At 74.4% G+C, this 57671-nt stretch carries 46 protein-coding genes (1 of these 46 only partly in view); 17 read left to right on the top strand and 29 right to left on the bottom strand.

Features of this window, described 5'->3' with window-relative positions; translation table 11 throughout:
- Both ACIQBJ_RS07015 and ACIQBJ_RS07010 read right to left on the bottom strand, forming a co-directional pair.
- Positions 1 to 1146, bottom strand: the 5' portion of a protein-coding gene (locus ACIQBJ_RS07015; RefSeq protein ID WP_400704827.1) for an MFS transporter. It extends 63 nt beyond the left edge of the window; 1146 of the gene's 1209 nt are visible here — the first part of the coding sequence; it begins with the start codon at positions 1144 to 1146; its stop codon lies beyond the left edge, outside the window.
- A 223-nt stretch (positions 1147 to 1369) separates the two neighbouring features.
- Positions 1370 to 1501, bottom strand: a complete 132-nt coding sequence (locus tag ACIQBJ_RS07010; RefSeq protein ID WP_400704824.1) for a hypothetical protein — start codon at positions 1499 to 1501, stop codon at positions 1370 to 1372.
- Between the two features lie 401 nt (positions 1502 to 1902).
- On the opposite strand from ACIQBJ_RS07010, the gene ACIQBJ_RS07005 reads away from it, so the two are divergent.
- The gene (locus tag ACIQBJ_RS07005) at positions 1903 to 4878 is read left to right on the top strand and encodes an NACHT domain-containing protein (RefSeq protein WP_400704821.1); all 2976 of its coding nucleotides are present in this window, start codon (positions 1903 to 1905) and stop codon (positions 4876 to 4878) included.
- Between the two features lie 7 nt (positions 4879 to 4885).
- On the opposite strand, the gene ACIQBJ_RS07000 is transcribed toward ACIQBJ_RS07005, so the two are convergent.
- From ACIQBJ_RS07000 to ACIQBJ_RS06980, 5 genes are all read right to left on the bottom strand, one after another.
- The gene (locus ACIQBJ_RS07000; RefSeq protein WP_400704818.1) at positions 4886 to 5479 is read right to left on the bottom strand and encodes a GTP-binding protein; all 594 of its coding nucleotides are present in this window, start codon (positions 5477 to 5479) and stop codon (positions 4886 to 4888) included.
- Positions 5460 to 5786, bottom strand: coding sequence for a DUF742 domain-containing protein (locus ACIQBJ_RS06995; protein ID WP_400705818.1), 327 nt, complete (start codon positions 5784 to 5786; stop codon positions 5460 to 5462). Before ACIQBJ_RS06995 ends, ACIQBJ_RS07000 begins: the two co-directional genes overlap by 20 nt.
- A 104-nt stretch (positions 5787 to 5890) precedes the next feature.
- Positions 5891 to 6301 (bottom strand): roadblock/LC7 domain-containing protein, encoded by a 411-nt coding sequence (locus tag ACIQBJ_RS06990; protein ID WP_400704815.1) that lies wholly within the window; start codon positions 6299 to 6301, stop codon positions 5891 to 5893.
- A complete protein-coding gene (locus ACIQBJ_RS06985) occupies positions 6298 to 8976 on the bottom strand; it encodes a nitrate- and nitrite sensing domain-containing protein (RefSeq protein WP_400704812.1) in 2679 nt (892 codons plus the stop codon). The genes ACIQBJ_RS06990 and ACIQBJ_RS06985 overlap by 4 nt, the downstream gene beginning before the upstream one ends.
- A gap of 117 nt (positions 8977 to 9093) precedes the next feature.
- Positions 9094 to 9876, bottom strand: a complete 783-nt coding sequence (locus tag ACIQBJ_RS06980; protein WP_400704809.1) for an MHYT domain-containing protein — start codon at positions 9874 to 9876, stop codon at positions 9094 to 9096.
- A gap of 301 nt (positions 9877 to 10177) precedes the next feature.
- Here ACIQBJ_RS06980 and ACIQBJ_RS06975 point away from each other — a divergent pair, with 301 nt between their 5' ends.
- Positions 10178 to 10936 (top strand): hypothetical protein, encoded by a 759-nt coding sequence (locus tag ACIQBJ_RS06975; RefSeq protein ID WP_400704806.1) that lies wholly within the window; start codon positions 10178 to 10180, stop codon positions 10934 to 10936.
- 50 nt (positions 10937 to 10986) lie between these two features.
- Here the strand turns inward: ACIQBJ_RS06975 and ACIQBJ_RS06970 are convergent, their stop codons facing one another.
- Positions 10987 to 12354, bottom strand: a complete 1368-nt coding sequence (locus tag ACIQBJ_RS06970; RefSeq protein ID WP_400704803.1) for a cytochrome P450 — start codon at positions 12352 to 12354, stop codon at positions 10987 to 10989.
- A gap of 297 nt (positions 12355 to 12651) precedes the next feature.
- Between ACIQBJ_RS06970 and modA the strand changes: the two genes are divergently transcribed.
- From modA to ACIQBJ_RS06950, 4 genes are all read left to right on the top strand, one after another.
- Positions 12652 to 13446 (top strand): molybdate ABC transporter substrate-binding protein, encoded by a 795-nt coding sequence (gene modA, locus ACIQBJ_RS06965; protein WP_400704800.1) that lies wholly within the window; start codon positions 12652 to 12654, stop codon positions 13444 to 13446.
- Positions 13443 to 14282, top strand: a complete 840-nt coding sequence (locus ACIQBJ_RS06960; RefSeq protein ID WP_400704797.1) for an ABC transporter permease — start codon at positions 13443 to 13445, stop codon at positions 14280 to 14282. The genes modA and ACIQBJ_RS06960 overlap by 4 nt, the downstream gene beginning before the upstream one ends.
- A complete protein-coding gene (locus ACIQBJ_RS06955; RefSeq protein WP_400704794.1) occupies positions 14279 to 15355 on the top strand; it encodes an ABC transporter ATP-binding protein in 1077 nt (358 codons plus the stop codon). The genes ACIQBJ_RS06960 and ACIQBJ_RS06955 overlap by 4 nt, the downstream gene beginning before the upstream one ends.
- A 263-nt stretch (positions 15356 to 15618) precedes the next feature.
- Positions 15619 to 16815, top strand: a complete 1197-nt coding sequence (locus ACIQBJ_RS06950) for a HEAT repeat domain-containing protein (protein ID WP_400704791.1) — start codon at positions 15619 to 15621, stop codon at positions 16813 to 16815.
- Between the two features lie 41 nt (positions 16816 to 16856).
- Here the strand turns inward: ACIQBJ_RS06950 and ACIQBJ_RS06945 are convergent, their stop codons facing one another.
- The gene (locus ACIQBJ_RS06945) at positions 16857 to 17330 is read right to left on the bottom strand and encodes a hypothetical protein (protein ID WP_400704788.1); all 474 of its coding nucleotides are present in this window, start codon (positions 17328 to 17330) and stop codon (positions 16857 to 16859) included.
- A gap of 291 nt (positions 17331 to 17621) precedes the next feature.
- On the opposite strand from ACIQBJ_RS06945, the gene ACIQBJ_RS06940 reads away from it, so the two are divergent.
- The gene (locus tag ACIQBJ_RS06940) at positions 17622 to 18602 is read left to right on the top strand and encodes a DMT family transporter (RefSeq protein WP_400704785.1); all 981 of its coding nucleotides are present in this window, start codon (positions 17622 to 17624) and stop codon (positions 18600 to 18602) included.
- Positions 18603 to 18608: 6 nt separating this feature from the next.
- On the opposite strand, the gene ACIQBJ_RS06935 is transcribed toward ACIQBJ_RS06940, so the two are convergent.
- The 5 genes from ACIQBJ_RS06935 to ACIQBJ_RS06915 form a co-directional block, all read right to left on the bottom strand.
- A complete protein-coding gene (locus ACIQBJ_RS06935) occupies positions 18609 to 21737 on the bottom strand; it encodes a CHAT domain-containing protein (RefSeq protein ID WP_400704782.1) in 3129 nt (1042 codons plus the stop codon).
- The gene (locus ACIQBJ_RS06930; protein WP_400704779.1) at positions 21722 to 22528 is read right to left on the bottom strand and encodes a hypothetical protein; all 807 of its coding nucleotides are present in this window, start codon (positions 22526 to 22528) and stop codon (positions 21722 to 21724) included. Before ACIQBJ_RS06930 ends, ACIQBJ_RS06935 begins: the two co-directional genes overlap by 16 nt.
- 68 nt (positions 22529 to 22596) lie before the next feature.
- Entirely contained in the window at positions 22597 to 23199 is a 603-nt protein-coding gene (locus ACIQBJ_RS06925) for a methylated-DNA--[protein]-cysteine S-methyltransferase (RefSeq protein ID WP_400704776.1), read from the bottom strand.
- Positions 23196 to 23684 (bottom strand): RNA polymerase sigma factor, encoded by a 489-nt coding sequence (locus tag ACIQBJ_RS06920; protein WP_400704773.1) that lies wholly within the window; start codon positions 23682 to 23684, stop codon positions 23196 to 23198. The genes ACIQBJ_RS06925 and ACIQBJ_RS06920 overlap by 4 nt, the downstream gene beginning before the upstream one ends.
- Positions 23685 to 23706: 22 nt before the next feature.
- Entirely contained in the window at positions 23707 to 24222 is a 516-nt protein-coding gene (locus ACIQBJ_RS06915; protein WP_400704770.1) for a methylated-DNA--[protein]-cysteine S-methyltransferase, read from the bottom strand.
- A gap of 243 nt (positions 24223 to 24465) precedes the next feature.
- Between ACIQBJ_RS06915 and ACIQBJ_RS06910 the strand changes: the two genes are divergently transcribed.
- The 7 genes from ACIQBJ_RS06910 to ACIQBJ_RS06880 all read left to right on the top strand — a co-directional run bounded on the left by ACIQBJ_RS06910 (position 24466) and on the right by ACIQBJ_RS06880 (position 34352).
- Positions 24466 to 24816, top strand: coding sequence for a hypothetical protein (locus ACIQBJ_RS06910; RefSeq protein ID WP_400704767.1), 351 nt, complete (start codon positions 24466 to 24468; stop codon positions 24814 to 24816).
- A 188-nt stretch (positions 24817 to 25004) separates the two neighbouring features.
- Positions 25005 to 27257: a catalase/peroxidase HPI gene (gene katG, locus ACIQBJ_RS06905; protein ID WP_400704764.1), complete on the top strand. Its 2253-nt coding sequence runs from the start codon at positions 25005 to 25007 to the stop codon at positions 27255 to 27257.
- A gap of 209 nt (positions 27258 to 27466) precedes the next feature.
- Positions 27467 to 28456, top strand: a complete 990-nt coding sequence (locus ACIQBJ_RS06900; RefSeq protein ID WP_400704761.1) for an alpha/beta hydrolase — start codon at positions 27467 to 27469, stop codon at positions 28454 to 28456.
- An 11-nt stretch (positions 28457 to 28467) separates the two neighbouring features.
- On the top strand, positions 28468 to 29973 hold the full coding sequence (locus ACIQBJ_RS06895; RefSeq protein WP_400704758.1) for a peptidoglycan DD-metalloendopeptidase family protein: 1506 nt from the start codon (positions 28468 to 28470) through the stop codon (positions 29971 to 29973).
- 30 nt (positions 29974 to 30003) lie between these two features.
- Complete coding sequence (locus ACIQBJ_RS06890) at positions 30004 to 32043, top strand: glycosyl hydrolase family 32 (protein WP_400704755.1); 2040 nt, start codon at positions 30004 to 30006, stop codon at positions 32041 to 32043.
- Positions 32044 to 32171: 128 nt separating this feature from the next.
- Complete coding sequence (locus ACIQBJ_RS06885; RefSeq protein WP_400704752.1) at positions 32172 to 32936, top strand: serine/threonine protein kinase; 765 nt, start codon at positions 32172 to 32174, stop codon at positions 32934 to 32936.
- 12 nt (positions 32937 to 32948) lie between these two features.
- Complete coding sequence (locus ACIQBJ_RS06880; protein ID WP_400704749.1) at positions 32949 to 34352, top strand: serine/threonine-protein kinase; 1404 nt, start codon at positions 32949 to 32951, stop codon at positions 34350 to 34352.
- Positions 34353 to 34470: 118 nt separating this feature from the next.
- On the opposite strand, the gene ACIQBJ_RS06875 is transcribed toward ACIQBJ_RS06880, so the two are convergent.
- From ACIQBJ_RS06875 to ACIQBJ_RS06835, 9 genes are all read right to left on the bottom strand, one after another.
- Complete coding sequence (locus ACIQBJ_RS06875; RefSeq protein ID WP_400704746.1) at positions 34471 to 34605, bottom strand: hypothetical protein; 135 nt, start codon at positions 34603 to 34605, stop codon at positions 34471 to 34473.
- A gap of 30 nt (positions 34606 to 34635) precedes the next feature.
- The gene (locus tag ACIQBJ_RS06870) at positions 34636 to 35643 is read right to left on the bottom strand and encodes a hypothetical protein (RefSeq protein ID WP_400704743.1); all 1008 of its coding nucleotides are present in this window, start codon (positions 35641 to 35643) and stop codon (positions 34636 to 34638) included.
- Positions 35640 to 38603, bottom strand: coding sequence for an NHLP bacteriocin export ABC transporter permease/ATPase subunit (locus ACIQBJ_RS06865; protein ID WP_400704740.1), 2964 nt, complete (start codon positions 38601 to 38603; stop codon positions 35640 to 35642). Before ACIQBJ_RS06865 ends, ACIQBJ_RS06870 begins: the two co-directional genes overlap by 4 nt.
- Positions 38604 to 38606: 3 nt before the next feature.
- The gene (locus tag ACIQBJ_RS06860) at positions 38607 to 40811 is read right to left on the bottom strand and encodes an NHLP family bacteriocin export ABC transporter peptidase/permease/ATPase subunit (protein ID WP_400704737.1); all 2205 of its coding nucleotides are present in this window, start codon (positions 40809 to 40811) and stop codon (positions 38607 to 38609) included.
- Complete coding sequence (locus ACIQBJ_RS06855; RefSeq protein WP_400704734.1) at positions 40812 to 41618, bottom strand: HlyD family efflux transporter periplasmic adaptor subunit; 807 nt, start codon at positions 41616 to 41618, stop codon at positions 40812 to 40814.
- A gap of 40 nt (positions 41619 to 41658) precedes the next feature.
- The gene (locus tag ACIQBJ_RS06850) at positions 41659 to 42207 is read right to left on the bottom strand and encodes a nucleoside 2-deoxyribosyltransferase domain-containing protein (RefSeq protein WP_400704731.1); all 549 of its coding nucleotides are present in this window, start codon (positions 42205 to 42207) and stop codon (positions 41659 to 41661) included.
- 13 nt (positions 42208 to 42220) lie between these two features.
- Positions 42221 to 43633 (bottom strand): hypothetical protein, encoded by a 1413-nt coding sequence (locus tag ACIQBJ_RS06845; RefSeq protein ID WP_400704728.1) that lies wholly within the window; start codon positions 43631 to 43633, stop codon positions 42221 to 42223.
- A gap of 497 nt (positions 43634 to 44130) precedes the next feature.
- Entirely contained in the window at positions 44131 to 45432 is a 1302-nt protein-coding gene (locus ACIQBJ_RS06840; protein ID WP_400704725.1) for an LLM class flavin-dependent oxidoreductase, read from the bottom strand.
- A gap of 44 nt (positions 45433 to 45476) precedes the next feature.
- On the bottom strand, positions 45477 to 46499 hold the full coding sequence (locus ACIQBJ_RS06835) for an LLM class flavin-dependent oxidoreductase (protein ID WP_400704722.1): 1023 nt from the start codon (positions 46497 to 46499) through the stop codon (positions 45477 to 45479).
- A gap of 486 nt (positions 46500 to 46985) precedes the next feature.
- Between ACIQBJ_RS06835 and ACIQBJ_RS06830 the strand changes: the two genes are divergently transcribed.
- Positions 46986 to 47879: a JmjC domain-containing protein gene (locus ACIQBJ_RS06830; RefSeq protein ID WP_400704719.1), complete on the top strand. Its 894-nt coding sequence runs from the start codon at positions 46986 to 46988 to the stop codon at positions 47877 to 47879.
- A 54-nt stretch (positions 47880 to 47933) separates the two neighbouring features.
- Here the strand turns inward: ACIQBJ_RS06830 and ACIQBJ_RS06825 are convergent, their stop codons facing one another.
- The 4 genes from ACIQBJ_RS06825 to ACIQBJ_RS06810 all read right to left on the bottom strand — a co-directional run bounded on the left by ACIQBJ_RS06825 (position 47934) and on the right by ACIQBJ_RS06810 (position 51513).
- Positions 47934 to 48287 (bottom strand): hypothetical protein, encoded by a 354-nt coding sequence (locus ACIQBJ_RS06825; RefSeq protein ID WP_400704716.1) that lies wholly within the window; start codon positions 48285 to 48287, stop codon positions 47934 to 47936.
- 68 nt (positions 48288 to 48355) lie between these two features.
- Positions 48356 to 49822 (bottom strand): SagB family peptide dehydrogenase, encoded by a 1467-nt coding sequence (locus ACIQBJ_RS06820; protein ID WP_400704713.1) that lies wholly within the window; start codon positions 49820 to 49822, stop codon positions 48356 to 48358.
- A 203-nt stretch (positions 49823 to 50025) separates the two neighbouring features.
- Complete coding sequence (locus tag ACIQBJ_RS06815; protein WP_400704710.1) at positions 50026 to 50811, bottom strand: MerR family transcriptional regulator; 786 nt, start codon at positions 50809 to 50811, stop codon at positions 50026 to 50028.
- A 270-nt stretch (positions 50812 to 51081) separates the two neighbouring features.
- Complete coding sequence (locus ACIQBJ_RS06810; RefSeq protein WP_400704707.1) at positions 51082 to 51513, bottom strand: hypothetical protein; 432 nt, start codon at positions 51511 to 51513, stop codon at positions 51082 to 51084.
- Positions 51514 to 52355: 842 nt separating this feature from the next.
- Here ACIQBJ_RS06810 and ACIQBJ_RS06805 point away from each other — a divergent pair.
- Both ACIQBJ_RS06805 and ACIQBJ_RS06800 read left to right on the top strand, forming a co-directional pair.
- A complete protein-coding gene (locus ACIQBJ_RS06805; RefSeq protein WP_400704704.1) occupies positions 52356 to 53699 on the top strand; it encodes a hypothetical protein in 1344 nt (447 codons plus the stop codon).
- Positions 53696 to 54271 (top strand): hypothetical protein, encoded by a 576-nt coding sequence (locus ACIQBJ_RS06800; RefSeq protein ID WP_400704701.1) that lies wholly within the window; start codon positions 53696 to 53698, stop codon positions 54269 to 54271. The genes ACIQBJ_RS06805 and ACIQBJ_RS06800 overlap by 4 nt, the downstream gene beginning before the upstream one ends.
- A 35-nt stretch (positions 54272 to 54306) precedes the next feature.
- On the opposite strand, the gene ACIQBJ_RS06795 is transcribed toward ACIQBJ_RS06800, so the two are convergent.
- Together ACIQBJ_RS06795 and ACIQBJ_RS06790 are read right to left on the bottom strand one after the other, a co-directional pair.
- Positions 54307 to 54927: a D-glycero-alpha-D-manno-heptose-1,7-bisphosphate 7-phosphatase gene (locus ACIQBJ_RS06795; protein WP_400704698.1), complete on the bottom strand. Its 621-nt coding sequence runs from the start codon at positions 54925 to 54927 to the stop codon at positions 54307 to 54309.
- Between the two features lie 128 nt (positions 54928 to 55055).
- Positions 55056 to 57047 (bottom strand): PfkB family carbohydrate kinase, encoded by a 1992-nt coding sequence (locus ACIQBJ_RS06790; RefSeq protein ID WP_400704695.1) that lies wholly within the window; start codon positions 57045 to 57047, stop codon positions 55056 to 55058.
- Positions 57048 to 57671: the final 624 nt, after the last annotated feature.

Raw genomic sequence — 57671 nt, 5'->3', positions numbered from 1 at the left:
GGCGGCGAGGACCGGCGCGGCCGCCAGGAGCAGGCAGACGGGGAGCGGGACGCGGGCGGTGAGCAGGCCCGCCAGGGCCGTCGCGCCGGAACCGCCCGCGTTGAAGGCCGCGTTGACCATCGCGCCGGCCCGGGTGCGCTGCTCGGGCGCGGCCAGTTCGTCGGTGAGCAGGTACGCCGTGGTGAGGGTGGGCGCCACCGCGAGGCCGGCCGGGACGGCGAGGAGCGCGAGGACGGCGACGTTCGGGGCGAGGGCGGTCAGCGCGAGCGCCGTGCCCAGCCCGAGGGTGAGGACGGTCAGCCGGGTCGCCGATCCGGCCCGCCAGGTGACGGCGCCGAAGGCCAGTCCGCCGACCGCGCTACCGGCCGCGAGCGCCGCCTCCACCCAGGCGACGTCGGCGGCTCCGCCGCACCGGTCCGCGAACACCACGGCGAGCAGGCCGAACGCGCCGAGGCCCGCCCCGGTGCCGGCCGCGGCCGCCAGCGGCTGGCGGGCCAGCCCGATCAGCGCCCAACTGCGCGGCGCCGCCTGCCCGGTGGCCTGCGCGGGGGCCGCCTCCGCCCGGTGGGCGGTGAGGGCGAGGGCGAGCGTCCCGGGCAGCACGAGCGCGGCGCTGAGCAGCAGGCCGACGGCGGGGCGGGCGACCGTGGCGAGCAGTCCGGCCAGCAACGGGCCGGTGACGTACAGCAGTTCCTCCGCGACGGTGTCCAGGCTGTAGGCGCGCCGGCGCAGTTCGGGATCGGTGATCAGGGCGCTCCACCGGGCCCGGGTCACCGGGCCGAGCGGCGGGGCGAAGACGCCCGCCGCGACGGCGAGCAGCAGCAGGACGGGGTAGGGGGTGCCGCCGGTCCAGGTGGCGGCGGCCAGCGCGACCAGCACGGCCGCGTAGCCGGCGGCCATCGGCGGCAGTGCCCGGCGCGGGCCGTACCGGTCGACCAGTCCGGCCCGGGTCGGGAAGAGCAGCACGCTGACGACGGAGAACACCGCCATCACCCAGCCGGCCCGGGCGTACGAGCCGGTGGCCCCGGCCGTGGCCAGCAGCAGGGACAGCGAGACGGTGCCGTAGGAGAGGCGGCCGATCAGGGCCGGGACGAACAGCCGGGCCGCGCCCGGGGTACGCAGAACCGTCGCGTAGGACGAAGACATGAGGGGTTCCTCAGGAAAAGGCGGCGCGCAGCGCGCCGGTGAACAGGGACGCCGAGGGACCGCTCCGCCGGTTCGGCGTGCGGTCGCTGCACGGGGTCCTAGTCACGCGTGAGGAACATGGGGGCGATGGTAGCGGCCTTTCCGTCCGTACGGAACCGAATTCCCCCGCCCCGGGCGGCCGGGGTCCGCCACCCCGGCCGTCCGCCGCGCCCCCGACGGCACGTCACCGCTGCTGCAGCCACCACACCACGCCGCCGACCGCCGCCGTCCCGCCCGCCGCCGCGGCCGCCCGCACCGCGCTGAACAGGGCCGCCCGCAGCAGCCGTTCCACCGTCCGCCGCCGTCCGTCCGCCATCTCTCCCGCACCTCCGTCTCCCCGCCCCGGCCCGTCGCCGGGGGCGGTGCGAGAACACTCCCGCGCACCCGCCCGCACCGTCCCGACCCCCGGGCACCGCGGGCGGGTTCGGCGCTACGCTGCAGGCAGCAGCACCGCCCCGGCCCGCCCGCAGCGGGCAGTGCGGGCACCCGACCGGACTGGGGGAACCACCCATCGCCGCACCCGACCCGCGCCGCCGCCTGCACGCCGAACTCTGGGCCCTGAAGCAGGACGCCGACACGGCCCGCCGCGCCCGGGGCGAACGCCCGCTCTCGCAGGCCGAGATCACCCGGACGCTGCGTCAGCCCCCGTACGGAGTGGCGGACTTCCGGGGCCAGCGGGTCAGCGACTGGGTTCCGGCCGACCACCGGAAGGCCCAAGTGCCGTCCGCGGACGGGACGGAGGCGCTGTGGGCCCTGGTCCGGCTCTGGTCGGAGACGGCGGGCCGCCCGCCGCGCACCCGCCGGTACTGGGCCGGGCTCGCCGAGCAGGCCCGCGAGACGCCGGTCGGCGACGGGCCGACGGCCGCCGGACCGGACACCCGGGACGTCCCGGACGCCCCGGTGCCGGAGTACGCCCTGGACCGGCTGCGCGACACGGACCTCGCCCGGATGACCCCGCAGTTCTTCGCCGAGATCCGCAACGCCCTGCGCCCGGACTCCACCCGCTTCCTGACCACGTCCGCCGAGCCCCGGCACTCCTCCGTGAGCTTCGTCCTCTGGCACGCCGGATCGGGAGATCCGGACGAACTCGCCATCGCCCGGGCCGTATCCCTGGCCGAGCCCCTCGTCGACGACTACGACGACGACGCGCCCCACTTCTCGGCCGTCGTGCTGACCGGTCTCCCGCCGCACCCGGCCCCCGACCTGGGCCGCCTGCTGGACCCGCGGGTGCAGACCGCCCCGCCCGACCGGGAGTTGGCCGCCGCACTCCGCCGGCTCCGGGCCTGCGGTGTCGTCGACTACACCGTTGTCTCCGGCGACGAGGTGCGGCGGCTGATCGCCGGAAACCCGGTGCACCGTCGGTTGTTCCTCGGACTGTTGGCCCCGGAGGATGCACTGTCGCTGCTCGGCGAACTCCTCGCCGATCCGGGCGCCCAGGAGCTGGGGCCGCTGATCCGCGCGAACCTGGCGTCCGAACTGCTGGCCGACCAGTGGGTGCGGCTGGGACAGGCCGGGGCCGACGGCGACCGGCAGAAGCTGTCGCTCGGTCCGATCGCCGTCGACCTGGAGGCCGGCACGGACCGGCCGGGTGCCCCGGAGACCGTGCGGTGCGCGCAGTACGTTCTGGAACGCGGTGACGAGGTCCTGCGGCCGTCCCGACCGCCGGTCCAACGGTCGCTGCGGCACCTCGCGCTGATCGGCGGCCCCGGCCAGGGCAAGAGCACCCTGGGCCAACTGGTCTGCCAGGCCTACCGGGTGGCGCTGCTCGGCACGGACCGGGAGCGCCTCCTGCCCGCCTCGACCCGCGCGCTGCTGACCAGCCTGCGCGGCGACCTGGCGGCGGCGGGCATCCCGGAGCCCCGGTCGCGCCGCTGGCCGGTCCGGATCGTGCTGCACGAGTTCGCCAACCACCTGGCCTCCGGGGGCGACGCCGACCTGCTGCGCTACCTGGCCGCCCGGATCGGGCGCCGGACGCCCGGCCCGCTGGACGGGGAGCGGCTGGCGAAGTGGCTGGCGGCCTGGCCGTGCTTCCTGGTGCTGGACGGCCTGGACGAGGTGTCCGCGCCGGAGACCCGGGAGGAGGTGATGGCCGCGATCGAGCGGTTCCTGCTGCACATGCGGGAGTTGGACGCCGACCTGCTGGTCCTGGCGACCACCCGGCCGCAGGGCTACCGCGACGAGTTCCACATCGGCGACTTCGAGCCGCTGGTGCTCTCGCCCCTGACGGCGGACGCCGCGACCCACTACGCGGAGCGGCTGGCCGACGCCCGGCACGCCGACGACCCGGAGATGCGGGAGGCCGTGGTCGAGCGCTTCGCGGAGGCCGCGCAACAGCCCGCCACCGCCCGCCTGATGAGCACTCCGCTGCAGGTCACCATCATGTCGCTGCTGGTCGAGCGCCGGACCAGGATGCCGCAGAACCGCTACGAGCTGTTCGAGTCCTACTACGCCACCATCTACGCCCGCGAGGTCGACAAGCCCGGCGAGACCGGCCGGCTGCTCGCCGAGCACCGGGGCCACATCGACTGGATGCACCAGTACGTCGGCCTGACCCTGCAGTCCCGGGCCACGCTGGACGGGGAGCTCGACTCCGTGATGCCGGAGGAGGAGCTGCACGAACGCGCCTTGGACCGCCTGGTCGGGGAGACCGAGGACCCCGCGCTGGCGCGGAAGTTGACGTCCACCCTGTTCGCCGCCGCGACCGAGCGGCTGGTGCTGCTGGTGGCCCCGGACGCCGGGCGGACCGGCTTCGAGGTGCGCAGCCTGCAGGAGTTCATGGCCGCGAAGGCGCTGATCTCGGGGCCGGAGGACGAGATCCTGCCCCGGCTCCAGCGACTCGCCGCCTCCCCGGCCTGGAACAACACCTGGCTGCTGGCCGCCGCCGGGCTCTTCTCGCACCGGCCGCACCTGCGGGACGGCGTGCTGGCCGTGCTCCGGGCCCTCGACACCGAGAGCCGGGCGGCGATGACGCTCCGCCCGGGGGCGTACCTGGCCGCCGACCTGCTGGGGGACGACTTCGCCACGGCGCACCCGAGGCACCACCGCCTGCTGGTCGGACACGCCGTGGAGGTGCTGGAGGGGCCGCCCGGTCCGCAGTGCGGCACCTGGGCGGCCGGGGTCGGCCGGGCCGCCCAGCAGTCCGCGGCCGGCCGGGAGATCGTCGAACGGGCCCTGAAGCGGGCGCTCCGGTCGCAGGACGCGCGGTGGATGACGGCGGGAATGCTCCCGGCCCTGCCGTCCGGCCTCGGCGCCGACGCCAGGGCGGCCACCACCTTCACACTCCTCGGCCCGGGCCTGCAGGAGGCCCGGCGGCAGGAGTACTACTTCCGTTCGGCCGATCCGACCCTGCTGGCCGACTTCTTCCGCCACAACTACCGGACCGTCCGGGCCGAGCCGCTCGCCGAGGCGCTGGCCCCGTTCCTGGCCCGGTGCCGCGAGTCCGTCCCCACCGGCGTCGACCTGTCCGGTCTCTTCGTGCAGCACTTCGAGACCAGCGGCGGGGTGCTCCGGGCGCTGTCCCGCCCGGGGCCGGAGCCGGACGGCGAGCCCTCCGGGGAGTTCCTCCGCGCGCTGGCCGAGGCCGTGGACGCGCAGGGGCCGGAGTCCTGGGTGCTGGCCGCCCAACTGCACGCCTGGCTGGTCCGGTTGACCGCGAGCCCGGTCGTCCTGCCGCGGGTCGAGGGAATCAACTGACGGGGCGTCAGCTCCTGGCCCGGGCGAGGACCCGGGCGGCGTGTTCGCGGCCCGCGTGTTCGACCAGGGTGATCAGGACGTCCTTGCCGGAGGAGCGGTGCCGGGCGTCGCAGAGCACCACGGGGGTGCGGTCGTCCAGGTCGAGGGCGCGGGAGACCTCGTCGGGACGGAAGGCGCGGCTGCCGTCGAAGCGGTTGACGGCGACGACGAAGGGGATGCCGCGGTGCTCGAAGAAGTCGACGGCGGGGAAGCAGTCGGTGAGGCGGCGGGTGTCGGCGAGGACGACCGCGCCGAGGGCCCCTTGGGCGAGTTCGTCCCAGAGGAACCAGAACCGGTCCTGGCCGGGGGTGCCGAACAGGTAGACGGACAGGCCGTCGCGGATGGTGATCCGGCCGAAGTCCATGGCGACGGTGGTGGTGGTCTTGCGCTCGACGCCGTCGAGGTCGTCGACGCCGGTCCCGGCGACGGTCAACCGCTCCTCGGTGCGCAGGGGTTTGATCTCGCTGACGGCGCCGACCAGGGTGGTCTTGCCGACGCCGAAGCCGCCGGCGACCAGGATCTTGAGGGCGAGGTCGGGGGTGTCAGAGGGCGCGGAGCCCATGGATGACCTCCTGGAGGATGTGCTCGTCGGGGAGCAGGGCCGGTGGGACGGGGCGGCTGACCCGGATGTGTTCGGCGTCGAGGAGGTCGCCGAGCAGCACCCGGACCACGCCGAGCGGCAGGTCGAGGTCGGCGGCGATCTCGGCGACGGACAGCGCGTTGCCCCGGCAGAGGGTGAGGATGGCGGCCTGCTCGGGCCCGACCGGCAGGGCGGCCGGGTCGGGGAGGTCGGTGACCACCAGGGCGATCAGGTCGAAGGGCTGGCCGGGGCGGGTGCGGCCCTTGGTGAGGGCGTAGGGGCGGACCATCGGGCCGGCGTCCTCGTCGTACCACTGGACGGGGCGTTCGGGCGGCGGCGGGTAGCCGAACGGGCTGCCGGGCAGGTAGTGGCGGGGCGGGTAGGCCAACGCGGTCACCCCTCGTGGAAGGCGCGCGGTGCGGCGTGCAGGTGCTCGCCGACCCGGCGGACCAGGCGGGCCGTCTCGTAGGCGATCAGGCCGAGGTCGGCGTCGGGTTCGGCCCAGACGGCCAGGCAGGAGCCCTGCCCGGCGGCCGCGACGAACAGGTAGCCGCGCTCCAACTCGACCATGGTCTGCCGGACTTCACCACCGTCGAAGTGGCGTCCGGCCCCCTTGGCGAGGCTGTGGAAGCCGGCCGCGACGGCGGCCAGGTGCTCGGTGTCCTCCCGGGACAGGTCGGCGGAGTTGCCCATCGACAGGCCGTCCGCGGAGAGCATCACGGCGAATCTGACCCGGGCCGTACGGGTGACCAACTCGTCGAGCAGCCAGTTGAGTTCGCCGCTCTGGTAGGTGCTGCCGATCATCGGGCGCGGTCTCCTCGGTCGAGGTCGTGGGGGTGGGTGCGGTCGGTTTCGGGAGCCGGGGCGTGCTCGCGCTCGGCGCCGCGGGCCCAGCCGCGCTGGAAGGCGGCCATCGCGCTGCGGGCCTGCTCGGGGTCGCGCTCCACCGGGCCGGCGGGGCGCAGTCCGGGCCGGGCGGGCCCGGGGCCCTCGCGCAGCTGCGGGGCGAGGCTGGCCTGCCGTACCCGGCGCGGGAGTTCGCCCTCCTCCGGGTTCGGCCCGATCGGCGGCACGGCGGGCAGCACGGCAGGCGGCGCGACCGACAGGACGGCGGGCGCAACAGCGGGCCGAACGGCGGACGGGACGGCGGGCGGCGCGGTCCGGGGCACGACCGGGGCGGCGGGCGCCGACGGGACCGGCGGCCGCACCGGCGGCACCGCACCGGCCGGCGGGGCGGCGATCGGCGCGCCTCCCGTGCCGGGGGGCGCAGTCGCCCCGGGCCCGACCGCGGGCCGCGGCACCCTCGCCGCCGCCGCGACCGCCGCCCGCGCCCCGCCCGCCGGGCCCGGCCGCTCCGGCTCCCGCCCCGCGCCGAGGGCGGTGGACTCCCCGGCGGATCGGGCCGGTTCGGCGGTCCCGGGGGCGCGCAGGTCGAGCATGGCGAGCGGCAGCAGCACGATCGCGGTGGTGCCGCCGTACGCGGAGGGCCGGAGCGCGACCTTGACGCCGTGCCGCTTGGCGAGGCGGCTGACCACGAACAGGCCGAGCCGGTCGCTGTCGAAGAGGTCGACCTGTTCGCTGGCCGCTATCCGCCGGTTGGCGTCGGCCAGCGCCTCGGGGCCCATGCCGAGGCCGCGGTCCTCGATCTCGACGGCGTAGCCGGTGCCGACCTGTTCGCCGCGGATCTGCACCTTGGTGTGCGGGGGCGAGAACCCGGTGGCGTTCTCGACGAGTTCGGCGAACAGGTGGGTGAGGTCGGCGACGGCGGGGCCGGTGACGGCGGCGTACGGGAGGCGGTGCACGTCGACCCGGGCGTACTCCTCGACCTCGGCGACGGCGGCCCGGACCACGTCGGTGAGCGGGACGGGCTTGCGCCAGGCCCGGCCGGGGGCGGCGCCGGAGAGGATGATCAGGCCCTCGGCGTGGCGGCGCATCCGGGTGGTGAGGTGGTCGAGCCGGAACAGGTCGTCGAGTTCGGCGGGGTCCTCGGTGCGGCGCTCCATGGCGTCCAGCAGGGTGAGTTGACGGTGCACCAGGACCTGGCTGCGGCGGGCCAGGTTGACGAAGACGCCGGAGACGCCGGAGAGCACCTCGGCGCGTTCGACGGCGGCGGTGACGGCGGCCCGCTGGACGGTGTCGAGCGCGCCGTGGACCTGGGCGATCTCGTCGCCGCCGTGCTCGCGCGGCGGCACCTCGGCGTCCACGTCGACCTCCTCGCCGGCCCGCAACCGCCGCATGGTGGCGGGGAGTTTGCGTCCGGCCAGCTCCAGCGCGGAGTTCCGCAGGCCCTGCAGTTCGGCGACCAGCGAGCGGCCGATCTGCACCGAGATCAGCAGCGAGGCGAGGACGGCGAGCAGGCCGAGCAGCACGGTGGCGCCGGAGGTGGTGAACAGGCCGAGGGCGTACGGGTCGGCGCGGTCGGCGGCGGCCGCGCCGGCCTGCTGCTCGACGGCGGCCAGCGCGCGGGCGGTGGCGTCGGCGGCGGCGGCCCAGCGGTCGGCGGGGAGCGCGGCGAGGGCGGCGGCCGGGTCGGCGGCGTCGCCCACGGTCTCCTCGTAGCGGCGCACCTCCTGGTACTCGGGTCCGCCGGTGACGGCGGCCAGCGCGGTCCGGTCGACGGGGCGCAGGTCGGCGGCCGAGGCCCGTTCGAACTCGGTCCGGGCGGAGGCGGCCCGGAGCACGGCCCGGTACTGGACGGGGCCGAGCTGGCCGGCGGTGGCGGCGGCCCGCAGCAGGGCGTCCTCGCGGGCGAGTTGTTCGCGGGAGCGGGCGAACTCCAGCAGCACCCGGGCGTCGGCGGCGACCCGGTGGTCCTGCAGGCCGGTGAGCGCGCCGGCCGCGGCGAGGGCGTCGTCGACGGCGGCGGTGTAGACGGTGTAGGCGTCGCCCCAGGGGACGCTGCGGTCGGCCAGGTGGCGGCGCAGGTCGGGGAGGGCGGTGACGGCCCGGTCGAGGGTGTCCAGGCGGTCGGCGGCCTCGGCGCCGAGGCCCTCGGCGTCGGCGAGGTTGTAGCCGGGGGCGAGGGTGAGCGGGGCGGCGGCCCGGTCGGTCTGCTCGGCGGCGGCCCGGGCCCGGGCCTCCCGGTCGGGGGTGGGGGCGGCCAGCAGCTGTCCGGCGGCGGTGCGTTCGGCCTGGAGGGCGGCGACGGTGCGGTCCAGCGGGGCGCGCAGGGTGGCGTCGACGTTCTTGATCCGCCGCAGTTCGGAGATGTCCTGGGCGGTGGTGACGGTGGCGAAGGCCCAGAGCGCCATCACGGAGACCACGGGGACCATCAGCAGGGCCACGATCCGGGCCCGGACGGTGCGCGGCCGCAGCCCGGTGGACGGGCGGGGGGCGGCCGGGTACGGCTCGGGGGTCTCGTCGGCGGGCGGCCCGGCGTGGGCCCCGCGCCGGGGTGCGCCGGGCCGGCTGCGGGCGGGACCGCGCGGGGTGCTGGGGGCCGCTGGTCCGCTGCGGGAGGTGCCTCGGCTTGCGCGCATGGGTCGGCGGGGCCTTTCGGGGTCCGGGGTCCGGGGATCGTCGGAACGGTGCTCGGAGCGGCGTTCGGGGCGGTGCTCGGGCGGTCTTCGGTGTCCTCCGCCGCTGCTGACGTCGGGTCAGGCGGCGCGGCCGAGGTCCTCGACGGCGAGTTCGCCGGCCTCGCGGTAGGCGGCGCGCTCCTGCGCGGTCGGGGAGAGCGCGACGAAGGCGGAGGTGAGGAACAGGAAGGAGCCGAGTCCGACCGCGAGCGGGAAGACGAACTGCATGGGGGTGGCGCCGCCGAGTCCGGTGCGGGCGGGTTCCATGTGGACGTGCACGGCGGCCATGCCGGTGTAGTGCATGCAGCTGACGGCGATGCCCATCACCAGGGCGGCGGCCGCGGCCGCGTACACGTTGCGGATGGTGACCGCGGCCCACAGCGCGGCGGTGGCGGCGCCCACCGCGATCAGCACGGAGAGCGCCACGGTGCCCGCCTGGTACCGGAGTTCGCCGTGGATGCGGACGGCGGCCATGCCCAGGTAGTGCATGGCGGCGACGCCGACGCCGGTGGCGAGGCCGCCGAGCAGCAGGCTGCGGCCGCGGTGCCGGCCGTAGCCGACCAGGAAGACGCCGAGGCCGACCACGGCGATCGCCACCAGCAGGCTGAGCACCGTCAGCGGCACGTCGTAGCGCAGGTCGGTGCCGCCCACCGTGAAGCCGAACATGGCGACGAAGTGCATGGTCCAGATGCCGGAGCCGATCGCGGCGGCGGCGGTGAGCAGCCAGTTGCGCCGGGAGGCGCCGGTCGCGGACAGGGCCCGCAGGGTGCAGCGCAGGCCCAGGGCGGCGCCGACGCAGGCCATCGCGTAGGAGAGCAGTGGCGTGAGCCAGCCGAAGCTGAAGTGGTCCGTCGATCCCATCCGTGCCTCCCCCGCGAGGGTCTGTGCCGCCCGCCCGAGCTGTGTGTGGTTCAGGGAGGCTGGACGCTACCCACGGCCGACGGATGGTCAACGGAAGATGTGAAAAGCACCACGCGTCATGCGAGTTGTGTGCTCCAATGGCCGTCCGCCCCGCGTACGCCCCCGGCTCCCGCGGCCGTGCCCTCCGCCGGCCCGACCCGCTGCGGCGCGGCCGGAAATTCGTTCGAGATCAGCTGGTGCGACCGGTACTCTCCGCATGCCATCCGTCCGGAACGGCGTCCCCAGCTCCCCGAGGAACCGCGTGTCCGTGCCCGCCCCGCAGCTCCCGTCCGACCCGACCTCCGCCCCGGCGGCCGACCCGATCCGCCCGCTCGCCGAACAGGCTTCCCAGGGGCGTCCCGGGGCGTACCCGCCGCCCGGGCAGGAGGGGCCGCAGTGCCGGGTCTGCGGGTCGGTGCCCGCTGTCGCGGCCACCGTCCGGGCGCACGTCGGCCTGGTCGTGGTGATGCGCTTCCGCAAGGTGCGCGGGCCGTTCTGCCGCAGCTGCGGCCTGGCCACGCTGCGGGAGTTGAGCGCCGACAGCCTCTGGCAGGGCTGGACGAGCATCGGCTCCGTCCTGTGGAACCCGATCACCCTGCTCGCCAACCTGCTGACCTGGTTCAAGCTGCGCCGCCTGGCCGACCCCGTCCCGGGCGCCCCCGGCGTCCCGGAGCACCCGGGCCGGCCGCTGTACCACCGCCCGGAGCTGGCCGGCCTGCTGATCCCGGTCGCCGCCGCCGGCCTGTTCTACCTCGCCCTCAAGGACGACCCCGACCTCGCCGACGTCGGCGACTGCGTGCACGCCACCGGCACCTTCATGCCGGACGTCAAGGTGGTCGACTGCGCCGACCGCACCGCGAACTACCGCATCATCGGCCGCTTCGAACGCGAGGACACCACCGCCTGCCACACCCTCCCCGGCTCCACCGCCTCCTACGTCGCCTCCGCCGGGCACTCCCGCTACACCCTCTGCCTGTCCGCGATCCCGAACCCGTACGGCGTCCCCGTCCGCGGCGTCTGAGCACGGCGCGGCCCGCCGGACGGGCCCGGCGGGTCGCAGGAGGTGCGGGGTCAGGCCGGGCGACGGGTGAGCTTCACCCGGACCGGACCGCGGACCTCCAGGGTGATGCCCTGGCCGAGCGGGACCTCGGTGTCGACGGCGGTGACCTGGTGGTCGCGGAGCAGGACGGCCAGGGACAGCACCGACTCCAGCATCGAGAAGTGCTGGCCGATGCAGGCCCGCGGGCCGCCGCCGAAGGGGTACCAGGCGTAGCGGTGCCGGGTGGCCTCGCGCTCGGGGGTGAACCGCTCCGGGTCGAAGCGCTCCGGGTCCTCCCAGTGCGCGGGGTGACGGTGCGTCACGTACGGGGCGATCAGCACGTCCGCGCCGGCCGGGATCTCCACCCCGCCGACCACGGTCGCCTTCACGGCCCGCCGGCCGACCGAGGGCGCGGCCGGGTAGAGCCGCATCGCCTCCTTCAACACCATGGTCAGGTAAGGGAGTTGCTGGTAGTCGGCGGCGGTCGGGCGGCGCCCGTCGGCCAGCAGGTCGGCGGCCTCCCGGTGGGCCCGCTCCTGCTCCGCGGGGTGCTTGCCGAGCAGGTGCAGGGCGAAGGTGAGCGAGGTGGCGGTGGTCTCGTGCCCGGCCAGCAGGAAGATCAGCACCTGCTCGCGCAGCTCGGTGGCGTCGAGCTGGTTGCCGTCCTCGTCGCGGGCCTTGGCGAGCAGGGTGAGCAGGTCCTCGCCGTCGGCGGCGTCCCCGTCGGTGGCCCGGCCCGCGATGATCGTGTCGCACACCTCGTAGAGCGCCCGTTCGGCGGCCAGCGCCTTGCGGTGGCCGGGCAGCGGCCACTCGCGGGGCAGCCGGAACGGGGAGAAGCCCCGGTCGCGGACGAAGGCGTTGAGGATCGGGAAGGCGTGGTGGACGGTCTCGACCGCCTCCTCGACGTCCTGGCCGAACAGGATGCGGGAGACGGTGCGCAGCGCGAAGCGGTTCATCTCCTCGGCGAGGTCGACCTGCCCGCCGGGGACGGTGGCCCAGCGGGCGGCCAGCGCCTCGGTCTCGATGCCGATCGCGTCGGCGTAGCCGTCGACCCGGCGGCGGGTGAACAGCGGCTGGACCAGGCGGCGCTGGCGCAGGTAGTCCTCGTCCTGGGAGGTGAGCAGGCCGTTGCCGAAGCTCTCCCGGATCTCGCCGTAGAAGACGTTGTCCTTGCGGAAGTTGGCCGCCTCGGTGGCGAGGACCTGTTGGGCGCCCTCGGGCGAGGTGACCATCCAGAGTTCGGCCCGCAGGCCGGGCGGGCCGGCCTGGATGCGGACCACGTCGCCGTGGTCGCGGCGGGCGGCGAGGTAGGTGGCGAGCGGGTCGCGCTTGAGGTCGAGCAGCGAGCCGATCAGCGGCAGTCCGGCCGGGCCGGGCGCCCGGGTGGTGGTGGCCATGGAGTCTCCCCCTCCGTCAGCGGGCGAACCGCCGTGCGCGGACGGTTCGCTGAAACCGCGTCAGTATCCCCCGGCGGGGCCGCGCGGGGCGAGGGCGCCCGGCCCGGGAACCCCCGGGGAGGGCTTGAGGCATTGCACATGCAACCCTTAAGTTCCCCTTAAGGTCGCTTGTGCAATGAGGCAGCAGCCCCGGGGCCAGCAGCTGCGGCACTATGATCGCCTCGTCATACCCCGAGCCTTCACCTACGCCGGCCACACCCGACCACGTCCGCCCACCACTACCAGGGGAACCCACCCATGCGCAGCGCCAGACGACTCCTCGCCGCCTCCGCCGTCCTCGTCCTCGCGGCCGGCCTGACGGCGTGCACCGGCTCCACCGGCTCCTCCACCACCGATGCCGCCGTGACGCCCCGGCCCGAGGTCAAGGGCACCGTCACGGTCTTCGCGGCGGCCTCCCTCAAGGAGTCCTTCACCGAGATCGGCAAGCGTTTCGAGACCGCCTACCCGGGCGTCAAGGTGACCTTCAACTTCGGCGGCTCCTCGGCGCTCGCCCAGAGCATCGTCTCCGGCGCGCCCGCCGACGTGTTCGCCGCGGCCAGCCCGGCCACCATGAAGACGGTCAGCGACGCCAAGCTGACCGGCGGCGACCCGAAGGTGTTCGTGAAGAACACGCTGGAGATCGCGGTCGCCAAGGGCAACCCGAAGCACGTGGCCGGCCTCAAGGACCTGACCGGCCTGAAGACGGCGCTGTGCGCCAAGGAGGTGCCGTGCGGCGCCGCCGCCGTCACCGCGCTGAAGGCCGCGGGCGTGAACCTCACCCCCGCGACCTACGAGCAGGACGTCAAGGGCGCGCTCACCAAGGTCGAACTCGGCGAGGTCGACGCCTCGCTCGTGTACAGGACCGACGTGCAGGCCGATGCTGCGAAGATCGACGGCGTGGACTTCCCCGAGGCCGCCCAGGCCGTCAACGACTACCCGATCGCCGCGCTCGCCAAGGCGCCGAACACCAACGGCGCGGCCGCCTTCCTCGGCTACGTCGGCTCCGCGGACGCCCGCCGGGTGCTCACCGAGGCCGGCTTCCAGGCGCCGTGACCTCCCCCCGTTCCACCACCGCACCACACCCCCGGGGCCGGCGGCGGCCCCGGGGGGCCGGCCGCGCCCCCGCCGCACTGCTGCTGCCCGCGCTGCTCGGCCTCGCCTTCCTGGTGCTGCCGCTGCTCGGCCTGCTGGTGCGCGCGCCGTGGAGCACGCTGCCGGAGCTGCTCACCGGCCCCGAGGTCTGGGAGGCGCTGAAGCTCTCGCTGATCTCCGCGACCCTGGCCACCGCCGTCGCGCTGCTGTTCGGCGTGCCGCTGGCCTGGCTGCTGGCCCGCACCGACTTCCCCGGCCGCCGGGTGGTGCGCGCCCTGGTCACCCTGCCGCTGGTGCTGCCGCCGGTGGTCGGCGGCGTGGCGCTGCTGCTGGTGCTCGGCCGCAACGGCATCCTCGGCCGCTGGCTGGACGCCTGGACCGGCGTCACCCTCCCCTTCACCACCTCGGGCGTGGTGCTCGCCGAGGCGTTCGTGGCGATGCCGTTCCTGGTGATCAGCGTGGAGGGCGCGCTGCGCGCCGCCGACCCGCGCTACGAGGAGGCCGCGGCGACCCTCGGCGCCTCCCGGCTGACCGCCTTCCGCCGGGTCACGCTGCCGCTGGTCGCCCCCGGGATCGGCGCGGGCGCCGTCCTGGCCTGGGCCCGGGCGCTCGGCGAGTTCGGCGCCACCATCACCTTCGCCGGCAACTTCCCCGGCCGGACCCAGACCATGCCGCTGGCCGTCTACCTCGCCATGGAGTCGGACCCGGAGGCGGCGATCGCCCTCAGCCTGGTCCTGCTCACCGTCTCGGTCGCCGTCCTGGCCGGCCTGCGCGACCGCTGGATGTCCACGCCGTGAAGCCCCCTCCCCCTTCCTCCCCCGCCCTGGACGCCGAACTGCGCGTCGAGCAGGGCGCGTTCACCCTCGACGTGGCGCTGAGCGCCGAGCCCGGCGAGGTGGTCGCGCTGCTCGGCCCGAACGGGGCCGGCAAGTCCACCGCGCTGCGTGCCCTGGCCGGGCTGCTGCCGCTGACCGGCGGCCACCTGCGGCTGGACGGCACCGTGCTGGACTCCCCCGCCGACGGGGTCTTCCGGCCCGCCGAGCAGCGCCCGATCGGCGTGGTCTTCCAGGACTACCTGCTGTTCCCGCACCTGTCCGCGCTCGACAACGTCGCGTTCGGGCTGCGCTGCCGGGGCCTGCGCCGGTCCGCCGCCCGGGCCGGGGCGCTGCCCTGGCTGGAGCGGATGGGACTGGCCGAGCACGCCGGGCGGCGCCCCGCACAGCTCTCCGGCGGCCAGGCGCAGCGGGTCGCGCTGGCCCGGGCGCTCGCCGTCCGGCCCCGACTGCTGCTGCTGGACGAGCCGCTGGCCGCGCTGGACGCCCGGACCCGGCTCGACGTGCGGGCCGAACTCCGGCACCGGCTGGCCGAGTTCGAGGCGGTCGCGGTGCTGGTCACGCACGATCCGCTGGACGCGATGGTGCTGGCCGACCGCCTGGTGGTGGTCGAGTCCGGCCGGGTCGTGCAGACCGGCCGCCCCGCCGAGGTGGCCCGGCGGCCCCGCACCGACTACATCGCCCGACTGGTCGGCCTCAACCTGTACCAGGGCACCGCCGACGGCCGCCGCGTCACCCTCCCCGAGGGCCAGGTCCTCGTCACCGACGGCGAGTTGACCGGCCCCGCGTTCGTCGCCTTCCCGCCCGACGCGGTCACCCTGCACCGCCACCGCCCCGAGACCAGCGCCCGCAACCTGTTCCCCTGCACCGTCGCCGGCCTCGACCTGCACGGCGACCGCTTCCGGGTCGACCTGACCGGCCCCCTCCCGCTCGCCGCCGACCTCACCCCGACCGCCGCCGCCGACCTCGACCTCACCCCGGGCACCCGGGTCTGGGCCGCCGTCAAGGCCACCCAGACCCACGCCTACCCGGCCTGACCCGGCCCCGCCCGGCCCGGGCCCGGCCCGCTACCATCCGGGTGCCATGACCGCCTTCGACCACCTGTTCGGCATCGGCGGCCCGCTCTCCCTGCTGGACACCCCCTCCCTGGTCCGGGAGTGGGGCCTCCCGTCCCCCGTCGTCCTGCTCTCCGGCGACGGCCACACCTGGATCGCCCTCGACCACCGCCACCGCCTTCGACCGGGACTGACCCCGCCCGGCGGTCGAAGCCGAGCCACCCGCCGTGCCAGGATCTGCGACTGTGACCAACGATCCCCTTGCCGGCCTGGACGACGTGCCCTGGGCCGAACTGCGGCACTCCTACGGCAGGGCCGACGACGTCCCCGGACTCCTCCGGGCGATGCGGGCCGGGGACTCGGAGGGCCCGTACCCGCCGAGTACGCGGTTGGCGAACCACGTCGTGCACCAGGGCACCCGCTCGCAGGCCGCGGCGCACACCGTTCCGTTCCTCGTGCGGATGGCGCTCGACCCGGAACAGGCCCACCGGCACCGGCTCGTCGCCCTGCTGACCGCCATCGCGATCGGGCTGGACAACAACCACCTGCCGAACGGCTACCACCCCCGGGAGGACCGCGACTGCCTGGACAGCCTGCGCGGCGAGGCAGACGAACAGGCCCGGTGGATCGCCGAAGCCGCGGACGACGAGGAGCGCGAGGAGCGCGCGGCGATGTGCGAGCAGGTGCTCGTCGACGCCGAGGCGGTCGTGCTCTCCTACGACACCGTACGGAAAGCGCTTCCCGCCCTCGCCGCCCTGCTGACCTCGGACAGTCCCGAACTGCGCGCCGGGACGGCGAACCTGTTCGCCTGGTTCCCCGAGTCCGCGGCGACCTCGGTCCCCCGGCTGAAGGCGTTCGTCACCGCCGAAGCCTCACCCGGCGCCGCGGCCACCGGCCTGGTCGCCCTCGGACTGCTCGGCGACCCGACGGCAGCCCCCTTCGTCGAGAGCCACCTGGACAGCCCGGCCGTCGAGTTGCGCTGGGCCTCCGCCTTCGCCCTGATCCGGCTCGGCATCACCGGCCCGCCCGTCGTCGACGCGCTGGTCGAGGTCGTCGCCCGGCCGCCGGAGAGCACCGGAACCATGACGTTCCTGAGCGGCTCCTACGGCGGCCTCGCGGCAATGGCCCTGGCCGAGACCCCCGAGGCCACCACGCCGCGGGCGGTGGAGGCCATGCTCGCCGGCCTGGCCGACTGCAAGGGCGCCGAGAGGTACCACGACAGGTACTACACGGCGTCCAGGCTCTTCACCCTGGTCTTCCCGGACACCCACGCCGCAGCCCCGCGGTCCTTCGCCGACCTGAACGACGCGCAACAACGCGTTCTCCGCTTCCTCGCCGCCCGGCACAGCGACGGCTGGCCCACCGACGGGATGGACGCCCTCCGCCATTGGAAGGTCCCGACCGACCACTCCGACCTGCGCGCGTACGTCGGGAGTGCCTAGCGCCGCATCGAGTGGCGTTCGCCCTCTCCGGGGCCTCCTGATCAGGTGAGACGGCTGCGGGCCCAGTGGGAGACTCCGCCGAGCCTGGCGGCCGCTACGCCGACGTCACCGGTCCGGACGGATTGGTCGGCCTCTGCGTCGTAACCCTCCAGGCCGCACTCCTCCTCGACCGTCCGAGCAATCCGATACGCCTCGACCATGATCGGTAGCGCCGCCTGTCCCGAGTACCGGTAGGGGATCCCGATGAACGCCGAGTCTCCGGCGTAGTCCAACTGGAGGTGACCGGCAGGCCCGTCACGCCACAGGGTCAGGCTGTAGAGGTACTCCTCGGACGTGATCGGCCCCACCTCTTGGGAGATCCGCCGCGTGAGCCTGTCCCAGACGGCACGCTGGGCGTCGGTCGGGTTCATCGGGTCGGGCTCGGCTTCCGGGTCGTAGGCGGAACCGACCTCCTGCATGGCCTCGTCGAAGGAGCGGCCCGGCTCGACCCGCAGGAAGTGGATGTCGTAGGTCACCGTCCGCAGCCTACGGCTGCGGTCCCACCGCCTTCATCGGCCCGGGGAAAGTCGCAGGTGCGCAGGAAGTCGTCCACGTGGACGTCGTCGCCCCGGGCGGGCGGGGCGGGCTCGCGTACAGTGGCGGGCATGCATCGCGGTGTTCTGCCCCCTCCCGCCGTCTGAGCGGGCGGCCGGCCACTTCCTGAGCCCGTCCGGGGCTCCGTCGCGCAGGGCGCGGCGGTTCCCGGGCCGGTCGGTGCTGCCCGCTTCCGTGGCCACTGACCATGACGGCTTTCCGGGAGTCCACCCGTGTTCTCGTTCCACTCCGCCCTGCCCGCGCGGCGGGGCCTGCTGTACGTCGCCCTCGCCGCCACCGCCTGGGGCACCGCCGGTGCGGCGGCCGCGCTGCTGTTCCGGCACAGCGGCCTGGGCCCGCTCGCCCTGACCTTCTGGCGTTCGCTGGGCGGCGCGGCCGTCCTGCTGGCGCTGCGCCCGTTCACCGGGCCCCGCCGGAGCGCCCGGCCGCGGACCGCCCCGCGCAGTGCCCCGGCGCTCGCCCGGGTCCTGCTGAACGGCCTCGGGCTGACGCTCTTCCAGGCCGCGTACTTCCTGGCCGTCCGGCACACCGGCCTGGCCGTGGCGACCGTGGTGACGCTCGGTTCGGCGCCCGTGCTGGTGGCGCTCGGCGGCCGCCTGCTGATGGACGAACGGCTGGGCCGGGCCGGGGTGTCGGCGGTGCTCGGCGCCGTCGCGGGCCTGGCCGTCCTGGTGCTGGGTGACGGTTCGTCGGGTGCCGGCGCCGATCCGGTCGGGCTGGCCTGGGCGCTGGTCTCGGCGGCGGGCTACGCGGCGATCACGCTGGCCACCCGCCACCGGGCGTCCCGTTCCGGCGCCGCGGACGACCCGGTGGCCACCACCCTGTGGTCGTTCGTGATCTGCGCGACCTGCCTGTTCCCGTTCGCGCTCGCCGAGGGCCTGCTCCCGAGCGGCGGCGCCCTGCCCTCGACGCTCGCCCTGCTCGGCTACCTGGCGACCGTCCCGACCGCGCTCGCGTACGCCCTGTACTTCGCGGGCGCGGCGGTGATCCGGGCCGCCACCGCCTCGGTGATCGCCCTGATCGAACCGCTGAGCGCCACCGTGATCGCCGCCACCCTGCTCGGCGAACCCCTCACCCCGGCGGCCCTGCTGGGCACCGCCGTCCTGCTGCTCTCGGTCACCGCCCTGGCCCGCGCGGAACTCCGCACCGGGGCCCGTGCCGAGGCCCGTACGGAGGTCCGCACCGCGCCGTAGCCGGGGTCACGGGCCGATGTGCACGGGGGAGGCCCAGCGGGAGGGACGGTCGGGGTCGGCCGCCCGGAGCCGGGACACCGCGTGGTGGAGCGCTCGGGCGACCCCGGCGTCCTGACGGGTGGTCAGGTGCCGGTAGAAGGACTCCGCCAGCTGGACGCCGGTGTCGTCGGCCACCGGCCACAGGCTTCCCACCAGGTGCCGGTAGCCCGCGAGTCGGAAGGCGGAGAGCAGGTTCAGCGACTCGTCCGGGAGGTCGGTGCGGCCGCGGGCGGTCCCGCAGGCCGACAGGAACGCCAGCGTTCCCCGGCCGGCCCGGGCGGCCGCGATGTCCGCGAAGTGCAGCCTGCCGTCGTGCAGGACGAGGTGGCCCTCGTAGTGCCGGTCGGCGTCGAACCCGGCGTGGCAGGCGATGTGGACCAGGTCGTGCCGCGGCAGTTCCGCGAGCAGGCGCTCGCGGGTGGCGGCCGCCCCGTGCAGGAGCCGGGCCCCCGGCAGCAGGCCGACGAGGACGGCGGCCTCCTCGTCGGCGCCCGGCAGTTCGGGGACGCCGGGGGCCCGGGGCACGGCGACGACCAGCGGCCGCCCCCACTCCCCCGCCTCCTCCGGCCCGTTCCGGTCCCCCGCCTCCTCCGCCCGCCGGGGCCGGGGCCGGCCGAGCGCGGAGACCGTGCCGGTGTACGAGGAGGTCACCAGGTCGAAGGCGGAGCCCTCCGCCGGGCGCTCCGCCATGTGCAGGGGGAAGTAGGAGAGGAAGCCGGTGGGGCACCACCACAGCCGGGGGCGCCCGTCGGGGTCGGCCGCACCGGCCGCGCCGTCGCGGGGCAGGTCCCGCACCGCGTCCAGGACGGGGCCCGCGACGGTGTCCCAGAGCAGGGCCAGGCCGGACCGCACGCCGTCCTCGGCGCGCAGCCGCTCGCGCACGGGCCGACCGGCGTCCAGCGCGTCCTCGGTCCCGACGACGATGCCGGTGGCGAGCGCCCTGAGGGTGTCCCGGTCGAGCCGGGGCAGCGGGAGCGCGCGGACGCCTTCCGCCGTCACGATCAGCGCGTGGGAGCCCGCGCCGTCCCGGCCGGCCAGGGTCACCACCACCGGGCCCGCCGTGCAGGCGCCGAGGATCTGTTCCAGCCGCGGCGGCCGGAGGAACTCCTCGAACCCCGGCAGGTGCCGGATCTCGGAGGTCAACTGCTGCCGCCGCTCGGCCAGTTGCTGTCGGCGGTCGGCGTCCGGCGCGGCCCGCCACTCGTCCGGGAGGGCCCGCAGCCCGGCCGCCAGGGCGGGGGACCCGGCCTCCAGCCGGTCCAGGTCCGCCGAGACGGCGGCCGACTCGCGGTGGATCAGGCCGCGTCCCTGCTCCAGGAGTTCCAGGGCCCGTTCCGGGCGGCCGAGCGAGAGCAGGCAGGAGGCGGCCACCGCCGGCAGCGGCGCGAAGGGCGCGAGGACCCGGGCCCGGTCCTGGTCGTGCCACAGCTGTCCGACCAGTTCCGGGAGGAGACGGCTCGCCAGCTCCAGGTCCTCGGCGGCCGCCCCGGGGTCGTCCAGGGCCAGCGCGAGCTTGCCCGCCGCCCAGGCGCCCTCCAGCCGTCGGCGCACCGGGGCGGCGGGCGAGCCGGCCACCTCGCGCAGCAGCCGGGCCGCCTCGTCCGCGTCCGCGCGGTCGCCGAGGTCCAGGTACCGGTTGGAGAGCGTCGCCCCGAGCGCGAAGCCCCGCACCGCCCGGCCGTGCGGGGTGTCCGCCGCGTCGAGGGCCTCGCGCAGGACGGCCACAGCCTCGTCCAGGTCCGCGCGGTCCCCGGAGCGGGCGTACGCCTCGGACAGCGCGGTGGCCAGCGCCTCCAGGACGACGCCGGTCGGGTGGCCGGCGGCGGCGCGGTGGGCCTGCCGGGCGAGTGCCAGCGCCTCCTCGGCGTCGCGGACCGCCGCCGCCCCGGACGCCCCGTTCTGCCCGGCCGGGACGAGCCGGGCCCGCCGCCCGAGCCAGCGGCTGAGGTTGGCCGTCAGCGCGACCCGGAGCGCCGGACCCGCCGACCCCGCACCCACCGACCCCGCACCCACCGGCCCCGGACCCGCCGGCCCCCCACCCGTCGGCCCGGCGAGCGCGGTGCGGGCGAGGCCGATCATCTCGTCCAGCGTCGTGGCGTCGATCTGCCCGTCCTCGTCCTCGGCCAGGTTCTCGAGGAGGAAGGCGAGGTTGTTGAGTTCCCGGGGCAGGGTCGGGTGCCCGGGCGGCAGGGCCGCGACCTGCGACCGGCCCAGGGCCACCGCTTCGCGCAGGGAGGCGGCGTCGCCGGTCTCCCGGTACCTGCGCTGCAGCAGGCCGGCGAGGTTGGTCGTGTGGTCCGACCGGTTCGGGTGGCCGGGCGGCAGCAGTTCCAGGGCCCGGCGGTTCAGCGCGACGAGTTCGGCGAGCGCGTCGGGGGCGTGCCGGGACTCGTAGGCCACCAGCAGCGTCTCGCACAGGCGCGCCAGGTGCTGCGCCTGCTCGGGCGTCCCGGCGGGGGACTCCTCGAACTGCCGCCGGGCGAGGCGGAGCGCGCCCGCCATGGCGTCCGGGACGGCGTGGTGCTCGTGCAGCAGGGTCAGGACGTGCACCAGGTTGCCGGTGGCCCGGCCGCGGTCCGCCGCGGTCCCGGCCGTCACCGTGCCCAGTTGCAGCACCGCGGCCGCGGCGAGCAGGGCCGTCCGGTCGTGCGGCCCGGTCTGCTCCAGCAGGTGGCCCGCGAGGTTGCCCCAGCTGCCGACCTGGGGCGTCCCCGGCCGGGCGGGCCCCGGGAGGACCTCGCGGACGGCCTCCGGCACGGACTCCGGCTCGGCGTCCCGCAGCGGGGCGAGCAGCGTGAGCGCGACCCACAGGTCCCGCTCGCCCCGGGGGTCGGGCCGCCGGTCCGCCCCGCCGCGCAGCCAGCACACCCATCCGGCCGCTTCGAGCAGGCGCAGGTGCGGCTGCACGTCGAGCCGCATGTCCCGGAGGACGGCCCGCACGGCGGCCTCCAGGGCCTCGGCCGTCTCCCGCTCCGCCCCGGGCCCGGCCAGGACGGCGGGGTCCTGGCGGTCGGCGTACGCCGCGAGCCGTCGCCGCAGCGCCCGCGCCGCCGACTCCTCCGGGCCCGGACCGTCCGGGTTCAGACCCTCCGGCACGGGAGCCACTCCTCCCGGCTCGCGTCCCAGACCAGGGTCCGGCCCCGGAGTTCGCTGCGGTCCATCACGGCCAGCCGGCGCAGGGCGTTCGCGGGGACGGGGTCCGGCACCAGCAGGTGCAGGTCGGTCTCGGGGTCGAGGACGCTGAGGTAGTCGGCGGGAGCGGCGGCCAGGGCGGCGGGCTGCTCTCCCCCGGGGCCCAGCGAGCCCCCGGCACCCCCGACACCCCCGGCACCCCCGACACCCCCGGCGTCCCCGACACCCCCGGCCCGCCGCGAGCCGCGCAGCAGGCCCCGGAGCGCGGTGTAGGCGTCCTCGGCGGTCTTCCCCACGAACGCCTGGACGAAGGGCAGCACCACCGAGGTGGTGGCCCCGCCGAGGATCAGCGCCACCCATGCGGGCACGTCCCGCACCGCCGGGGCGGCGACGGGCCCGCCGTCCGCCCCGGTCTCCGGGGGCCGGGAGAGTTCGCCGGCGATCAGCGCGGCGACGGCGGCGGTGCCGTCGCTCCCGGGCACGGTGCGGGTCCGCCGCCCCGGGGAGGTGAGCTGCCAACTGTCGTCGGCGGCGCGGTAGCGGACCACGCAGTCGTGCGGCTCCCGCGGGTGCAGCGGCGGGTCGGCGCGCAGCCAGAGCCAGCCCATGTCGCCCGTGCCGTCGGCGCTCTCGTCCCGGTAGACGCTGCTGCGCACCGGGCCGAGGCCCCGCGCGGACAGGGCGTCCGTCATCGCCGCGAGCCGTTCGTCCGTGCCCCGGGGTTCGGTCCTTGCGTCGTCCTCGGTATCCGTCACACCGCATTGTCTCCTCAACGTCCTTGGTTTGTCGGTGACTTCGACCAAGCGGCGGACCGGGGGGACGGTCAGTCGGCTTCGAGGGCGAGCAGGGCGGCCTTGGCGTCGGGGCCGCCGATGTAGCCGCCGAGGGTGCCGTCGGCGCGCAGCACGCGGTGGCAGGGGACGACGACGGGCAGCGGGTTGGTGGCGCAGGCGGTGCCGACGGCCCGGACGGCCCCGGGGTTGCCGACGAGTTCGGCGACCTGCCGGTAGCTGCGGGTCTCGCCGTAGCCGATCTCCGGCAGGTGCTGCTGGACGAGTTGCCGGAAGCCCTTGGACAGGGAGAGGTCGAGCGGCAGGTCGAAGGTCCGGCGGCGGCGGGCGAAGTACTCGTCGAGTTCGCGGGCGGCGTCGTCCAGGCGCCGGGGGGCGCGCAGGACGCGGGGGCCGAGCCGGTGGCCGAGGGTGTCGAGGACGCGGTCGTGGTCCTCGGCGGCGTAGGCGACCCGGGCCAGCCCGCGGGGGGTGGCGGCGAGCAGCAGGGGGCCGAGCGGCGAGTCGACGGTGGTGTAGGCGACGTCGACCAGGCCCTCCCGGTCGGCGTCGGCCTCCAGCCGGCGGTGCAGCCGGGCCAGGACGGCGGCGTCCTCGGGGGTCGAGAACAGGGCGGTGAGCCGGTCGCCGGTCATGGTGCTTCTCCTTCGTCCCCGTACGGGGGGTAGTGCTTCCGGAGGGTCCTGATCCCGTCGGCGGCGGCTCTGCGGGCCGCTTCGACGGTGCCGCCGAGGATCTGCGCGACTTCCGCGTAGGGCAGGCCGACGAGGTAGTGGTAGGCGACGACCTGGCGCTGTTTGGGCGGCAGCAGCCGGACCGCGGCCCACAGGCCGCTGTCCTCGGCGGGGTGGTCGGGGGCGGCGGGGGTCTCGGGCAGGTCGCCGACGGGCAGCGGGCGGCGTTTCGCGGCGCGGTGGACGTCGACGGCCTTGCGGTGGGCGATGGTCACCAGCCAGGCTTCGACGTCGGCGTCGTCCGGCAGGTCGGGCCAGGCCCGCATCGCGGACAGGAAGGTCTCCGACCAGGCGTCCTCGGCGTCCTGCGGGCCGAGCACGGCCCGGCAGACCCGGAGCACGGTGGGGCCGTGCTCCGCGACGATCTTCTCGAAGGGCTGTTTCACGGGGCTCTCTCGTGACGGCGGGTCAGAACAGGCGGGCGGCGGCGACCTCGGCCGGCTCCTCCAGTTCGAGGAGTTCCTGCTTGCGCCGCAGCCCGCCGGCGTAGCCGGTCAGCGAGCCGTCGGCGCCGACCACCCGGTGGCAGGGCACCAGGACGCACAGCGGGTTCGCGCCGACGGCCTGGCCGACCCGCTGCGCGAGGCGGCGGTCGCCGAGCTGCTCGGCCAGGCGCCCGTACGTGGTGGTGCTGCCGTACGGGATCGCCCTCAGGGCGGCCCAGACCTTCTCCTGGAACGCGTCGCCGGCGGTGCGCAGCGGCAGGTCGAAGCTGTCGCGGCGGCGGTCGAGGTAGTCGTGGAGCTGTTCGGCGGCCGCGGCGAGCAGCGGGTCCGCGGCCGGTTCGACGGCGGGTCCGAAGGTCCGCGGGTCCGGGCGGCGGACGTGGTGGTGGAAGTACAGGCCGGTGACGGCGTCGCCGTCGGCGACCAGGGTGATCGCGCCGAGCCGGGTGTCGGCGACGGTGTGCCGGGTGGTGTCCATGTCGTCTCTCCTGTCGTCCCTGCTCCCTCACCCCGTAGACGGTGCGCGGCGGCGGAACGTGAGGTCCCGTCCGGAAGATTCTCCCGGCGACGGCATCGCGGCGGGGCGGTGGACGACCCGCCAGATATGTAAAGTTGAACCTATTTACCTAATATCGGACTTCATTCGATCGCCCTGGCCGCCCCGCCGCGGCCCGTCGAGCCTGCGTGCAAACCGCCGGACTGTTCACCTACGCTCCGGGCCATGAGCGCCGAGCACCCGTCACTGAACATCTGCGACCGGGGACACCGCGTCCACCGGCCCGCCGGCCTGGAGGAGGTCGCCGACGAAACGGGCCAGGTCCTGGGCTTCTGCGCGACCTGCCCGTGCGGCGGGGAGGCGCTCGTCGTCGTCTGGCCCGGCGACGGGGCGCAAGTCTGGGAGAGCGACGGCACCGGCCTGGCCGCGGACTTCGAGGCCACCCGGTGGCCGGAGCTGGCGCCGCCGGGCCCGTTCCCCGTCCGGGTGCTCCCGGCCCTGGGGCCGGCGATGTTCTCGAAACGCGACGAGGACCGCGCCCTGTTCGAAGAGCTGTGCCGTACCGGCTGGGAGTGACCGCGGGCCGCGGGCCGGTGCCGCGCGGGAACGGACACGGAGGGTAGCCGCCACCGGGTGGAGCGGTTGCCGGTGCGCGGGGCGGATCGCACGATCGGGCTGTGCCGCCGGAGCCACCGGCTCCTGCGGCGTGCGGTGGACCGGTCCGCCGCCCCGTCCCGTTCCCCGTCCCGTCGAGAGGCGAGCCCGTGCCCGAGAACCGCGAACCGGCCGAGACCGACGCACTGCCCGACAACACCGGCTCGGCGGCCGGCGGCTGCCCGTTCACCGGCGGGCAGCCCGGCCCGCTCAGGGGCGACGGCATCCAGCAGTGGTGGCCCGAGCGCCTCGACCTCGGCGTGCTGCGCCGCTACAGCGGGGGCACCGACCCGAACGGGGACGGCTTCGACTACGCCGCCGCGTTCGACGCGCTCGACCTGCCCGCGGTCAAGCGCGACATCGAACGGGTGCTGACCACCTCGCAGGACTGGTGGCCGGCCGACTTCGGGCACTACGGGCCGTTCGTCGTCCGGATGGCCTGGCACCTGTCGGGAACGTACCGGGTCACCGACGGCCGGGGCGGCAACGGCGCCGGCCTGCAGCGCTTCGCCCCCGTCAACTCCTGGCCCGACAACGTCAACCTCGACAAGGCCCGGCGGCTGCTGTGGCCGGTGAAGCAGACCTACGGGCGGGCCCTGTCGTGGGCCGACCTGATGGTCCTGGCCGGCAACGTGGCGCTGGAGTCGATGGGCTTCGCCACCTTCGGCTTCGGCGGCGGCCGCGAGGAGGTCTGGGGCCCGGACGAGGCCGTGTACTGGGGCCCCGAGGCCGTGTGGCTCACCAACGAGCGGCACCAGGAGGACGGCGAGCTCCGGGCGCCCCTGGCCGCCTCCATGATGGGCCTGATCTACGTCAACCCCGAGGGCCCCGACGGCCGTCCGGACCCGATGGCCGCGGCCGTCGACATCCGCGAGACCTTCGCCCGGATGGCGATGAACGACGAGGAGACCGTCGCCCTGTGCGCGGGCGGCCACACCTTCGGCAAGACCCACGGCGCCGCGGGCTCCGACACCCTGGGCCCCGAACCGGAGGCCGCCCCGATCGAGGAGCAGGGCCTCGGCTGGAAGGGCGCCCACGGCTCCGGCACGGGCAACGACACCGTCACCAGCGGCCTGGAGGTGATCTGGACCGACACCCCCACCACCTGGGACAACCGCTACTTCGAGATCCTGCTCGGCTACGAATGGGAGCTGACGGAGAGCCCCGGCGGCGCGCACCAGTGGCGGCCCAAGGACGGCGCGGGCCGCGACACCGTCCCCGACCCGCACGACCCGGCCGCCCGGCGCACGCCCGCGATGCTGACCACCGACATCGCGATGCGGGTCGACCCGGACTACGCGCGGATCTGCCGCCGCTTCCTCGACCACCCCGAGGAGTTCGCCGACGCCTTCGCCCGGGCCTGGTACAAGCTCACCCATCGCGACATGGGGCCGATCACCCGCTACCTGGGGCCCGAGGTCGCCGCGGAGCAGCTGGTCTGGCAGGACCCGCTGCCCGCCCCCGCCGAAGCACCGCTCGACCGCGACGCCGTCGAGCAGCTCAAGTCCCGGGTGCTGGCGACCGGCCTCCCGACCGCCGACCTGGTGTGGCTCGCCTGGTCCTCCGCGTCCACGTTCCGCCGCAGCGACAAGCGGGGCGGCGCCAACGGCGCCCGCATCCGGCTGGAGCCGCAGAACGGCTGGGCCGTCAACGAGCCGCACCGCCTGTCCGCGCTGCTGCGCCGGCTGGAGGACGTCCGCGCGGACTTCGCCTCCGCCCGCCCCGAGGGCCACGGCGTCTCGATGGCCGACCTGATCGTGCTCGCCGGCACCGCCGCCGTCGAGAAGGCCGCCGCCGACGCCGGGCACGCCGTCCCGGTCGCCTTCACCCCCGGCCGGGTCGACGCCGACCAGGAGCACACCGACATCGACGGCTTCTCCTACCTGGAGCCCGCCTCCGACGGGTTCCGCAACTACCCGGGCAAGGACGCGCTGCCCGCCGAGTACCGCCTCGTCGACCACGCCGACCTGCTCGCCCTGAGCGCCCAGCACCTCACCGCCCTGGTCGGCGGCCTGCGCACGCTCGGCGCGACCTACCAGGGCACCGCGACGGGCGTGCTGACCGCCACCCCCGGCGTGCTGACCAACGACTGGTTCGTCAACCTCCTCGACCAGGGCACGGCGTGGGCCCCCGCCGCGCACGACCCCTCGCTCTACGAAGGCCGCGACCGCGCCACCGGCACCGCCCGCTGGACCGCGAGCCGCGCCGACCTGGTGTTCGGCTCCAACGCCGAACTGCGCGCCCTCGCCGAGGTCTACGCCTCCGCCGACGGCGCGGCGAAGTTCGTCGAGGACTTCACCGCCGCATGGACCCGGGTGATGGACCTCGACCGCTTCGACCTGCGGGAGCGCGCCCGCCCCTGACCCGCCGCCGCCCCCTCGTGGCGGACGAGGCCCCGTCACCGCCGACGGCGCGACACCGACCCCCGGTGTCGCGCCGTTAGCGGTGACGGGGCCTCCTGTCAGTCCGGATGGTTCCGGGTTCCCGGTCGCGCGGCGCGTGGCTAGCGTCCCAAGCGCTCGATTCCCGGCGGTCCGAACGGGCCGCCGTCACGCGCTTCCAGGAGGCCGCCTTGACTGCGAACCACCCCACCCGCAGGAGCCTGCTCAAGTCCGCCGGCGGGCTCGGCGCCGCACTGGCGCTGGGCACCGCGGGCTCGTTGGCGGCGGCCGGGCCCGCGGCGGCGGCCGACGACGGCTTCGGTCTGAGCATCGTGGAGCGCAACGAGGGCGATCCGCGGATGTGGTACTACCGCTTCCGGACCTCGGCGATCGGCTGGAACCCCGCCGTGAACGTGCTGCTGCCGGACGACTACCACTGGAGCGGCCGCACCTACCCGGTGCTGTACCTGTTCCACGGCGGCGGCACCGACCAGGACTTCATCACCTTCGACCGGATGGGCATCCGGGACTGGACCGTCGGCAAGCCGATCATCGTGGTGATGCCGGACGGCGGCCACGCCGGCTGGTACTCCAACCCGGTCAGTTCCAACGTGGGCCCGCGGAACTGGGAGCAGTTCCACATCAACCAGCTGCTGCCGTGGGTCGAGGCCAACTTCCGCACCTTCGCCGAGTACGACGGCCGCGCGGTGGCCGGGTTCTCGATGGGCGGCTTCGGCGCGCTCAAGTACGCCGCGAAGTACTACGGGCACTTCGCCTCGGTCAGCGCCCACTCGGGCCCGGCCAGCCTGCGCCGCGACGGCGGCCTGGTCGCGCACTGGGCGAACGCCTCGTCCGCGGCCCTCGACCTGAACGGCGGCACGATCTACGGCGCGCCGCTCTGGGACGAGGCGCGGGTGAGCGCCGACAACCCGGTGCAGCGGATCGAGAGCTACCGCAACAAGCGGGTCTTCCTGGTGGCGGGCACCAGCCCCGACCCGGTGGACTGGTTCAGCAGCGTCAACGAGCCGCAGGTGCTGGCCGGACAGCGCGAGTTCCGCTCGCTGCTCGACCAGGCCGGCATCCCGCACGACTCGCACGAGGTGCCCGGCGGCCACTGGGTCCGGCCCGACCTGATGCAGCTCGACCTCGACGGCATCGTCGACCGCCTGCGCAAGGCGTGAGGGCGGCCGCGGTGTTCTCCTCCCTCACCCGCCGCGCCCCCTACCTGGCGCTGGCCGCGGCCGCCGTGCTGCTGCCGCTCTCCGGGCCGGCCGCCCCCGCCGCCGCGGCCGGGTTCGCGGCGTCCTGCCCCGCCGCCGGGTTCATCTCGCAGGGCTACACCGACGAGCACAACGGCATCGACATCGCCAACGACTACGGGACGCCGATCCACGCGGTCGGCGACGGCGAGGTGGTGGCCTCCGGCCCGGCCCAGGGCTACGGCCAGTGGATCCGCGTCCTGCACCCGGACGGGACCATCACCGAGTACGGGCACATGTACGAACGGGACGTGGCCGTCGGCGACCACGTGACGGCCGGTCAGCGGATCGCGCTGATGGGCAGCGAGGGCACCTCCAGCGGCCCGCACCTGCACCTGCGGGTCTGGGCGGATTCGAACGCGACCGTGCGCACCGACCCGGTGCCGTACCTCGCGGAGCGCGGCGTCCCGGTGCCCTGCACGCCGGGGTCCGGTCCCCGCCCGGCGCCGCTGGTGTATCCGGCGCAGTCCGGTCGGGTGGTGTCGGCGCGGTCGGCGGACGGGCGGTTGGAGGTGTTCGCGGCCGGGGCGAACGGCGTCTCGCACGCCTGGCAGACCACGGCCAGCGGCGCCTGGTCGGACTGGGAGACGCTCGGCGGCCCCGGCGGGGCGGAACTCGCCATCGCACCCAACGCGGACGGCCGGTTGGAGATGTTCGCGCTCAACGGCAGCACCTTCCAACACCGTTACCAGCTCCAGCCCTCCGGCGGCTGGTCCGACTGGGAGACCTTCGGCGGCGGCGGCCACGACCTCGCGGTCGGCTCCAACCAGGACGGCCGCATCGAGGTCTTCGCCTCCGGACCCGTCGGCGTCTTCCACAAGTACCAGAGCGCGCCGAACGGCGGCTGGTCGGACTGGGAGTCCGCGGGCGGCGGTCCCGCCGACAGCGAGATCGCGCTCGGCAAGGCCCCGGACGGACGCCTGGAGGTGTTCGCCCTCAACGGCAGCACCTTCCAGCACCAGTGGCAGACCGGCGTGAACGGCGGCTGGTCCGCCTGGGAGACCTTCGGCGGCGGCGGCCACGACCTCACCGTCGACCACAACCAGGACGGCCGCCTCGAAGTCTTCGCCTCCGGACCGGTCGGCGTCTTCCACAAGTACCAGACCAATCCGACGAGTTGGTCCGACTGGGAACCCACCGGCGGCCCCGCCGACTCCCGGCTGACCAGCCAGCCGACCGCGGACGGCCGGGTCGAGGTGTTCGCCATCAACGGCAGCACCGCGCAGCACATCTGGCAGACCGGCCTGAACGCCCCCTACAACCAGTGGGAGACCTTCGGCGGCGGCGGCACCGAGGTCGTCGCCACCGCCAACGCGGACGGCCGGATCGAAGTCTTCGGGACCAGCAGTGCCGGTGTCTTCCACCGGTGGCAGACCGGATTCTCCACCTGGTCCGACTGGGCCTGGCTCAACACCACGGCCGGACCCGCGGTCGGCTGACCGTACCGGCGACCCTCCTGGAGCGCAGCCATGTCCCCGATCAGCAGGCGCGGACTGCTGCGGGCGGCCGGAGCGGGAGCACTCGTGCTCCCGCTCGCGGGCCGTCCCGCCACCGCAGCCCCGCCCGGCGCCGCCGAGCCCCACCTGTGGGTCGGCGCCGGACCGTTCGACCGGGTCTACGACCCGTCCACCGAGCGCCGCCGCTACCTCAACGACCACACGCTGGTCCGGGCCGGCGGGCGCTGGCACCTGTTCGGCATCGTCGGCGACAGCGCGCCGCCCGGGCAGGCCCCCGACAGTTCCGCCGAGGTCTCGTTCGCGCACGCCTCGGCGCCCGACCCGTCCGGCCCGTGGACCGGGCACCCGGACGCGTTGACGGTCGATCCCGCGTACTTCGGGGAGGAGCACCTGTGGGCCCCGCACGTCGTCGAGTCGGACGGCGTCCACTGGATGTTCTACGCGGCGGGCGGGCGCGCCGGGGCGGCGATCAACGCCGCCACCTCCACCGACCTGTTCACCTGGACCCGGCTGCCGTCCGGGCCGCTGTTCCGCGGCAACGCCGCCCGCGACCCGATGGTGCTGCGGATCGGCGCCGAGTGGGTGATGTACTACACCGAACTGTCCGCCGCCGACGGCCGGCACCAGGTCTGCTGCCGGCGCTCCACCGACCTGCTGGACTGGGGCGCCCCCGGCGTGGCCTTCGCCGACGCGGCCACCGCCGCGGACGGCGTGTCGGTCACCGAGTCGCCGTTCGTGGTGGCCCGGGACGGCTGGTACTACCTGTTCCTCGGGCCGCGGAACGGCTACGAGGGCACCGACGTCCTCGCCTCCCGCGACCCGTTCCGCTTCACCGTCGACGGCTGGGCCGGCCACGTGCCGGGCCACGCGGTGGAGGCGGTCACCGACGGGCAGCGGTGGTGGGCGAGCGCCGCCGGGTGGTTCCGGCACGGCCTGTACCTGGCCCCGCTGAGCTGGCAGCCCGCCCCGCCGCCCTGGCAGAGCCCGGACAACCCGGTCGCCGCCCCGGACGCGCGGGGCCTGCTGAACGTCTTCGCGCTGGACGCGGCCGACCGGTCGGTGCTGCGCCGGGTGCAGCTCGACCCGGCCGCCGACGCCTGGTCCGACTGGGAGGTGTTCGGCGGCCCGGCCGGCGCGCTGCCCGTGCTGGGCCGTGACACCGACGGCCGGCTGGAGGTGTTCTCGCTCGCCCCCGGCGGCGCCGGGCTGGACCACCGCGTGCAGCGGGCGGACGGCTCCTGGTCGGACTGGGAGGTGTTCGGCGGCCCGGCCGGCGCCGCCCCCGCCGTCGCCCGGAACGCGGACGGGCGGCTGGAGGTCTTCGCGCCCGCGCCGGGCGGCGCGCTGGTCGCCCGCCGCCGGCAGCGCTCGCCCGGCTCGGCCGACTGGGAGGACTGGGACGCGGGGTTCGGCGGACCGGTGGGCGCGCCGCCGGTGGTCGCCGCCAACGCCGACGGCCGGTTGGAGGTGTTCGTGCTCGCGCCCGGCGGCGCGGCGCTGCTGCACCGCTGGCAGACCTCGCCGGGCGGCGCCTGGTCCGGCTGGGAGCGCTTCGGCACGCCCGCGGGCGGCGCGCCCCGGGTGGCCCGGGACGGCACCGGCCGGCTGAACGTCACCGCGGTCGCCCCGTCCGGCACGGCGGCCTTCCAGCGCCGCCAGTCGGTGCCGAGCGGGGGCTGGGACGACTGGCAGCCGCTGCTCGGCTGGTCCACCGCCGCCCCGCTGACGGTCGCCGGGGCGGACGGCCGGCTGGAGGCGTTCACCCTCGCCCCCGGCGGCGCACGGCTGTCCCACCGCTGGCAGTCGACGCTCGCGGGGGCCTGGGCGCCGGACGGTGTGCTCGGCGAGGACTTCGGCGAACCCGGCCCGGCCGCGGCCGCCCCGCCCACGGCCGTCGCCGACCCGACCGGGCGGCTGCACGTCTTCGCGGTGACCGAGGACGGCCGGCTGCGCACCCGGGTCCAGGACCGGCCCGGCGGCGGCTGGCGGCCGTGGGCCGCCTTCGGCGACCGCCGGGTGGCGCCGCTGCCCGCGGGGACGCCGGTGCCCTGACCACCGCCCGTCCGACGCCTCGTCACGTGACCTACACCACACGGTAATTGTCATGCTCAAAGAGGTAACGTTCGTCCGTCGGGCAACGGTCGGGACGGGGGAACGGTGCGGCGCGGGACGGGGGAACGGTGAGCGGGATCGTCGTCCACCTGCCGGCGGGGAACGGCGACGACGCCGTGACCCTGCGGCTCGGCCCGGGGGAACGGGCGCGGTTCGGCCGCGGCTCGGCCGGCACGCCGGTGGAGCTGCGGCTCGGCGACGAGACGGTCTCCCGGCTGGCCGGCGAGATCCACGCGGTCGACGACCACTGGCAGTTGAGCAACCTCAGCAACACCCACGCCTACCTGGTGGAGAACCCGGAGGGCGCCGGCGAGTACCTGCGGGTGCCACCGCGGCGGGTCGGCGCGCCGATCCCGTTCGAGTTCTCCCGGGTGGTGCTGCCCTCGCGGCGGGAGACCCCGCTGTCCTTCCAGGTGTTCGCGCCCGACCACGTCTACCTGGACCCGCACACCCGCGGCGGCTCCGGGACGAGCCGCACCATGACGGCGTACTCGATGGACGAGACCGCCACCTACTTCCTGGTCCTGGTCGCGCTCTGCGAACCCTGGCTGCGCGACCACTCCCCCGCCGCCGTGCCCACCACCCCCCAGGTGGTCGCGCGGCTGCACGGCCACCCCGCCTGCGCCCGGCTCACCGCCCGCGCGGTCAGCTCGCACCTCGACTACCTCGCCGACGAGAAGCTCCGCATCGAGCTGCCCGACGGCGCGGGCCGGGCGGACCGCCGCCACGGCAAGCGGGAGGCCGTCGTCGGACTCGCCCTGAAGTTCGGCATCGTCCGCGAGGAGCACCTCGCGCTCCTGCCGCACCCCGAACCCACCGGGCCCGGACGGTAGGGAGGTGTGCCGATGGTGCCCGACCCGGTCTTCGGCGAGGACCGCGAGGACCTGCTGCCGCCCGGCCACCGGGTCGGCGAATGGATCGTCACCGAGCGCATCGGCGAAGGAGGTTGGGCGACCGTCTACGCCGCCCGCCGGGCTGGTCCGGCCCCCGGCCCGGACGACGCGGACGGCGCGGACGGCGCGGACGGCGCAGGCGGCACGGGCGGCACGGCGGCCGCGGACGACACGGTCGCCCTCAAGGTGCTGCCCACCGCCGGACTCTCCCCGCTCCAAGCCCGCCGGGTCGCCGGAACCGCCCGGCGGGAAGCCGAGTTGGCCCGCGCCGCGCCGCACCCCCGGCTGATCCGCCTGCTCGACACCCTCGTCCTGGCCGCCCCCGACCTCCCGCTGCTCGACGGGGCGATCGTCCTGGTCATGGAACGCGCCCGGTGCACCCTGCGCGACCTGCTCGGCACCGGCCTGGACGAGGACCGGGGCGCCCGGATCGTGGCCGGCGTCTGCGAGGGCCTGGCCCACCTGCACCGCTCCGGCTGGGCCCACGGCGACCTCAAACCCGAGAACGTCCTCATCGGCCAGGACGGCGAGGTCCGCCTCTCCGACTTCGGCCTCGCCATCGAACTCACCGGCACCCACGGCCACTCCGCCCCGCTGGGCACCCCCGACTACCTCCCCCCGGAGCGGTGGAAGGAGCCGCTGGGCCAACGCGGCGTCAAAGTCCGCACGACCGCCGACATCTGGGCGCTCGGCATCGTGGTCCACGAGGTGTTCGCCGCCGGCGTCCCGCCCTTCCCCGGCGCCACCCCCGCCGCCCGCAGCGCCGCCGCCCAGCAGTACGCCGAAGGGCGCGCCGCCCTTCGGTTGGACCCCGGCGTCCCGCCGTTCTGGCGCGCCCTGGCCGCCGACTGCCTCGCCGCCACCCATGCCGCCCGCGCCCCGCACAGCGCCGAGAGCCTGCTCGCCCGCATCCGCGCCCACCGCTCCGGCCGCCGCCGCCCACGGCTCCGGCCCGTCCTGCTCGTCCTCGTGGCCTGCACCGCCGCCGCCGTCGCGGTCGCCGCCACCGCGACCGCCGTCCGCCCGCCCCCGGGCCCCTCCGCGCGGCCCGGCCGCCTGCGCGTCTTCAATGCCGAACGCGGCTGCCAGGACCGCACGGACCGGGACCCCCGGTGCAGCCTCGGCCTCGCCGTCGACCCGATGCGCCCCTACACCGCCGAGAACGTCATCGCCACCCGCGTCTGGCACGGCGACGTCCTCGACGCCGACTGCCTGCTCCGCGCCGGTCTCCCCGTCATCAACGAGGAGGACGTCGCCTCCACCCTCTGGTACCGCGTCCGCCTGCCGGGCCCCACCACCGGCTGGCTCCCCGCCGTCCGCACCAAGGACCACCCGGCCCTCCCCGACTGCCCCTGACCGGGGAGGGCCGGGTGGGAACCCCGGCTCCGGCCGGGACGGTGGGCGGGCCGGGCACAGCGGAAGGCCGCTGCCCGGGGAGGTCGGGCAACGGCCTTCGGCGCGGGGTGCCGGGGGGTCAGACGTAGGGCGGGTAGGTGGGCTGGCCGCCGTCACCGCCGCCGATGGCGTCGAGGTCGCCGTCGCTGATCTCCTCGTTGATTTCGGGAGCGGTGGCGTCGGCGGGCTCGGGGGTGGGGGTGGTGTCGATCATGACAGGGGTCTCCTTCGTGGACGGGAACGGTCAGTTGACGGTGGTAGGGACTTCGCTGTAGCCGAGGACCTGGGCCTTGGTTCCTGCGGAGCCGGTCGGGATGTGGGTCAGGAAGGTTTCGAGCCGGCTGATGGTGAAGCGGTTCGCCGTGGCGCCGTCGGGCTTGCCCAGTTGGGCCGCCTCGCGGCCCTTCGCGGAGAGGGAGACCGTGCCGTCGGCCTTGATCGGGGTCAGGGTGTCGGTGAGGACGTCGGAAGTGAACGCGAGGACGCCCCCGCCCTCGGTGCGGACGGCGAAGGTGTGCGGCAGGGCGTGGTCGAGCGTGCGGGTGAGGGTCGTACCGCGGCCGTTCAGGGCCTTCGTGCCGAGGGCGTAGCCGTTCGAAAGGTTCTCGTCGAGCGGGCCGCTGTGGGCGAAGGCGTCCTTGTCGACGAGGTTCTGCTGGTAGTGGGCGAGGATCCCGGTGGCCAGCGAGTCGGGGGACAGCAGGAGGCCGTCGGAGCCGGGGACAGCGGTGGCGGTGCCCCGGGCGTCCACGGCGATCTTGGGCACCGGGCCGGTGACGGTGAGGGAGTACGCGGCCAGGTACGGTGCCCCGGCCGCCTGCTGGACGAAAACCCGATAGGTCGGGCCGGGGAAGGGCACGCCGCCCTGGGAGCGGCTGGAGACCGCCAGGAACCAGTGGGGGAAGGCGGTGCCCGTGGTCGGGTAGACGGTGATGCCCTGGTCGTTGATCGGGGCGACCGGCTGGTTCAACTGCTTGCTGATCCGCATCCAGGCGATGTCCGCCGTGAGGAGCGGCTCGGCCTCGATACCGCTCAGCCCGGCACTGTCCTGGGCATCGTTGACCTGGTTGTTCGTCGAGTCGTACCGGTTGACCACGGCGAGCGCGTCCGCCCGGGAGATGGCTGCCTCGGCCGTGGGCGCGCTCGCCGCGCCGTCGCTGCCCCGGGTGCCGCAGCCGGCTGTGCCGACCGCGCCCAGCAGGAGGGCGGCCGCGGCGGCGGACAGCCGGAGCGTTCTCTTCGGGCGGTTCATGTCAGTGCCCCTTCTGATTCGTGGATCTGCCTGCGCACCAGCTGGTGGAAGAGGCTCCCGGGGTCGCGCAGCAGTTCGGACGGCGGACCGCACTCGGCGATCCGGCCCTCCGCGAGGACGACGACCTTGTCGGCGTCCAGGACGGTGGAGAGCCGGTGGGCGATGACGACCCGGGTCGCGTTCAGTTGCCGGGTGCTCTCCGTGACGATGCGCTGGGTCTCGTTGTCGAGGGCGCTGGTGGCCTCGTCGAAGAACAGGATCCGAGGGCGGCGGATCAGGGCGTGCGCGATGGCCAGGCGCTGCCGTTGGCCGCCGGAGAAGGTCCCGCTGTCGCTCACCAGGGTGTGCATCCCCATCGGCATGGCGCGGATGTCCGCGGCAATGCCGGCCAGTTCGGCGGCGGCCCAGGCGTCGTCGTGGCTGTAGTTGAGGGCACCGGTGATCGCCTGGAAGACGGTGCCGGCGAAGGGCTTGGTCTGCTGCAGGACGACCCCGCACTGCCGCCGCACCGCGACGCTGTCCAGAGTGGCGAGGTCCTGGCCGTCGTACAGGACGTTGCCGCTGGTCGGGCGTTCGAAGCCGAGCAGCAGTCGCAGCAGGGTGGACTTGCCGCACCCGCTGGGGCCGACGATCGCGACGAACTCCCCGGGCCGCATGCTCAGGGACACGCCGTCGAGTACCGGCGGGCTGCTCTCGTCGTAGCGGAACGTCACCCGGTTCACCTCGATGTTCCCGGTGAGCTCCCCCGGGACGGTGTGCGCTTCCGAGGCTTCCGGCAGTTCGGTGAGCAGCGGCTTCATCCGGTTGAACATGGGGATCACGGAGAAGGCCGAGGCGAGGGAGTTGGTCACCTGGACGAGGGCCGCGAGGACGATGCCCAGGGCCGCGTGGAAGGACAGGAACCTGGTCATCGTCAGGATGCCGCGGGCCGGGCCGCTGACGACGGCGAAGGTGACCAGGACGCACAGGAGCGGGTAGACGGCGTTGAAGACCGCTGCCGCGTTCTGGTACCTGCCGATCCGCTTCTGGAGCTCCTTCTGCTGGGCGAACTCGTTCGCCCAGGCCGCGTACGCGCGGTTCTCGGCTGCGGCCACCCGCAGTTTGGGGAGGCCCCGCAACCGCTGGTAGACGCGGTTCGCGAGCTTGTGCTCCAGGTCCAGCGACTGGGTCTGCCACTTCATCTGCCGGGCTCCCAGCACGACGAAGAACCCCGTGCCGACCAGCACGTACAGGCCGGTCAGCAGGGCCAGCGGCACGCTGAACCAGAACATCACCGCGAAGTTCACCAGCGCGACCACGCCGGAGTAGAGCACCACGTAGCCGACGTTCATCAGCACGGTCCGGATGTTCTTCACCCCCAGCGCGGCACTGGCCAGTTCACCGGTGGAGTACCGGCGGAAGAACGGGGCCGGCAGGCGCAGCAGGCGGTCCCAGATCGCGGCCTGCAGGGTGGCCTCGAAGCGGCCCCCGATGCGCAGCAGTGCGAGGTTCTCCATCACCGCGAAGACGGCGGAGGCGAGGGCGGCCACCAGCGTCAGGACGCAGACCTGCACGATGAGGTCGGTCTGGGCCTTGGGGACGAAGGTGCCCAGGACCAGGCCGGTGCTGATCGGCACCGTGGTGCCGACGGCGACCGCGACCAGGGTGAAGAGGATCAGGTTGCGCAGGTCCTGTCCGCTGCCCCGCAGGCCGAACAGGACCAGTCGGCCCGTGCTGATCGGCTTCTCGGGCAGCGGGGGGTAGAACAGCACTCCCGTGTCGTCGTACTCGTCCGCGTTCTGCTCGCGCACCGGGGTGCGGTCGCCGGTGACGGGGTCCCAGGCCAGGTAGCGGCCGCGCCGCCGGACGAAAGCCACCGGTTCGCCGGAGCCGGTACGGCGCCCGACGAACGGCCCGATGTTGGTGCGCCACCATCGGTTCTCCAGGTCGACCGCGCGGATGCGGAAGCGGGAGCGCACCGCAACCGCCTCGATCGGGCCCATCCGGCCGGCGCCTGCGGCTCCGTGGGCGGGCAGGACGGGGACGCCGAGTTCGTCGGCGACGATCCGGCAGGCCGCCTCGGTGGCGTCCTCGGTGTGGACGGGGCCGCTGCGCGACACGTGGTCCGTGGGCTGCAGCACCGCCCGCAGGACCCGGTCGGCCCGGTCGGCGAGCGCGTCCTCCATCTCGCGCACGGCCCGGATCCGGTCCTCGGCCTGGGCGCTGTCCGCGGCGACGACCCGGTCCACCATCCGCAGCAGGCGGGCGTGCACGGCGGCCAGGCACTCCCACAGCCGGCCGTCGGCGAGCAGTTCGGCGGTCGACCGGGTGGCGAGCGAAGCCACCGGCCCGCCGTGGACCGAACTGTCCTTGCTGACCACGAAGGTGTCGCCGCGGGAGAGCCACTCACCGCTGTCGGGCGTCCCGACCCGCAGTCGGCCGGCGCGGACCTCGGCCCAGACCGGACCGGCGGCCGCCCGCCCGGACTCGCCGTCCGCGAGGGCGCGGGGCTCCCCGGCGGCCAGCAGCACCTGTTCCCGGGCGGTCGGCCTCTCGGTGACGAAGGCCAGCAGGCCTTCGAGACCGCTGTCGATGCCCCGGCACAGCGCCGCCTGCCAGTCGGACAGTCCGGCGCGGTCCCCGGGGTCCGCACGCCGCAGTTCCGCCAGGTCGGCACCGTCCAGGCGCCGGACGCGAGCGCCGCGGACGGGGCGCAGGACCGGCACGGCGGCCCGGTCGGCCGGGGCCCCGGGCAGAACGGCGCCCTGGGAGAAACGGCCGACGAAGTGCCACGGGCCGCCTTCGCCCCCTTCCACGGCGAACAGGTCGACGGCACCGTCGGTCACCATCCACAGCGCGTCCCGGTCCGCCAGCGGGACGTGCCCCGGGCCGAAGTCGGCTTCGGTGCCGATCCCGACGGGCGGCCGCCACGGCGCCGCGGCAGCCGACGGCTGCCTGGGGCCGATGGATGTCGTGCTCATGCGTCAGTGCTCCCTGATCAGCTGGGCGTAGGCTCCGCCGGCTGCGGCAAGGTCGTCGTGGGTGCCCCGTTCGACCACAGCGCCCCGATTCAGTACGACGATCTCGTCACTGTCGCGGATGGTGCTCAGGCGGTGCGCGACGACGACCGTGGCGCAGCCGCGGCGGCGGACGTTGTTCATGATCAGAAGTTCCGTCCCGGCGTCCAGGGCACTGGTCGCCTCGTCCAGGACGAGCAGACGCGGATTCCGGACCAGCGCCCTGGCGATCTCCAGGCGCTGGCGCTGGCCGCCCGAGAAGTTGCGGCCGTCCTCCTCCACCCGGGCGTAGATGCCGCCCGGACGCGAGGAGACCACGTCGTACACCGCGGCGTCCCGGAGCGCGGTGATGACGCGCTCGTCGGAGACGGAGCTGTCCCACAGCGTGACGTTGTCCCGTACCGTTCCCTCGAACAGGAAGACGTCCTGGTCGACGAAGCCCACCGAAGCGCTGAGCACCTCCGGGGCGATGCCTTCGCGCGGCAGGCCGTCGATGTCCACCGAGCCCTCCCAGGGGCGGTAGAGGCCCGAGATCAGCCGCACCGCGGTGGACTTCCCGCTGCCCGAGCCACCGACCAGTGCGATCTGCCGCCCCGGGCCCACCGTGAAGGAGAAGTCGCTGACCAGCGGGGTGTCCAGCTGGTTGTAGCCGAAGGTGACCCGGTCGAAGGTCAGGTTCCCGGCCAACCGCCCGGCCGGCACCGCGGACGCCTCGGGGCGCGGTTCCGGCCGGTAGTTCTCCACGTCGCGCAGCCGGGTCACCTGGACGCCGAAATCCTGGACCCGCTGCCCCACCGCGATCAGCTGGGCGATCGGATTGGCGAAGGCCGACACCAGCGCCTGGAAGGCGACCAGCAGACCCACCGTCAGATTTCCCTGGACCGCCTGGAGGCCGCCGATCAGCAGCAGCATCGCCGTGGTGACGGAGGCCAGGGCCGGGGCGACCACCGCCATCACGGCGCTCGGCACACCGATCCGCTGCTGCCCGGTGACCACGGCGGACTGCTCCTTGGCCCAGCGGCGGAAGAAGGCGTTCTCACCGCCGGTGGCCTTCATCGTCTCGATCAGTTGCAGGCCGCTGAACGAGGTGATCAGCAACTGGGCCTCGTCGCTGGCCAGTCGGCTGACCCCGCCGGCCCGGAGCCGGGCGACGATCCGCAGGGCCACGATGTTGAGCAGTGACAGCGAGACGCTCAGGACCGTCAGCCAGGGGTCGTAGGACCACAGCAGGGCCGCGTACACCACGACGACGAGAGCGTTGACCAGGGTGCTCGACAGGTCGTTGGAGAGGGTGACGGCGACCTGGTCGTTGGACTGCACCCGGCTGCTGATGTCCGCCGGACTGCGCTGCACGAAGAAGTTGATCGGCAGTCGGAGGACGTGTCGCAGGAAGCGGCTGCTGTTGACCGTCGCGTTGGTGATGCGCAGGCGCAGGAGGAAGGACTGGCGCAGGAACGCGAGGGACCCGGTGACCAGCGCGGTGGCCGCCATCAGACCGAAGAACGGCGTCAGGAAGGAGTGGTCGCCGCCCAGCAGGACGTTGTTGACGAAGGCCCGGGTGAGGGCCGGGTAGGCCACACCGACGACGGCGAGCAGGACGCTGATCCAGGTGCTCAGGGCGAGCAGGCCCCAGCTCCCGCGCAGCCGGGTCGGCATTCCGGCGAGGACGCCGGGGCGGCGTCCGCCGGGGCGGAAGTCCGGGCCGGGCGCCATGGTGAGCACCACGCCGGTGAAGCTCTCGTCGAAATCGGCGAGTTCGACGACCCGCGGCCCGGTGCCGGGGTCGTTGAGGTGGACGACGTCCCGGCCCAGGCGGCGGCCGAACCCGTTGAGGACCACGAAGTGGTTGAACTCCCAGAACAGGACGGCCGGGGGCGCCAGCTTCGACAGCGCCTCGGTGTCCATCCGGCGCCCGGTGGCGGTCAGACCGTAGCGGCGCGCCGCCTTGAGCACGTTGGAGGCCTTCGAGCCGTCCCGGGAGACGCCGCAGGCGACCCGCAGTTCCTCCAGCGGCACGTAGCGCTTGTAGTGGGCGAGGACCATGGCGAGGCTGGCGGCCCCGCACTCGAGCGCTTCCATCTGGAAGACCACCGGCGGCTTGACGCGGCGGGCGGGACGGCGCCGCAGCAGGCCGCGGGTCCGGGAGAGGAGGGAGGTGGTGAACGCGGACATCTACGACAGCACCCAGCCGATCGGCTTGACCGAGGGCAAGTGCACGGATGCGCTCACCAGTGTGCGGGAATCGACGAGGTAGGGCGGGCCGGTCCGGGTGGACCACTGGAACCCGCTCGCGGTGTCGGCCGACGGCAGCAGGCGGACGACCACCTGCATCGGCTGGCCCTGGGCGGAGAACTGGCCGGCCAGTTGGGCGTCGCCGAGGAAGCCGGCGATCTGCCCCTGGGTCTGCGAGAACTGGCTGACCGACTCGACGACGCCGCGCAGGACCCCGTACTGCTGGGCGGGGGCGGAGCGCAGGTCGAGGTCCACGCTGCTGCCGGGGCTGATGAGTCCCGCGCTGCTCGTCGGCGCGTACAGCACCGCGATCAGCGGGTCGGTGGGCCCGCTGATGCGCTCGGCGACCGCGAGGTGGGTGCCCGCGGTGACCACTTGGCCGACCTGGGCCAGGATCGCGGTGGTGCGGCCGCCGCTGAAGGCGCGGACGGTCTGCTGGCCGGAGTCGGTCTGGACGGTGAACAGCGGGGCCTGCGCCGGGAAGGTGGTGCCCTGCTGGGCGAAGACGCCGGTGATCTGCCCGGACACCGAGCTGTCCAGGGTGTAGCTGCCGTCCCCGTAGGTGAGGATGCCGGGGACGGTGACCTGTCGGGGGATCGCGCCGGTGACCGCCCACAGCGATCCGAGGGCGACGAGCACGGTGACCATGACCACCGCGACCATGGTGCGCGGTCTGGCGAGGGTGGCCGCCGTCCCGAGGTCGGCGGTGGACTGGAGCTTGGCCAGGGCCTGCTCACGGAACTGCACGGTGTGGCTTCCTTCCTGCGGGCGGTGTGTCGCTCGCCGTTCAGACGGCCTGGAGCGCGGCGGCGGTCGAGTACGCCGCGCCCAGCGCTTCCCCGGTGCGGCGCAGCACGCGGACCGCGTCGCCGACGGTGGCGTCCAGGTCGTGGCGGACCGAGAGGTCCGGGCGGATCAACCGCAGTTGGGTCGTCACGTCGTTGCTGCGTGCGTAACCGGGCTCGACGCCCACCGCGATCGGTTTGAACGTCGCGGCGGCGACCCCGAGTTCGTAGAGCGCGATCGGCTGCTCGGGGGCCTTCTCGTTGCCCCGGGGGAACCAGAACAGGACGATGTCGCAGGACCGGAGGGCCTCGTGCTCCCACCGCACCAGTTCGGGACTGAACGCACGGCCGGGGACGGCCCGGCTGGGACTGAGCACCGTGACGGGGCGGCCGGTTCCCGACCGGCGCCACTGGTCGGCGAGCGCCTCGACGGCCCACTGCCGCCAGTCGGGGCAGTCGCGCATGCCGCCGGCCAGGAACACCGTCAGGGCGTCCGGCACGGAAGGGACCTGCTCCAGCGAACCCACCACCTGCAGAGGCGATCCGGTCACGGCACGAACTCCTCTACGGGACGGAAGGGCGCCGGGGCACCGGGCCGGTGTAGGCGGGGCTGCGGACCCCGGAGCGCAGGTACCCGGTGCCCTCGACGGCGCCGGGTGCGACGTCGAGGCGCTGGACGACGGGGTTGCGCTTGCCCCGGCCGCTGAGGACGAACGTGTCGGCCGCGGACAGCCGCAGGCGCAGCCCCCGGCCGTCGGCGAAGTACGCGGCGAGGTCGTCGTCGATGGCCTCGACGCACCGGCGGACCTCCGCGGTCGGCTCCGGCACGATGAGCTGCAGGTCACCCGGCTGCTCCTGGAGCACCTGGAAGTCCGGCAGCCCGGCGTTCGACAGGGCCGCCAGCAGGGCGTAGGGCGAGTAGACCGAGCCGTCGGTGCCCACCAGGGTGGCCTTCGAGCGTCCGACCAGCGAGTGGACCGCGGTGCCGGGCAGTCCGCAGCCGCAGTCCGTCGCGGGGGCGCACAGGTCGCCGGTGACGTAGCGGAGCACCGGCATCGCCCGGGACAGCAGCGCGGTCAAGGTGATGCTCCGCAGCGCCGGGTCGCCCTGGTAGGGCAGGAGTTCGGGGGTGACGAAGTCGTCCTGGAAGTGCAGGCTCCCCCGGCGGCACTCCCAGGCCGCGGGCCCGGTCTCGGAGGTCACGTAGACGGTCGTGACCGACCGCCCGAAGGCCGCCTCGATCAGTCGGCGCCCTTCCTCGGGCAGGTGCTCGTAGGAGGCCACCACGGCCTTCGGCTGTAGCTCGACGCCCCGTTCCAGGCAGTACCGGGCCAGGCCGACCAGTCGGCTCGACGTGCCGACGATCCGGTCGACGGGGAACGCCCCGACGGTCGCCGCGTAGGTCTGCGCGATGCGGGGGGAGGACGGGTCGAAGCCCCGGAGGTTGCACCGGACGTACGGGCGGGGCAGGTAGCCGGCCTCGACCAGCGGGGTGCCCTCGTACTGCAGCCCGAGGTTCAACTCGGTTCCGGTGTCCGGGAGTTCGAGGTAGCGGTTGAGCCGCTCGGCGATCACCAGGCTGGACAGTCCGCCGGTCTCCGCGGTGGTCAGCAGCCGTACCGGCTGGCCGGTGCTGCCGCTGGTCTCGTGGATGAAGTAGTGGCCCGGCTCCATCCGGCCGGTCTCGTCCCGGCTGATCGAGTCGGTGAACCGGTCCCGCAGGTCCGCCTTCAGGGTCAGCGGGAAGTCTCCGAGCGTCAGCGCCGCACGGTCCTGCAGTGCGCGGTAGCGGGGCACCCGGTCCCGGGCGTGGGCCAGGATGCCGGCCAGGCGTTCCTCGGCCGTCGTGCGACTGAATTCAACGATCCCCTCGATTTCCGCCCGCTTCTGGGCATAGCGGGACGAGCGCAGGAATCGGTTCAACTTCTCGCCGATCTCCGCCACTGCGCGCTTCGGATCGGTCAGCTGGTCCTGCACGACAAACACCTCCTCCTGGTCGCCTGTGAAATGCTGCGGGCCGCGTTCCGGACGGGGCCGGAACGCGGCCGGATCGTGCGGCCCGTCAGAGCAGGTAGCGGTGCGACTCGCCGCCGGCGACGCCCTCCAGGTCCTCGTCACGGAACTCGTCGTTCTCGGTCGCCTCGGCAGCGGCGTTCAGGTTCTCGTTCTCACCCATGAAAAAACCTCCTGATCGTTGTGGGAACACCGGGAAACGGTGCGGACTTCACGTCCGGTTCCGTTCGGCTTCGAGAAGGACGATATTCTCGGGATTCGGCGGCCGACAAGGATCGGGCGGGATTTCCACCAAGACGCGCAGGGGCGGCGTCCGACCATGACAGCGATCCGTGTCATCGACCGGGCTCCATCGGCATCCGGCGGTGCGCGCCGAGAACGGAACCGGCCCCGGGCGCCCGTCGTCATCGGGAGCTCGGGGCCGGCGTTCGCACGGCGGGGGCGGGTCCGCCCGGGATCCTTCAGCGCCGGGCCGGTAGGCGTTCCGGCAGGCCGAGGTGGCCCCGGAGGCCGGTGGACCCGTACTCCGCGGGAAGCGCTCCGCGGGACTGGAGTTCGGGCACCACGTGTTCGACGAAGTCGTCGAGCCCGTCGGGCGCCCGGTCCGGGACGATGATGTAGCCGTCGCAGCCGCCCGCCTCGACGTAACCGATCATCTCGGTCGCGATGTCGGACGCGGTGCCTGCCAGCGCCTTCGTGTGCGTGACCAGGGCCACGAGCCCACGGATCGACAGTTTCCTGGACTCCGCGACCTGGCGGAGGAACGCCACCCGGTCGACCCGCCTCCGGGCGTCCATGGCGGTCGGCCGACCGGTGACGAAAGCCGCCGCGCCGTCCAGGTCCGGACCGATGTCGGGCAGCGGGCCCTCGGGGTCGTAGGCGGAGAGGTCGCACCCCCAGAGCGCCTCCAGGTAGTGGGTCGCCATCTGCGGCGTCACGATCTCCAGCCGCCTGGCCCGCGCCAGTTCCTCGGCCTCCGCCCGGGACTCCCCGACCACGTAGGTGACGGCGGGCATGATCCGCAGCTGCCCCGGATCGCGGCCGTGGCGCGCCAGCCGGCCCTTGACATCGGCGTAGAAGTCGAGACCGGCCCGGCCCTTCTTCCGGCTGTAGATCACCTCCGCGTGGGCGGCGGCGAACTCCCGGCCCTGCTCGGAGTCCCCGGCCTGCACCAGGACCGGCTCGGTCCCGTCGGAAGCGGTCACCGGGCGGCCCTCCACCCGGAAGTGACGGCCCTGGTGGGCCGACGGCGTGCCGTCCCCGCCCTGCCAGAAAGCGCGGCACAGCCCGACGAACTCCGCGGCCCGCTCGTAGCGTTCGGCGTGCGGGAGGAAGCCGCCCCGGCGGAAGTTCTCCCCGACCCAGGCGTCCGGCGTCGTCACGGCGTTCCAACCGGCCCTCCCCTTCGCGAGGTGGTCGAGGGTGGCGAGTTGGCGGGCGATGTCGTAGGGCTCGTTGAACGTGGTGTTGACGGTGGCCACCAGGCCCAACCGGTCCGTGACTGCCGAGACGGCCGAGAGGACGGTCAGCAGGTCGTGTCGGCCGGCCACCCCGACCTCGGTCACCGCGCCGTTCCGTTCGGGCAGCCGGAGGTCGTCGGCCAGCAGCAGGTAGTCGAACCTGCCCCGTTCGGCGGCGACGGCCAGCCCGGCGATCGCGGCGAAGTCGATCTGGCTGCCCGGCATGCCGCCCTGCCAGACCGTGGTGGTCGGATTGACCGGGAAGAGAACGCCCAGGTGGAGTCGGCGCCGTCCAAGGTTCACTGCGGTCTTCCTAGCGTGTCGATGGGCCGGACGGGACTGCGGGTTCACGGAAACAGCCGGTTGGGCGCCCGGTGCGGCAGGCCCAGACGTTCGCGGAAGGTGCGACGGGCCCCGTCCGGCCCGCCCGCGGGGGGAAGCAGGCCGTCCGCCCGCAGCACGGGGACGGCCTCGGCGACGAAGCGGCCCAGCTCCACGGCCGGGTCGGCGAGGACGAGACGGAACCCGTCCACCGCTCCGGTTTCCGCCGCGCCCCGCAGGAAGCCGGCGAGGTCGCGGACACCGCCGGTCGTGACCGGGCCGTCCGTCCCCCAGGCCCACCGGCCGGGCGGCAGTCCCCGGCAGTCCACGTACAGGTCCGCGACCGTCCGGCTCCCGGGGCCGAGCCGGGGACGGGCGGCGACGACCCGGTCGAAGCGGCCGAGGACGAGGTCCGCGCAGGCCGCGAGCGGCAGGTCCTCGTCCGCGTCGACCCGCACCGCCATGACCGGATGCCCCTGGGGCGGCCGCGGGACGATCCCCGGGCCCTTGACCCGGAAGTACTTGCCCCGGTGGTCCACCGCGCGGATCCTGGTCCCGTCCAGGAACCTCCCGGTGGCGCTGTCGCGGATCTCCGCACCGTCCGCCCAGCTGTCCCAGAGCAGCGCGACCACGGTGGCGAACTCGGCCGCCTCCTCGTACCTGGCCGACAGGTCGCACGGGGCGAGGTCCCCGAAGAGCCCCGCCTCCTCCGCGCCCCGGGACACCCGTACGCACCAGCCGGCGCGCCCGGAACTGACGTGGTCCAGCGTCGCCAGGGCCTTCGACACGTGGAACGGTTCGAGGTGGCTGACGTTCGTCGTCGCGAGCAGCCCGATCGACGTGGTCAGCGGTGCGACACGGGCCAGTGCGGTCACCGGGTTCAGCCGGCTCTGCCCGGCCGGGGGCCAGGCCGTCCCGGCCCCGGCCGGGGGGACGAGGGACTCGTCCAGGGTCACGAAGGCGAACGCCCCCTGTTCGGCCAGTCGTGCGGCCCGCACGCAGCCGGCCCCGGCGGACCCCGGTTCGCCGATCTCGACACCCAAGAACACGGGCAGCTCCCCCTGTGCGCATTTCCTCCGGAAAACACGGAGGCCCACCGGACCCGGCACCCCGCACAGCAGCGGGAAACGCCGGTTCCTCCGGATTTCCGGGCCACCCTAGTTCAGCCTTTCGACAGCGACAAGAAATCGATTCGGCGGCGCGGAACCATGGCCGGCTCCCCCGGGGATTGCACCGATCGGTGGCATCGGAGCGGCGCGTCCCCGGCTCCCTTGCCCGTCGGGCGGATCCGACACGCCCGGGGCAATCGCTCCCGCCCGTGCGGGCCGGTGGATCGGGGAGAGGGGGTGCGGTGCGGGAAAATCACGGCACGGATCGGTGGAACGATCCGGACGCGCCGGGGAAGGCATCCGGGGAAGTGTCCGGGAATTCTTGCGCCGTTCGTCCGGCGGGCCCTAGGTTCGCCTCGTCCCACCGCACGGCGAAATGCTCCCGAAGAGACGGAAGGCCGATCCCCGATGGAAACTCTCCGGTCCATGGTCGGCGACCCCGCACCGTTCCTGGCGACGGCCTGGCGCCGCCGGGCCCTCGTACTGCGCCCACCCGTCCCGCTCGCCGCGCCGGTCGGACTGGTGGACGTCGACACCGTGCTGGCCTCGGGCCTGCTGCGGGTCCCCTATCTCGAGGTCGTCGCCGACGGAAAGGCGCTGGAGCAGAGCGAGTACACCAGCACCCGCCACCTCGTCGACCGCAACTTCCGCGGCTACGCCGATCCGGACAAGGTGAGGGGACACGTCGAGTCCGGTGCCACCCTGGTGATGCGCAACATCGAGCACTGGCACGCCGGAACGGCCGCCTTCGCCGACCGGCTCGGCGCCGAACTGGGCCGACGGGTCGAAGCCTTCCTCTTCGTCACCCCGCCCGGTCGGCGCGGCTTCCCCGCGCACCGGGACGACGCCGACGTCTTCGTGCTCCAACTGCAGGGCGGCAAGCGGTGGCAGATCCACCACCCGCCCGCCGACGGGAACTGGCGGCCCGGACCCGAGGCGGACCCGGGCCCGGTGCAGCTGGAGACCACGGTGCACGCCGGCGAGGTGCTGTACGTTCCCCGCGGTGCGGCGCATTCGGCCGTCGGGCACACCGAGGGCCTGTCCTTCCACCTGTCGCTGACCGTCCGTCAGCCCGGTACGGGTGAACTGCGCGCCGAGCTCGCCCGCCGCTTCGCCGAGGGGCTCGTACTGCCCCTCCTCCCGATCGACCCCGCGGAACTTCGCCGGACGGCACAGGAGTTGCTCGACCACCACCGGAGGCTCCTGGCCGCGCTCACGCCGGAGGAGCTGTGCGCCGCCGTCGAGACGGTCCCGCGGCCGGACGCGGATTCCGCCGGGGACCGGCGGACGCTGGCGGGCCTGGCCACGGCACGGGACTGACCGCGCACCGGGCCGGCCGGCGCCCGTCCCCGCGGGCTCCGGCCGGCGGGGCGGTCAGAACGGAATCTCCGGAAAACCCTGCGACCCCGTCCCGGCCACCAGCGCGTCCAGTTCCTCCTCCCGTAGTTCCCGTTCCTCGAACCGGTCCGGGTGGGGCACGAACAGCGTGAGGAGCCCGCTGACGGCCGACTCCTCCCAGGAGCGGATCTGTTCCTCCAACACCTCCGACGCCGAGAACCTGTCCCGGTCGACGACCACCGCGGTCCCGGCCGGCACCCGGACGCCGTGCTCGGCGAGCAAGGTGCGCGGGTCCTGCTCCAGGAGTCGCTCCTGGCCGGGGTCGGACCAGACAGCGGCCACCGCCGCGCTGTAGCCGGAGGCGAAAGCGGTGCGTTCGACGGAGTACATGGCTCGTTCCTCTGCGGTCTGGGGCTGAAGGGAGTGCGCTACGGGCCGGAGCGGTCCGGTTCCGGGGTTCAGGCCGGCTTCCGCGCGGTGGGCGGGCAGGAACCGAGGGCGAATTCGGCGATGGCCGGCTCGCTCAGCGTGTCCAGGCCGGCCAGTGCCGAGAAGGCAGCGGCGTCGCCCGCGCCGAGGGCACAGGGCGCCAGGCCCATGTCGGTGGCGACCAGGTACATCCAGGCGGTCAGTATCCCGGCGTCCTTGAGGGCCAGCGCGTACGGCGTCCCCTCGTACTTCCGCATCAGGGGCCCGACCCGGGCGGTGATCACGAACAGGACCTGCGGCGGTGCCGGCATGGCGGCCGTACCGCGGGCGAACGACAGCATCCGCTCGGTCTCGGGCCCCGGCGGGGCGACCACGGTCAGGCCGTGGTGCACCGAGTCGTAGTGGTAGAGGCCACCGGGCAGATCCGCGCACCGGGAGACCAGGGGGTAGATCTCCAGCTCGCCGAGACCGCCCGCGCCCGGATAGGGCCGGACGGAGGTCCTCCCGCCGTCGTCGTCGCGGGCTTCGCGGCGCTGCACCCGATGGAGGAACTCCCCGAGCTGCGCCAGCGTCACCGGTCGGCTGTCGTCGTGTCGGCGCAGGCTGCGGCGGCGCGCCATCACCGCCGCCAGGGAGGCGTCCCCCCGGGCGGCGCAAGGGGGTTCGGGCAACGCGACCGAGGAGCGGGGCGCGGCGGCGGGCGTCCGTCCGAGGTCCTCCGGCGCGAAACCGCGGAACCGGTCGGTCGCACCGATCGGTGCCGAGTGGCGCTCCGCCCGCGAACGGTCGTGCAGCCACAGTTCCTCCGCCGACCAGAACGCCATCGGCGCCGCCCCGGTTTCGGCCGCGGCCTCCTCCGGAGTCAGCAGAAGGCCGGCGGCAAGCAGTTCCTCCAGCAGGATGCCCGCCGTCGCCGTGTCGACGTCCAGTTCGTCGGCCACGTCGGCGAGTTCGACCCCCTCCGCACAGGCACGGGCCAGGACGGCGGTCAGCCTGGGGTGCAGGCAGCCGATCCCGACCGTGCTGAGCGGCGAGTACGCCGCCATCCGGCCCGGTTCGGCACGCAGCACCGCGAACCTGGACATCCGGTACGCCGTCCCGATCTGCTGCTGACGCCGTGGCGGGACGTTCTGGGGGCCGATCCGGCGGGGCACCACGTCCAGCAGGGCCCGGGCACCGGCCGAGACCCGGCGTTCCAGCCAGGAGTGCATCAGCAGCCGGCGCACCAGCAGTTGGGCCGACAGGAGTCGGGAGCCGCCCTCCAGCCCGGTGACGAGCTGGGCGATCTGGAGGTCGCTCAGCCAGTCCTCCTCCATCCGCAGCAGGACGGCCTTGCGACCGGCCTCCAGTCCGGGCAGGTGCAGTCGGTAGCGGGACTGCTCGAGGACGATTCGGCCGTCCGGCTCCTCGATCAACCGGGCGTCGGCGCGGAGCCGGTAGCTGTCGGCCCTGATCGTGTCCGGTGCGGGGAGGGAAAAGGCGGGGTTCACTGGCATTCGTGCTTCCGTTACTGGGGCGGTCGTGCGGTGTGCCGCCGGGGGCACAGGCCCGAGCAATCACGGTCGGCGCACGGCTCCCCGGCCGGAGCCGAGGTGCCTTGACCGAGGACACGCTATGCGGCATCGCCCACCGACGGAACACGGTTGCACCGAACCGTGCCGCCGAAGGCGTGCCGGGATCCGCGACGACGCCGTCGAGGTCACCCGTTCTCGACCACCAGGTGCTCCTCGAACCAGGGTTCGGAACCGCCGTCCTCCATCAGGAGTTCGGTGACCAGATCGCGGCCCCGGTCCTCCACCGCGGACCGGAACGTACTCACCAGCACTTCCACCAGCCCCTCGGTGAACCGGGTGGGCCGCAGCACGCCCTCCCGCACGCCGGCCGCCCCCTGGTCGGGCACCCGGGCATCGGCCGCCCGGGCCGGGCCTCCGCCTTCGGCCGCGGCGATGAGCTCGGCGCTGGACGAGGCGATCAGTTCTTCGGCGACGCCGGCTATCCGGTCCAGCGACCGGGCGAGGCAGCGCAGCGCGGCCGTCGGGGGGACACCCGTCCGAACGAGTTCCGTCATCGCCCGGTGCACGCCGGGCTGGGAGATCGTCGCCGTCCCGTCGGGTTCCCGTCCGAGCATGCCGTGGCGGTTCAACGCGTAGAACACGGCGGGCTGGTCACGCACCGTCCGCTTGACCGCGGCCGCCAGCAGCGCCTCCTCGTCGTCGTCGTGGGCCCCCACTCCGAGGAAGGCCGCGATGGAGACGAGATTGAAGCCCTGGCGCTGCAGTTTGACGATGTGGTGCAACCGGAGGACGTGGGTTTCGTCGTAGTAGCAGTTCCGTCCCCGGCGCACCGGGGACGGGAGAAGCTTGCGGGACTGGTGGGCGCGGATGTTGCGGGGTGACATCCCCACCAGTTGGGAGACCTCCTCGACCGTGTAGCAGGTCCCCGGTCGACCGGCGCGGGCCGCGGTCGACGGCTGGGTCGACTCCATGTCTTGCTCCTCGGTTGTGCAGCGGTGTTGGCGCAGCCGTGCCGGAGGCTGGAGGGACCACGCCGAGTGAATACGTTCCTGAGGTGGGAACATCCGAGTCCACCGAGCTCGGGGCGTGCGGGTCCCCACTCCGAAGGTGATGATCACAGCGCATTGCCATGGTCGATCGTCCTGCTAATGAACGACTAACGCCGCAGTGACGATCGGCTGCCGACCCGCCGGACGCCCGCTCCTGCCGGCCGTCGCGGAACGTCCCGGCCGGGGCACGGCTCAGCCCGGTACGAGTCCAGGGGGCAGGTGGAGACGGGGATCGCGCCGGCCCGGGCCCAGGAGGCGGCGGAACGCGGTACCGGGCTGAGCCCACAGGACGCCGGTGACGTGCGGGTTCGCCATGAGCACCGGGCATTCCACGCGCTGCCAGGTGTTCCCCCTGCGTACGACGTCGCCGAAGACGACCCGGATCTCGCCCCGGGCTGCCTCGGAGAATCCCACCGATGTGTTCCGCCAGAAGGCCGCGGCCCTTTCGGAATAGTCGGAGTAGTAGGGGGTCGGGAGTCCGAGGTCCTCGATCAGCATCATCATCGTCCGCCCGCCGTACTTCCTGGCGGTGGCCTTCGCCGATTCCTCGACCGCCTTTCCCCGGTAGGTGCCGCAGTAGTACCACAGGGCGGTGGGGCCGCCGTCCCTCGTGGCGTTCCGCATCTGCTCCCTCGTCACCCACCGGGACACGTCGTCCGTCTGCCCCGGCAGCACGACACCGCCACCGTTGGACGGCCGCTCGTCCGCGCGAGGGACCCACGCTCCGAGCGGCTCCGCCCTGACCGGCTCGGCGGGGCCGGGCCGTGGGATCGACGAACTCCGCTGCCCTTCAAGGGCGTTGGTGATATTCGCAGCAGCGGATTCGGCGCGCAACGATGCCTCCGGGCACGGGGTCGGGAGTGGGGCCGGAACGGGCCACCCGGTTGTGGACCGCCCGGCCGAGCACCACCCGAGGTCCTTTCCGGGGCTGCGCGCGGGAGACCGAACCACCGTGCCACGGGGGGCCGTCGGTCCGGAGCATAGGCCGGGAGGGCACCGCGGGTGCAACGGCCGGCACGAACGGCACCGCTCCCGGCCGCTGCCGCGCCCACGCTTGCACGGATACGTGTCGCGACCGCGTCCCCGGCGACGGCGGAACGGATCGGATCGGTGGGACGGTTCCTCGCCGCCGTGCACGCTTCGGGGAGAGTGTCGGGCATTCCTTGTGACCCTTCTCCCCAGCTCCTAGGTTCGAGGCGTCCCACCGGGAAGCGACGCTTTCCCGCCACACCCCACCGACATCTCCGCGCGGCTTCCGCCGGAATGCGGCCGGCGACTCCACGGAGGAATCATGAGCGAGACCCGGAACACCACCACCGAGACCGCCGCCGACGAGTTCGCCGCCGAGATCGGCGACGAGGACCTGGAGAACGTCGCGGGTGGCCTCGAAGTCAGCTGAAGCCCGCTCCCCGTCCGGGTGCCGGCGCCTCGCGGCACCCGGACGGCCGCCTCCCCGGAGGAACGCGTTGAACCTGCCGAGCGATCTGGCACACGAATTCCAGCGGCTGCGCGAACGCATCACGCGCAAGACGTCGTCCGACTGGTTCCTGGAGAAGCGCCGGGAGATCGAGGACCTGGCGCCGTACGACCCGGACCGGGGACGCGAACGCCTCGACCACCTGTTGACCACTGCGGTGGAACGGGCCCCGTACTACTCCGCCCTGCGCAACCGCCGGCACCTGGGCCTGCGGGACTTCCCACAGGTCCGCAAGAGCGACCTGCGCGAGCACTTCGCCGACTTCATCACCCGCGACCCGACCGGCCGGATGGCCCCCGGCGCGTTCTTCCTGTCGCAGACCAGCGGCAGCACCGGACAACCCGTCACCCTGCTGTCCACCGCGGAGACCGGCAGCCTGCTGCTCCAGGTGGTCCGGGAGCGGTTGAGCGCTTTCCTCGGCCTGCCGGACAGCGGCACGGTGCTCAACCTGGGCCTGCTGTTCCCCGGCACCCGGCTGTTCGAACCGGTGATGCTGCCGCGCCCCTACGTCAAGTGCAACCTGCGCGGCTACGACCCCGGGGCACCCGACATCGTCGCGGACTACGAAGCCGTGGTCGGTCGCCTCCCGGTCGACCAGATCACCGGCTCGTCGAGCCGCATCATCACCCTGGCCAGGTACTGCCTGGAACGCGGCATCGTCCTGCGTCCCCACGGCGTCGTCGCCACCTACGAACACATGCCCGACAGTGGCCGCCGCGTGGTCGAGGAAGCCTTCGGCTGCCGGGTGACCATGCTGTACACGACCGCGGAGACCGGCTACGCGGCTTTCGAGTGCGAGCAGCGGCGCCTGCACTTCCAGGACGACTTCGTCCTGCCCGAGATCGAGCCGACCGACGGCCGGGAGGTGGGCGAGATCGTCCTGACCTCCCTGGTCTCCACGCCCATGCCGGTCATCCGCTACGTCACGGGCGACCTCGCGCCCCGCCCGGTCGACTGCGGCTGCGGTCTGCCCGGCACCGTCACCGAAAGGCTCGTGGGCCGCACCCGCAGCAGCCTGGTCGGCCGCGACGGAGCCGTCTACTCACCGTACTCACTGCTCGCCGCGCTGGCCGCCGCCGGCCTCCCGGACTACCAGGTCGTCCAGACCGAACCAGGTGTCCTCGACCTCGTCACCGCCGGCCCGGCGGAACCCGCCGCCGCCTGCGTCCGCGACATCAACCTCCGCCTGGACTCGTACTTCGGGGGCCGTGCGGGCTTCCGCCTGCGCCACCGCCCGCACCAGGACTTCCACTTCACCCCGGGCGGCAAGCGCAACCCCGTGATCCAGCACCTGCCCCTTCCGGACGTCCCCGAGCACTCCGCCTACCTGTGACCGCGCGCACGGGCTCCGGCCTCAGAGCCGAACCGGTCGACGCGTCGGTTCCCCTGGAAAGCGAGTGGCTGACCAAGAGCGACGGGATCGTCCTTCCCGGGCAGACGGACGACGCCTCCCGATGGGTGACCCGGGCACAGATCCGGACCGCTGCCGAGAACCGCGTCCCCACCGCGCTGTGGTACTACAGCGGCACCTGCGGGGGGAGGTCGGTCGAGGAGGCGACGAAGGCCACCGCCCGGAAGTACGGCGGGGAGACGATGATGATGCTGATCGAGGACCTCCGCATGCCCACCCCGTACTACTCCGAATACTCGCAACGGGCCGAAGCATTCTGGCGGAACGCTTCGGCGGGTTTCTCCGAAGCCGCCCGGGGCGAGGTGCGGATCGTCTTCGGCGACACCATCAGGAAAGAGAGCAACTGGCACCGGGTGGAATGCCCGAGGCTCGTCGCGAATCCACGCGTCACCGCCCTTCTCTGGGCCCGGCCCGGAACCCTCTTCCACCGACTGCCGGACACCTGGCGCACCGATCCGCGCCACCGCCTGCCGACCGGGCTCTCCCTCCGGTGACGGCAACGGGTCGAACGCGCTCCCCTCCGGACGGGTCACGTGCCGAACGGACGGCCCGGTGGCGCGGGGAGAGCCCGCCCCCGGCCACCGACCGGGTCGGCAGGACCCGCGACGGTTCCCGGCGGGGTGCCGCACCGGCGCAGAACCTCGTGGAGCGCCCCGGCGGTCGTCGCGCGTCGCACGTCCGGGGCGACCCCGTCGAGCGGGTCGCGGCCGACGGCTGCCGTACGGGTCCCCGCCCGTCGCCCTGCGGCGATGTCGCACGCCGAGTCCCCGACCGTCCACGAGCGGAGCAGGTCGATGCCGAGGTCGTGGGCGGCCCGGTGGAGCATGCCCGGCGCCGGCTTCCGGCAGGGGCAGGCGCTTCGGTAGCGGGTCACCGTGCCGTCGGGGTGGTGGGGGCAGGCGTAGATCCCGTCGAGGTGGACCCCGTGGTCGGCGAGGAGCCCGCGGAGCCGGTCGTGCATGGCCTCCAGATCGTCCGGGGTGAGGAGTCCGCGCGCCACCCCGCTCTGGTTGGTGACGACGACCAGGGCGAAACCCTCGTGCCGGAGCGCACGCAGCGCTGCCCCGATGTTCGGTCGCAGGACCAGGTCGTCGGGACGGCGGGGATAGTGGCGTGGTTCGGTGAGCGTGCCGTCGCGGTCCAGGAACACCGCGCGCCGCGGACGTCGCCGGTCGCACGCCGGCACGGGCTCAGCGGACCGCACGGCCGCAGAAGGACGCGAACGGCCGGCGCGGTTCCCGGCGGTCGCGCCGGTGACCGGCAGGCCGGTGCCGGCGTTCACCGAGCCGCCGCCCGTCGGACGAGGCGGTCGATCCGGGTGCTGGTGGAGTGGCCGTCCAGGTAGGGCACGATGACGACTTCGCCGCCCCAGCTCTCCACCAGGTCCGCCTCCGGGATGCGGCGGCCCGCGTAGTCGCCGCCCTTGACCCATATGTCGGGGCGCAGTTCGGCGAGGACCTTCTCGGGGGTGGTCTCGTCGAAGACGATCACGCCGTCGACGCGGTCCAGCGCCTCGAGCAGCGCGGCACGTTCGCGTTGACCGACGGCAGGCCGGTCCGGGCCCTTCAGCCGGCGTACGGAGTCGTCGCTGTTGATGCACACGACGAGCGCGTCGCCCAGGCGGCCGGCCTGTTCCAGGAGGGCGAGGTGTCCCGCGTGGAGGAGGTCGAAGCAGCCGCCGGTGGCGACCAGCGTCCCGCCGCGCGCCCTGACGCGGGCGGCCAGTTGCAGCGGGCCGGTGCCTTCCCGGCGCGGCCGGACGGTGAGACAGGCCGGACCGCCGGCTTCGACGTAGCCGGTGGCCGCGTCCACGGCCGCGGCGACGGCGTGGGAGGGCAGCCGTCCGGCGGCGAGCAGCACGGTGGCGGTGACGGCGAGTCGGTCACCCGCGCCGCAGGTGTCCCCGGTGACGGCCCTGGCCGGGACGACCAGAGGATGGTCCTCCCGGTTCGCGACCAGCACCGCGCCACCGGGCCCCCGGGTGACGGCAACCTGTTTGACGGGCCATTCGGTCAGCAGCCGGACGGCCCGGGCGGTGTCGCCCGCCAGGCCGCACGACGCTGCGCCGCCGGTCAGGAGGAGCGCTTCGTCCGCGTTCGGGACGGCCAGGGCCGTGCCGGGAACCGGGGGCGCGCCGTTCGGGTGCGGGTCCCAGACCAGAGGGCGGGCCGAGGCCGCAGCGGTGAGGGCTGCGCGCAGTTGCTCGTGGGCGGTGACACCGCGTCCGTAGTCGCAGACCAGGACTGCGGCTGCCTCGGCGAGCCGGGCGCGGACGACGACCGGGAGCGGGCCGAGCGGCAACTCTCCGGCCGGGGTGTCGAAGCGCAGCAGGGTGCGGCCGGCGGAACGGACGCGGGTCTTGACCGGGGTGGTACCGCCGGTGGCGAGGTCGATCACCTCGACGCCGGCCTCCTCGAGGAGGCCGCGGGCCCGGCGCCCGGGTTCGTCCCGGCCGAGACCGCACACGAGGGTGACCTGCCAGCCCGGCTCGCGGGTGGCGAGGACGGCGGCCAGCCCTGCGCCACCGGGCCGTTCGGTCTCCCGGGTGCCGGAGAGGACGGGGACAGGGGCTTCCGGGGAGAGCCGGTCGGCGGTGCCGGTGAGGTCGCGGTCCAGCAGGACGTCGCCGACGACCACCAGTCGCCGGGTGCGGTCCGGCACGGCTGCCGCGGGCAGGGACGGTTCGGTGGCCCGGGCGTCAACGGCCGTGCACAGCAGGTGCACGGCGACCAAGTGGCATTCCTGGACGGTGGCGACCTGCGGGGCGTCCACCCGGACGGCACGGTCCGCGGCGTCGGCGAGCGGATTCGGCCCCTGACCGGTGAGCGCCCAGACGGTCATGCCCGACTCCCGGCCGGCGGCGGCAGCGGCAAGGACGTTGGGGCTGGTGCCGGAGGTCGACAACAGGAGCAGGACGTCGCCGGGCCGACCGTGGGCGCGGACCTGGCGGGCGAAGACCTGCTCGACTCCGTAGTCGTTGGCGATGGCGGTCACCGAGGAGGTGTCGGCGTGCAACGCGATGGCGGACATCGGTGCCCGCTCTGCGCGGAAGCGCCCGACGAGTTCGGAGGTCAGGTGCTGGGCCTCGGCCGCGGAGCCGCCGTTGCCGGCGACCAGCAGCCGTCCACCGGTGCGGAACACCCCCGCCAGCTGGGCGCCCCACTCGCCCAACTGCCGAACGTCCAGGGAGGCCAGCGCCTGCCGCAACCGGTCCAGGTGCTCGGTGCCGTCGGCCCACGGGGGCGACGGGCGGGTGTCCGTGGCGGTCATCAGAGGTTCACCTGGTCCTTCGGGGTCGGGACAGCCGGCCCCTCGACGGCCGTGCCGAGGATCGTGCCGCACTTCTCGGTGGAACGGCGGCAGGGGAGCGACGTCCCGGCCTCGGATCGCAGCCTAGATGTCGACGTCACGCCTCGGGACCCTGGGCAGCGGCTCCGTTCGCCGTCATCCGGTGGCCGACGATTGCGCGGATCGGTGCAGCGGCCCGACCGATTTCCGGTACGCCGCAGGGGAATCGACCGGAACGCGTTGCCCGGACCGCCCTGCCGGACCTAGCTTCGAAAGACCCCGTCGACGGCAGACGGGCTCCGGAAATTCCTGCCGTATTTTTCGAGGCCGGGTCCGGAACTCTGTATCGAATTTCCCACGTGGAGGAACCCGAAATGAACGACTTCCAGAAGGCCGACCCGGAGACGGGTGCCGAGATCGTCGTCGACATCGAGGACGAGGACCTGGAGGCCCTCTCCGGTGGCCTCGAGCGCATCTGAACCGACCGGCCGTGGGGGGGGGGGGGGGGGGCCCCCCCCCCCCCCCCCCCCCCCCCCCCCGGGCCCCCCCCCCCCCCCCGCCGGGGGCCCCCCCCCCCCCCGGCGCGCCGGGGGGGCGCCCCGAACC

This window comes from Kitasatospora sp. NPDC088391 (genome assembly GCF_044753345.1).
GTDB lineage: Bacteria > Actinomycetota > Actinomycetes > Streptomycetales > Streptomycetaceae > Kitasatospora.
This window is presented reverse-complemented; position numbering and strand designations above follow the sequence as displayed.

Bases quoted from the DNA above. Each gene is read 5' to 3' on its own strand.
- ACIQBJ_RS06995 (WP_400705818.1), bottom strand. From the start codon at position 5,786: ATGGTCCGCCCCTACGCCCTCACCAAGGGCCGCACCCGCCCCGGCCAG.
- ACIQBJ_RS06985 (WP_400704812.1), bottom strand. From the start codon at position 8,976: ATGCGCGCAAGCCGAGGCACCTCCCGCAGCGGACCAGCGGCCCCCAGC.
- ACIQBJ_RS07010 (WP_400704824.1), bottom strand. From the start codon at position 1,501: ATGGCGGACGGACGGCGGCGGACGGTGGAACGGCTGCTGCGGGCGGCC.
- ACIQBJ_RS06870 (WP_400704743.1), bottom strand. From the start codon at position 35,643: ATGAACCGCCCGAAGAGAACGCTCCGGCTGTCCGCCGCCGCGGCCGCC.
- ACIQBJ_RS06820 (WP_400704713.1), bottom strand. From the start codon at position 49,822: ATGCCAGTGAACCCCGCCTTTTCCCTCCCCGCACCGGACACGATCAGG.
- modA (WP_400704800.1), top strand. From the start codon at position 12,652: ATGCGCAGCGCCAGACGACTCCTCGCCGCCTCCGCCGTCCTCGTCCTC.
- ACIQBJ_RS06925 (WP_400704776.1), bottom strand. From the start codon at position 23,199: ATGACCGGCGACCGGCTCACCGCCCTGTTCTCGACCCCCGAGGACGCC.
- ACIQBJ_RS06910 (WP_400704767.1), top strand. From the start codon at position 24,466: ATGAGCGCCGAGCACCCGTCACTGAACATCTGCGACCGGGGACACCGC.
- ACIQBJ_RS06860 (WP_400704737.1), bottom strand. From the start codon at position 40,811: ATGTCCGCGTTCACCACCTCCCTCCTCTCCCGGACCCGCGGCCTGCTG.
- ACIQBJ_RS06915 (WP_400704770.1), bottom strand. From the start codon at position 24,222: ATGGACACCACCCGGCACACCGTCGCCGACACCCGGCTCGGCGCGATC.
- ACIQBJ_RS06815 (WP_400704710.1), bottom strand. From the start codon at position 50,811: ATGGAGTCGACCCAGCCGTCGACCGCGGCCCGCGCCGGTCGACCGGGG.
- ACIQBJ_RS06990 (WP_400704815.1), bottom strand. From the start codon at position 6,301: ATGATCGGCAGCACCTACCAGAGCGGCGAACTCAACTGGCTGCTCGAC.
- ACIQBJ_RS07000 (WP_400704818.1), bottom strand. From the start codon at position 5,479: ATGGGCTCCGCGCCCTCTGACACCCCCGACCTCGCCCTCAAGATCCTG.
- ACIQBJ_RS06810 (WP_400704707.1), bottom strand. From the start codon at position 51,513: ATGCGGAACGCCACGAGGGACGGCGGCCCCACCGCCCTGTGGTACTAC.
- ACIQBJ_RS06875 (WP_400704746.1), bottom strand. From the start codon at position 34,605: ATGATCGACACCACCCCCACCCCCGAGCCCGCCGACGCCACCGCTCCC.
- ACIQBJ_RS06980 (WP_400704809.1), bottom strand. From the start codon at position 9,876: ATGGGATCGACGGACCACTTCAGCTTCGGCTGGCTCACGCCACTGCTC.
- ACIQBJ_RS06880 (WP_400704749.1), top strand. From the start codon at position 32,949: ATGGTGCCCGACCCGGTCTTCGGCGAGGACCGCGAGGACCTGCTGCCG.
- ACIQBJ_RS06865 (WP_400704740.1), bottom strand. From the start codon at position 38,603: ATGAGCACGACATCCATCGGCCCCAGGCAGCCGTCGGCTGCCGCGGCG.
- ACIQBJ_RS06825 (WP_400704716.1), bottom strand. From the start codon at position 48,287: ATGTACTCCGTCGAACGCACCGCTTTCGCCTCCGGCTACAGCGCGGCG.
- ACIQBJ_RS06970 (WP_400704803.1), bottom strand. From the start codon at position 12,354: ATGGCCACCACCACCCGGGCGCCCGGCCCGGCCGGACTGCCGCTGATC.
- ACIQBJ_RS06790 (WP_400704695.1), bottom strand. From the start codon at position 57,047: ATGACCGCCACGGACACCCGCCCGTCGCCCCCGTGGGCCGACGGCACC.
- ACIQBJ_RS06890 (WP_400704755.1), top strand. From the start codon at position 30,004: ATGTCCCCGATCAGCAGGCGCGGACTGCTGCGGGCGGCCGGAGCGGGA.
- ACIQBJ_RS06830 (WP_400704719.1), top strand. From the start codon at position 46,986: ATGGTCGGCGACCCCGCACCGTTCCTGGCGACGGCCTGGCGCCGCCGG.